Annotated in this window: 46 protein-coding genes and 1 tRNA gene (1 of these 47 running past the window's edge); 30 read left to right on the plus strand and 17 right to left on the minus strand. The window is 64.4% G+C overall.

The window, feature by feature from the left end:
* Positions 1-1596 carry the 5' portion of a helix-turn-helix domain-containing protein gene (locus OB905_02890; GenBank protein MCU4924932.1) on the minus strand. Its footprint begins 390 nt before the window's first position, so the window shows 1596 of its 1986 coding nt (coding positions 1-1596); its start codon is at positions 1594-1596; its stop codon lies beyond the left edge, outside the window.
* A 160-nt stretch (positions 1597-1756) separates the two neighbouring features.
* Positions 1757-2008 carry an MTH865 family protein gene (locus OB905_02895; GenBank protein MCU4924933.1) on the minus strand — a complete coding sequence of 84 codons (252 nt, stop codon included), beginning with the start codon at positions 2006-2008 and terminating at the stop codon, positions 1757-1759.
* Between the two features lie 157 nt (positions 2009-2165).
* Here OB905_02895 and OB905_02900 point away from each other — a divergent pair, with 157 nt between their 5' ends.
* The 4 genes from OB905_02900 to msrA all read left to right on the plus strand — a co-directional run bounded on the left by OB905_02900 (position 2166) and on the right by msrA (position 4310).
* Complete coding sequence (locus OB905_02900; protein ID MCU4924934.1) at positions 2166-2531, plus strand: helix-turn-helix domain-containing protein; 366 nt, start codon at positions 2166-2168, stop codon at positions 2529-2531.
* Between the two features lie 267 nt (positions 2532-2798).
* A complete protein-coding gene (locus tag OB905_02905) occupies positions 2799-3251 on the plus strand; it encodes a universal stress protein (protein ID MCU4924935.1) in 453 nt (150 codons plus the stop codon).
* 68 nt (positions 3252-3319) lie between these two features.
* Positions 3320-3568, plus strand: coding sequence for a bacteriophage holin (locus OB905_02910; protein MCU4924936.1), 249 nt, complete (start codon positions 3320-3322; stop codon positions 3566-3568).
* Positions 3569-3773: 205 nt separating this feature from the next.
* Positions 3774-4310, plus strand: coding sequence for a peptide-methionine (S)-S-oxide reductase MsrA (msrA, locus tag OB905_02915; protein ID MCU4924937.1), 537 nt, complete (start codon positions 3774-3776; stop codon positions 4308-4310).
* Between the two features lie 4 nt (positions 4311-4314).
* On the opposite strand, the gene OB905_02920 is transcribed toward msrA, so the two are convergent.
* Positions 4315-4977 carry a 2,5-diamino-6-(ribosylamino)-4(3H)-pyrimidinone 5'-phosphate reductase gene (locus tag OB905_02920; protein ID MCU4924938.1) on the minus strand — a complete coding sequence of 221 codons (663 nt, stop codon included), beginning with the start codon at positions 4975-4977 and terminating at the stop codon, positions 4315-4317.
* A gap of 123 nt (positions 4978-5100) precedes the next feature.
* On the opposite strand from OB905_02920, the gene OB905_02925 reads away from it, so the two are divergent.
* Positions 5101-5313: a hypothetical protein gene (locus OB905_02925; protein ID MCU4924939.1), complete on the plus strand. Its 213-nt coding sequence runs from the start codon at positions 5101-5103 to the stop codon at positions 5311-5313.
* 19 nt (positions 5314-5332) lie between these two features.
* On the opposite strand, the gene OB905_02930 is transcribed toward OB905_02925, so the two are convergent.
* Positions 5333-5515 carry a hypothetical protein gene (locus OB905_02930; protein MCU4924940.1) on the minus strand — a complete coding sequence of 61 codons (183 nt, stop codon included), beginning with the start codon at positions 5513-5515 and terminating at the stop codon, positions 5333-5335.
* A gap of 131 nt (positions 5516-5646) precedes the next feature.
* Between OB905_02930 and OB905_02935 the strand changes: the two genes are divergently transcribed.
* Genes OB905_02935 through OB905_02945 form a run of 3 tightly spaced genes read left to right on the plus strand, consistent with a single transcriptional unit; the run spans position 5647 to position 9460 of the window.
* Positions 5647-6921 (plus strand): Single-stranded DNA binding protein, encoded by a 1275-nt coding sequence (locus OB905_02935; GenBank protein ID MCU4924941.1) that lies wholly within the window; start codon positions 5647-5649, stop codon positions 6919-6921.
* Positions 6922-6967: 46 nt separating this feature from the next.
* Positions 6968-8623 (plus strand): hypothetical protein, encoded by a 1656-nt coding sequence (locus OB905_02940; GenBank protein ID MCU4924942.1) that lies wholly within the window; start codon positions 6968-6970, stop codon positions 8621-8623.
* Positions 8624-8632: 9 nt separating this feature from the next.
* The gene (locus tag OB905_02945; GenBank protein MCU4924943.1) at positions 8633-9460 is read left to right on the plus strand and encodes a metallophosphoesterase; all 828 of its coding nucleotides are present in this window, start codon (positions 8633-8635) and stop codon (positions 9458-9460) included.
* Between the two features lie 33 nt (positions 9461-9493).
* On the opposite strand, the gene OB905_02950 is transcribed toward OB905_02945, so the two are convergent.
* Complete coding sequence (locus OB905_02950) at positions 9494-9949, minus strand: response regulator (GenBank protein MCU4924944.1); 456 nt, start codon at positions 9947-9949, stop codon at positions 9494-9496.
* Between the two features lie 223 nt (positions 9950-10172).
* Here OB905_02950 and OB905_02955 point away from each other — a divergent pair, with 223 nt between their 5' ends.
* A complete protein-coding gene (locus tag OB905_02955) occupies positions 10173-10610 on the plus strand; it encodes a universal stress protein (protein MCU4924945.1) in 438 nt (145 codons plus the stop codon).
* Here OB905_02955 and asd read toward each other — a convergent pair.
* Positions 10607-11641: an aspartate-semialdehyde dehydrogenase gene (asd, locus tag OB905_02960; protein MCU4924946.1), complete on the minus strand. Its 1035-nt coding sequence runs from the start codon at positions 11639-11641 to the stop codon at positions 10607-10609. The two genes, OB905_02955 and asd, sit on opposite strands and share 4 nt — an antisense overlap.
* 241 nt (positions 11642-11882) lie before the next feature.
* On the opposite strand from asd, the gene OB905_02965 reads away from it, so the two are divergent.
* On the plus strand, positions 11883-12140 hold the full coding sequence (locus OB905_02965; protein MCU4924947.1) for a hypothetical protein: 258 nt from the start codon (positions 11883-11885) through the stop codon (positions 12138-12140).
* Positions 12141-12240: 100 nt separating this feature from the next.
* Here OB905_02965 and OB905_02970 read toward each other — a convergent pair whose 3' ends face one another.
* Positions 12241-12432 carry a 30S ribosomal protein S17e gene (locus tag OB905_02970; GenBank protein MCU4924948.1) on the minus strand — a complete coding sequence of 64 codons (192 nt, stop codon included), beginning with the start codon at positions 12430-12432 and terminating at the stop codon, positions 12241-12243.
* A 404-nt stretch (positions 12433-12836) separates the two neighbouring features.
* On the opposite strand from OB905_02970, the gene OB905_02975 reads away from it, so the two are divergent.
* Positions 12837-14537, plus strand: coding sequence for an amidase family protein (locus OB905_02975; protein MCU4924949.1), 1701 nt, complete (start codon positions 12837-12839; stop codon positions 14535-14537).
* 113 nt (positions 14538-14650) lie between these two features.
* Here OB905_02975 and OB905_02980 read toward each other — a convergent pair whose 3' ends face one another.
* The 5 genes from OB905_02980 to OB905_03000 all read right to left on the minus strand — a co-directional run bounded on the left by OB905_02980 (position 14651) and on the right by OB905_03000 (position 19673).
* The gene (locus tag OB905_02980) at positions 14651-15298 is read right to left on the minus strand and encodes a DUF447 family protein (GenBank protein ID MCU4924950.1); all 648 of its coding nucleotides are present in this window, start codon (positions 15296-15298) and stop codon (positions 14651-14653) included.
* A complete protein-coding gene (locus OB905_02985; GenBank protein ID MCU4924951.1) occupies positions 15295-16146 on the minus strand; it encodes a triphosphoribosyl-dephospho-CoA synthase in 852 nt (283 codons plus the stop codon). Before OB905_02985 ends, OB905_02980 begins: the two co-directional genes overlap by 4 nt.
* Positions 16147-16204: 58 nt before the next feature.
* Positions 16205-16990: a tRNA-dihydrouridine synthase gene (locus tag OB905_02990; protein ID MCU4924952.1), complete on the minus strand. Its 786-nt coding sequence runs from the start codon at positions 16988-16990 to the stop codon at positions 16205-16207.
* Between the two features lie 5 nt (positions 16991-16995).
* Positions 16996-18009 (minus strand): 2-phospho-L-lactate transferase, encoded by a 1014-nt coding sequence (gene cofD / locus OB905_02995; protein MCU4924953.1) that lies wholly within the window; start codon positions 18007-18009, stop codon positions 16996-16998.
* A 110-nt stretch (positions 18010-18119) separates the two neighbouring features.
* Positions 18120-19673, minus strand: coding sequence for a hypothetical protein (locus OB905_03000; GenBank protein MCU4924954.1), 1554 nt, complete (start codon positions 19671-19673; stop codon positions 18120-18122).
* A 95-nt stretch (positions 19674-19768) separates the two neighbouring features.
* On the opposite strand from OB905_03000, the gene OB905_03005 reads away from it, so the two are divergent.
* The 3 genes from OB905_03005 (at position 19769) to OB905_03015 (ending at position 23052) form a co-directional block, all read left to right on the plus strand.
* Complete coding sequence (locus tag OB905_03005) at positions 19769-20827, plus strand: hypothetical protein (protein ID MCU4924955.1); 1059 nt, start codon at positions 19769-19771, stop codon at positions 20825-20827.
* Between the two features lie 125 nt (positions 20828-20952).
* Entirely contained in the window at positions 20953-21153 is a 201-nt protein-coding gene (locus tag OB905_03010) for a hypothetical protein (GenBank protein ID MCU4924956.1), read from the plus strand.
* A gap of 153 nt (positions 21154-21306) precedes the next feature.
* Positions 21307-23052, plus strand: a complete 1746-nt coding sequence (locus OB905_03015) for an ATP-dependent DNA ligase (GenBank protein MCU4924957.1) — start codon at positions 21307-21309, stop codon at positions 23050-23052.
* 43 nt (positions 23053-23095) lie between these two features.
* Here the strand turns inward: OB905_03015 and OB905_03020 are convergent, their stop codons facing one another.
* Positions 23096-24325, minus strand: coding sequence for an FAD-dependent oxidoreductase (locus OB905_03020; GenBank protein MCU4924958.1), 1230 nt, complete (start codon positions 24323-24325; stop codon positions 23096-23098).
* A 151-nt stretch (positions 24326-24476) separates the two neighbouring features.
* Here OB905_03020 and hisC point away from each other — a divergent pair, with 151 nt between their 5' ends.
* From hisC to OB905_03085, 13 genes are all read left to right on the plus strand, one after another.
* Entirely contained in the window at positions 24477-25628 is a 1152-nt protein-coding gene (hisC, locus tag OB905_03025) for a histidinol-phosphate transaminase (GenBank protein ID MCU4924959.1), read from the plus strand.
* Positions 25625-26161, plus strand: coding sequence for an AAA family ATPase (locus tag OB905_03030; protein MCU4924960.1), 537 nt, complete (start codon positions 25625-25627; stop codon positions 26159-26161). The genes hisC and OB905_03030 overlap by 4 nt, the downstream gene beginning before the upstream one ends.
* A complete protein-coding gene (locus tag OB905_03035) occupies positions 26158-26769 on the plus strand; it encodes a CDP-alcohol phosphatidyltransferase family protein (protein MCU4924961.1) in 612 nt (203 codons plus the stop codon). The genes OB905_03030 and OB905_03035 overlap by 4 nt, the downstream gene beginning before the upstream one ends.
* A 59-nt stretch (positions 26770-26828) precedes the next feature.
* Positions 26829-27380 carry a multiprotein bridging factor aMBF1 gene (locus OB905_03040; protein ID MCU4924962.1) on the plus strand — a complete coding sequence of 184 codons (552 nt, stop codon included), beginning with the start codon at positions 26829-26831 and terminating at the stop codon, positions 27378-27380.
* Positions 27381-27450: 70 nt separating this feature from the next.
* Positions 27451-28095: a triose-phosphate isomerase gene (gene tpiA, locus OB905_03045; GenBank protein MCU4924963.1), complete on the plus strand. Its 645-nt coding sequence runs from the start codon at positions 27451-27453 to the stop codon at positions 28093-28095.
* A 66-nt stretch (positions 28096-28161) separates the two neighbouring features.
* Positions 28162-28581: a DUF3054 domain-containing protein gene (locus OB905_03050; GenBank protein ID MCU4924964.1), complete on the plus strand. Its 420-nt coding sequence runs from the start codon at positions 28162-28164 to the stop codon at positions 28579-28581.
* Positions 28582-29090: 509 nt separating this feature from the next.
* Complete coding sequence (locus OB905_03055) at positions 29091-29306, plus strand: hypothetical protein (protein ID MCU4924965.1); 216 nt, start codon at positions 29091-29093, stop codon at positions 29304-29306.
* A 32-nt stretch (positions 29307-29338) separates the two neighbouring features.
* A complete protein-coding gene (locus tag OB905_03060; GenBank protein ID MCU4924966.1) occupies positions 29339-30334 on the plus strand; it encodes an ornithine cyclodeaminase family protein in 996 nt (331 codons plus the stop codon).
* An 82-nt stretch (positions 30335-30416) separates the two neighbouring features.
* Positions 30417-31097, plus strand: coding sequence for a type 1 glutamine amidotransferase domain-containing protein (locus tag OB905_03065; GenBank protein MCU4924967.1), 681 nt, complete (start codon positions 30417-30419; stop codon positions 31095-31097).
* Positions 31098-31201: 104 nt separating this feature from the next.
* Entirely contained in the window at positions 31202-31420 is a 219-nt protein-coding gene (locus OB905_03070) for a DUF1918 domain-containing protein (GenBank protein ID MCU4924968.1), read from the plus strand.
* A 41-nt stretch (positions 31421-31461) separates the two neighbouring features.
* Positions 31462-31899 (plus strand): RNA-binding protein, encoded by a 438-nt coding sequence (locus OB905_03075; GenBank protein MCU4924969.1) that lies wholly within the window; start codon positions 31462-31464, stop codon positions 31897-31899.
* 107 nt (positions 31900-32006) lie between these two features.
* Positions 32007-33137, plus strand: coding sequence for an SPFH/Band 7/PHB domain protein (locus OB905_03080; GenBank protein ID MCU4924970.1), 1131 nt, complete (start codon positions 32007-32009; stop codon positions 33135-33137).
* 94 nt (positions 33138-33231) lie between these two features.
* The gene (locus OB905_03085; GenBank protein ID MCU4924971.1) at positions 33232-34992 is read left to right on the plus strand and encodes a YcaO-like family protein; all 1761 of its coding nucleotides are present in this window, start codon (positions 33232-33234) and stop codon (positions 34990-34992) included.
* Between the two features lie 72 nt (positions 34993-35064).
* Here OB905_03085 and OB905_03090 read toward each other — a convergent pair whose 3' ends face one another.
* A complete protein-coding gene (locus OB905_03090) occupies positions 35065-35550 on the minus strand; it encodes a hypothetical protein (protein ID MCU4924972.1) in 486 nt (161 codons plus the stop codon).
* Positions 35551-35642: 92 nt separating this feature from the next.
* Positions 35643-37145: an IMP dehydrogenase gene (gene guaB, locus OB905_03095; protein MCU4924973.1), complete on the minus strand. Its 1503-nt coding sequence runs from the start codon at positions 37143-37145 to the stop codon at positions 35643-35645.
* Positions 37146-37618: 473 nt separating this feature from the next.
* On the opposite strand from guaB, the gene OB905_03100 reads away from it, so the two are divergent.
* The 3 genes from OB905_03100 to OB905_03110 all read left to right on the plus strand — a co-directional run bounded on the left by OB905_03100 (position 37619) and on the right by OB905_03110 (position 39989).
* The gene (locus tag OB905_03100) at positions 37619-38494 is read left to right on the plus strand and encodes a DUF5794 domain-containing protein (GenBank protein ID MCU4924974.1); all 876 of its coding nucleotides are present in this window, start codon (positions 37619-37621) and stop codon (positions 38492-38494) included.
* 40 nt (positions 38495-38534) lie between these two features.
* Positions 38535-38709: transfer RNA gene (locus OB905_03105), tRNA-Trp, on the plus strand.
* Positions 38710-38975: 266 nt separating this feature from the next.
* A complete protein-coding gene (locus OB905_03110; GenBank protein MCU4924975.1) occupies positions 38976-39989 on the plus strand; it encodes a hypothetical protein in 1014 nt (337 codons plus the stop codon).
* 69 nt (positions 39990-40058) lie between these two features.
* Here OB905_03110 and OB905_03115 read toward each other — a convergent pair whose 3' ends face one another.
* Positions 40059-40688, minus strand: a complete 630-nt coding sequence (locus tag OB905_03115) for a hypothetical protein (protein ID MCU4924976.1) — start codon at positions 40686-40688, stop codon at positions 40059-40061.
* A 262-nt stretch (positions 40689-40950) separates the two neighbouring features.
* On the minus strand, positions 40951-41464 hold a 514-nt coding region (locus OB905_03120; GenBank protein ID MCU4924977.1), incomplete at its 5' end, for a hypothetical protein.

The raw sequence follows: 41464 nt of genomic DNA on the forward strand, positions 1-41464 counted from the left end.
CAGGTTCATCAGCGTTCGAACGCCCGACTCGACCAGTTGCATCTCGATTGTACAGTGGTCGTCGGCGTCGTGAATCAATCGACACGACTGGACGGAGTCGTGGGCCTCAGCTTCCGCCAGTGCCGTTTCGCCGTCGAGCCCGTCGATCGTCACGTACTGGTAGGCTGTTCCCTCGTCGTCTTTTCCGACCCACTCGAGTGAACACGTACACTCGTATTCGGTCGTAATATCGAACGAAAAGGAATCGCCCCCGTCAATTCTCAGCTCCAGTTCGACGACAGAATCGGCAAAGAGGAGCCGTCGGCTCCGAACGGCGGCGATCGCGAATCCGATCGTTTCACCGAGTATCTGAAAGCTGTCACTTTCGGTAGGTCCGAAGGCGGCCTCTCGGTCGGTGTAGACCGTCAACACGCCGTAGACGATCTCCTCGTGGCAAAGCGGAATCGCGATCGCAGACTGAATCTCGTGTTCCCGTCCGATTGCGCTCTCTTGGAGGGCCCGAATCGAGGACGACGCTTCCGAGATCGTCTCACTCTCGCTGGTCTCGAGTACCGTCTCGTAGTCGAACCCACGGTCGACAAGTTCCGCGAGCTCTTCGTCGTCTCCACCCGCGCCGACCCGGTAGGTGATGCCACCTTCGCCGTTGATCTCCGAGACGATGGCACTGCAGTATAGCTCCGACTCGACGAGGCCGTCACAGACGTTTTGCTCGATGGCCGCTTGTGTTGGTGCAGCTACCAGCGTTCCGATGACCTGCCTGACGACCGCATGAATCTCGCCCAACACCTGTAGCTCGTCCCGTCTGCTTTGGAGCCTGCGCTCGCGCTCGACGCGCTCTGTAACGTCGCGTGCCAACCAGACGACCGCGCGCTGGCCGTCGATTTTTCCGTCGAGAGCGAGCACTCGCCCCTCGGACTGTCGAGGGCTGGACGCCATCTCGAGTTCGTACTCGATCGATTGCACCGTCCCTTCCTCGATGGCGCGTTCGATACAGCGCTGGAAGCGGTCTGCCCTGTCGGCCGAAAACACGTCGTGTATTGTCCGCCCAACGAGGTTGTCGTACGGCTCGACTGACTCTGGCCGAATCTGTGTGTCGAGGTAGGTGCCGTCCTCGGCGATCAGAAACGCCTTGTCGGGAAGTCGTGTTTCGAAGAGTTGCCGGTAGCCAGTCTCGTCGTCGACCGATTCCGGATCGGCGTTGCCTGTCTCCTCGGGCGACTGTGACGATTTTGAGTCGAGTACCGTCGCGGTGCGGTTGGCGGCGGTAGTCGGTGACTCCGGGGGGACATAGTCCGTGACACCGATCCGGAGGGCGACGGTTGCGAGGCGCTCGCCGCCCTCGGACGGCGTGAGGACCGTCGCTGCCTCTGGGTGGGCTGACGCCACTTGCTGGATGGCGGTTCGGACGAGCGGTGGCTCATCGAGTTCGAGGACGACTCCGTCCGGTTCGTAACACTCGACTGTCGCTTCGAGCTTCGGCGGCTCAACGGTCGCCTTGAGGGTAATTCCCTCGGCGTCTTCGAACTGCCGGGGAAGGGAGCTTCGTTGCTGTCGCGTCACCAGCACGACGGCGTACTGTTGGGGATCGTCGGACATATCAAGGATGGACTCCGTCGCTTCGGCTCCGATCACCGTACCGAACGCGAGCTATCTAGTGGCTCCTACGAGACACCGAGGCAAAAAGATAGGGTCTTCCTGTCCCCGAGACCGGCTCTGTCCGCTACTTTCCACCCCAATCCAGCTGTCGATAGACGAGTCAGAGTTCGTCCATCGCCTCTAGCTCCTCTATAATGTCGTCGACGAACGCCTCGGGGCTCTCGTAGGGAAAGTCACCGCCCGAGAGCTTCGTGTTCAGTTCCATCGCAGTCATCGAGAAGTCACCCGACTCGAATCGGGTTCCAGGTCCGTTCGGCAGTGCTGGAACGAGATCCATCGGACTCGAGATTGGATAGTCGGCCCCTTCGAACGCGTCGATCATCTGTTCGCGGAGTTCGGCTTCGTCTACCATTGCGCTCCTCCATTGCGGGTGGTAAATAATAAATTTGCAGGTAGTTGCGTGTTTTCGATCCAGATCTGGATTGGGCGAGAGAGCAATCGCGTGACCACGCCGTGGCGTTCGTCCGAGACCAAACACGTCATTACGCTCGACTGCGTACTATCTCTCCATGGCGCCCGAGGCACCGTCGACGAACCGGAGCCCCGACGTGGAGCCGGTCGTTGCCGTCCTCGACGACGGCGCTTGCCGAACGATCATCGCCGCACTCGAGCGACCGATGACCGTCTCGGAGATCGCCGAGGCAGCCGAGTTGCCACTTTCGACCACGTACAAGAAGCTCGACACGCTAGCCGAGGCGGAGCTCGTCCGCGAGATAGACCGCTACGACGCCGGGCGCCACCGAACCGCGAGATACGTCACAGATTTCGACGAGATCGCGATCGATCTCGCGAGCGATCGGACGTTTCGCGTCCGGATCACGCGATCGGTCGAGCAGGTTGCAGACGTCTGGTCCGAACTGAGCGTGCGATCATAACCTCGCGTGGGACGCTCTCGATTGGGCGCTCGACCGGCCCACGTGACGGTGTTGCTGCTTCGCTGTGACGAACTGTTCTCTAACCTTCGTGACCTTCGGATCCGCGTACATCGAGCAGTACGCGTTGGTGCTGTGACCGTCCTCGCGTTGCTTCTCGAAGTGATCCTGGTGGTTATAGTACCACTTCCGAGCCAGCCGTCACACCCGGCGAGATCGACAGCTCTGGGACATAGGTATTTGGCCCCAGTCGGAGAGATAGGGTACACGATGTACGATCGACTACTGCTGCCGACGGACATGAGCCCCGGCGTTGATCAGGCAATTGAGCACGCAATTGATGCCGCCCAACGGTACGATGCGGAGTTGCACGTCCTCTACGTCGTCGATTCTGAGGCGTACAGTTCGTATCCCGGGGACGAATACGTCCACGAATTCGAAGGCTTGGAGAAGGCTCTCGAACAGGCCGGACAGGATGCCGTCGAAGAAACCACTGATCGAGCCGAAAATGAAGGTGTCGAGACAGAATCGGTCATCCGTCATGGCGTTCCACACGCGGAAATCCTCTACTACATGGACGAAGCGGATATCGATCTGACCGTTATCGGCTCGAAGAACCGATCCGGCGAGTACCGTCGTCTACTTGGAAGCGTTGCCGAACGCGTCGCCAATATGGCCGAACGACCCGTGTCGATCGTGAAAACACCCGTCGAGGACGAGTAACCAGCAGGCGCGTACGTCCTCGAACGACTGCTTACAAATTTAAGGATATCCCGAGAGAAGTTGTCACTATGGCTGGAAAGGTCGATACACGTGCGCTCGCACTCACAACCGGCATTATATGGGGAACACTAGTCGCCTTTCTCGAACTACTGGCTGGCACGGAGTATGGAGAGCGATGGCGCGTGTTGTTAGAAGACATCTACCCGGGGTACAGTCGAGAACCCGGAGACCTCATCTGGGGTACAGTACTGGGGTTCATCGATGCGTTCGTCTTGGGATACATATTCGGGCGGGTGTACAACCGGCTAGCTGATTGAAGCGATCTGTACGTTGGTGGGTACTGGTGTAGATATGCCTCTGGTGATTTTCGGAACTGTGCCCGTGAACGGAATTTGCAGGTTCTCTCGCTTTTCGGAACAGATTCGGCGGTTTAGTGGGGCAAAACAGTCCGAGAAGAGTAGTTGTCCTAGTTCCTTCAAACCGCTCGTCAGGTACATACGGCCCGCGGTGCTATTGAGCAGTATGACTGAGACAGCGACGTTCGGCGGCGGCTGCTTCTGGTGTGTTGAGGCCGCTTTCAAAGAACTCGGCGGTGTCGAGTCCGTTACCTCCGGCTACGCCGGCGGTGAGACCGAAGACCCGTCCTACCGCGAGGTCTGTACCGGAAACACAGGACACGCTGAAGTGGTACGGGTGGAGTTCGACCCAGAGCTCATCAAGTACGACGAACTGCTGGACGTGTTCTTCACCGTTCACGACCCGACACAACTCAACCGCCAGGGCCCGGACGTGGGCACCCAGTACCGTTCCATCATTCTCTACGAGGACGATGACCAGCGAGAGTTGACCGAGGCGTATATAGAGGCGGTTGATGAAGAAGGAGGCTACGACGACGAGATCGTGACCGAGGTGGAGCCATTAAACGAGTTCTGGGGTGCGGAGGAAAAGCATCAAAACTATTTCAAAAAGAACCCCTCTGACGCGTACTGTCGGATGCACGCGCAGCCGAAGGTCGAGAAGGTGCGGAAGAAGTTCGCGGAGAAGGCGAAGCAGGCGTGACGGGTCAGTAGACGACCTCCCAGCCCAACAGCGCCCCGTCACCGACGCGCTCTAACCGTTCGAGGGTGAGTTCGGGGTAGTCCGCGACGAAGCCGTCGCCGTCGGCGAGCGTCGGCGCGTCGCGCCCGCCGATAATCTGTGGGCCGACGAAGATCGTCAGCTCGTCGACCAGGCCGACGTCGAGCAGCGAGAAGATGAGTTCGCCGCCGCCTTCGACCATCAGCCGCTCTATCCCTTCGTTCTCGAGGGCGGCGAACGCCCGTAGCAGGTCGACTCGTTCGTCGCCTGCAGTGACGAACGTCGCCCGATCTGCCAGGTTCATCCGGCGCTCGACCGGCGCGGCGTCGGCGACACAGAGGTAGGTCGTCGCCGCCTCGTCGAGGACGGCGGCGTCGGTGGGCGTTCGGGCTCGCGAGTCGATCACGACCCGTGCCGGATGTCCGGGATTGCCGGCCGTTCGACGCTCCTCTTGAAGGGCAGAATCTTTCACCGTCAGGTGGGGGTCGTCCGCGAGGACGGTCCCGATCCCGACGACGACGGCGTCGCTCTCGGCGCGAAGCCGATCGACGCGAGCGAAGTCCTCGTCGCCACTGATCCGAACCTGCTCGCGTCGGACGGAGGAGAGCTTCCCGTCGGCGCTCATCGCCGCATTGACGAGGACGTGCATACGCTCTTTCAGATACGGCGGCTTAAGAATCCAGTGCCCGATCGACCGCCGATTCGGGAGGGGGCGCCGAGACGGGTGGGCGAACCAGGTCTGCTTTTATTTGTCGGGAGCAAATCGCGACCTATGGGCTCAGAAGACGACCCTCACGTCCCAATCGTCTGTGAGACGTGTGACACCGAGGCGAGGATTCCGCTCTCTACGCTGGCGGAGACACTCGAACGCCACAACGAGCAGCGACACGACGGCGACGAGCTGGCGACCGTCGATCCCGACGTCGCCGACTCGCTGGCAGATCTCGTCGCGGCGGATATGGGGTTGCTCGGCGAGGAGAGCTAGTCGCGGTATCGCTCCCGCGTCACCTGTCGCGACATTCCGTAAGTAGCTGCATCGCCTCCCGCAGGTGGTACCGCGCGTCCGGGTCGGTCGCATTTTCGAGCGCCACCGCCAGGTGATGTGTCGCACCCCCTTCCTCGGATTCTGTCCCACTAGGAGCGGTCGATGTCCCGTCAGCGTCCCCCGGTGCCCGTTTCTCGGTCATCGATCACCCATCCAACAATACGGGATATATGAGTTTCGGTATTACTGATAGGTTCTCCCTATCGGTCGGCTACACCTGAAAGTAGTCCGCGGCCGAGAACGTTTTTGGCCCCTCCCGCCCAAGAGCCGGTGATGGAACTCGAAGATCATGCCGAGGAACTCGCCTCCGACCTCGGTGTTGACAAAGAGGAGGTCACGGCAGACCTGCGAAACTTGGTGGAGTACAGCGTTCCGATCGACGAGGCGAAGGGAAGTCTTCGCCGCAAGTACGGCGATGGGACTGGCGGTAGCGGTGGCGCCCCGCAGACGAAAGAGATCACGGAGATCGATCCCGACGACGGCTCGGTAAGCGTCACCGGCGTCGTCCTGACGGCCGGGGAGCGCTCCATCCGGTATCAGGGATCGGACCACGTCATCGTTGAGGGCGAGCTCGCCGACGGAAACGGCGTCATCGACTACACCGCTTGGGAGGACTTCGGTCTCTCGCCGGGAGACACGATCACCGCGGGCAACGCGGGCGTCCGCGAGTGGGACGGCGAGCCCGAACTCAACTTCGGCGAGAGCACCGCGCTCTCGTTCCAGGAGGAGCCCCTCGAGGTGCCCTACGAGGTTGGCGGCGACGCCGAGCTCGCTGAGTTGCAGACCGGCGACCGGGCACGAACCGTTGAGGTCGTCGTCGTCGAGGCCGAGCGGCGAACGATCGACGGCCGGGACGGCGAGACGGAGATCATCAGCGGCGTCTTCGGCGACGAGTCCGGCCGCCTTCCCTTTACCAACTGGGACCCCTCACCCCTAATCGAGGAGGGGGCCTCGGTAACAATTGAGAACGCCTACGTCCGGGAGTTCAGGGGCGTCCCCGAAGTCAACGTTTCGGCGTTTTCGACCGTAACGCCCGTCGACCGGGAGATCGAGGTCGGCAGCGACGCCCAAACGATGGACATCGGCGAGGCGGTCGCGACCGGTGGCGTCTACGACGTCGAACTGGTCGGCAACCTCATCGCCGTCCGCGACGGCTCCGGGCTGATCCAGCGCTGCCCAGAATGTAATCGCGTGATCCAGAAGGGGCAGTGTCGCACCCACGGAAGCGTCGACGGCGTCGACGACCTCCGGGTGAAGGCGATTTTAGACGACGGAACTGGGACCGTCACCGCGATCTTAGACGACGAACTGACCGAACAGGTCTACGGCGGCGGGCTGGAAGCGGCCCGCCAAGAGGCCCGCGACGCGATGGACCAGGAGGCGGTCGCCGACACGATCCGTGAGCAGATCGTCGGCCGCGAGTACCGCGTCCGGGGTCACCTCTCGGTCGACGAGTACGGCGCGAACCTAGACGCGAGTGCGTTCGTCGAGAGTGAGGACGATCCGGCCGAGCGTGCCCGTGCGTTCCTCGCGGAGGTGGTCGCATGAGCCACGCGAGTGCGAGTACGCCGGACGTCTGTCCGGAGGTGATCGCATGAGCGCCCAGGAAGACCGACCGGGACGCGAGGTCGCCTACCGGCTGCTGGCCGCCGAGTACGACGATGCCTCCCTCTCGTACGCCGAGAGTGACGAGGAACGAGCCCCGAACTACGTGATCACACCGACGGGCGCCCGGGTGAACCGCCTGTTCGTCGTCGGCACACTAACGGAGATTTCGTCGGTAAACGACGACATGCTGCGCGCACGGATCGTCGATCCCACGGGCGCGTTCGTCGTCTACGCCGGACAGTACCAACCCGACGCCCTCGCGGCGCTCGAGTCCCTCGAGCCGCCGGCGTTCGTCGCAGTCACGGGGAAAGCGCGGACGTTCCAGCCCGACGACTCGGAGCAGGTCTACACCTCAATTCGACCCGAGAGCATCGCGACCGTCGACGCAGACACCCGCGACCGGTGGGTGATCGACGCGGCCGAACGCACGCACGATCGCATCGAGACCTACGCGGCCGCGGCAGCCGTCGACGCCGACGGGGAGGCACTGACCGACGCGCTGCTCGAAGCGGGCCTCGACCGCAGCGCCGCCGACGGCGTCGCACTCGCCCGAGACCACTACGGGACGACGCCGACGTATCTCGACTCCCTCCGCGCCCTCGCGACGGAAGCGGTCGAAGTCGTCGCCGGCAAGCGCGAGCAGGTCGCCGGTCTCGACGTCGAGCCGGGGACGAGCGCCGCGGATGGCGCGACGTTCGCCGATCTGGCCGGAGATGGCGCTCTCGCCGCGACCGAAGTCGAATCGGATGGTCGCGACGACGAGGGCACGTCGGCGGCCGAGCCCGAATCGATCACGGAGACCGATCCCGACCCCGACGGCGATCCGGAGCCGGATGCCGGTCTCGATCCCGACGTCGACGCCGACGGATCCTCCGAACCGGAGCACTCAGACGCCGGCGACGCAGCGTCTGTGGAGCCCGAATCGGTCGACGCCACCGAGCCGGAGTCGGGTCGGACCGAAGCCACCGACGGGCAGGACTCGTCGACGGACGCCGACGCGGAGTCGGTTTCGTTCGACGAGGGTGACGACGTCGACGAGGGAGACGACGAACTCGGTGACTTCGACGGCGGCGGTATGTACGAGATGGACGACGAGGAACGCGAGGAGATCGAAGCTGAGTTCGGCGCGGAGTTTACCACCGGGACGGACGTCGACGAGCCCGGTGAAGCCGATATCGACGTGCCCGAGGACTCACTCGAGGGCGAGACCGTGGAAGGCGACGCCGAAGCCGACACAGACGCAGCAGTGGCGTCGGAAGCAGATGAAGCAGGTGATGCTGACACAGACGTGGCGCCGGAGTCAGACAGTGACATAGCGTCAGCGTCAGATAGCGATGTGGTGCCGGAGTCGGATGGGATTGCCGACGAGCCGGACGAGGAAGCAGCGCCAGCGCCGGACGACGACACAACAGCGTCGGATGGGGCTACCGACGAGCCAGACGAGGAGATCGACCTCCAGGAGCGCGTCGTCGAGACGATGTCCGAGCTCGACGATGGTGAGGGTGCGGATCGCTCGGCTGTCGTCGAGACCGTTACTGCGGAAACCGGCGCCGCCGAATCGGACGTCGAGGAGGCGATCCAGAGCGCACTGATGGGCGGACAGTGCTACGAACCCGACGACGACACGCTGAAAGCGATCTAGAGCGGACCGATGGCGACGAACCGGCCGAAAGGCGACGGCGTGCTCGAACCGGTGCCCGGCGAGCGGGCGGCGATCGCCGATCTCGACGGCGAGCGAGCGCTCGTGATCGCCGACTACCACGCGGGCTACGAGGCGGGGCTACGGTACGAGCGTGGCGTCGACGTACCAAGTCGCGCCCAAGAGCGCCGAGAGCGGCTGTGTGAGCTCGTCGATCGGACCGGCGTCGACCGACTCGTCGTCTGTGGCGATCTGATGCACTCGATCGGCGAGCCCGGCGGCGCCGAGCGTGGCGAACTCGAGGTGCTGTTCGAGTCGCTTCCTGCCGGGCTCTCGGTTACGCTCGTCAAGGGCAACCACGACGGCGCGATCGAGAGCTGGCTCGGCGACAGTGACGGGACCGAACTCGCAGACGCCGGTAGCTCCCTCGAGATCGAACCTGGCGAGGGCGTCCGGCTGGGACCGCTGGGCGCGTGTCACGGCCACACCTGGCCGTCGCCGGCAGTCCTCGAGGCCGAGGTCGTCTGCGCCGGCCACGAACATCCCTGCGTCCGTCTGGTGGATGCCGTCGGCGGCAGCCGCGTCGAGCCCGTCTGGCTTCGTGGACGACTCGATCCGGCCGCATTCGCCAGCAGAGACGAGTACGCCAGCCTGTCGTGGCTCGACAATGGAACGCCCCCGAAACTAGTCGTGCTGCCGGCGTTCAACGATCTGGCCGGAGGGACCTGGGTGAACGTCACCGACCAGTCGTTTCTGGCTCCGTTTCTTCCGGACGGGCTCACAGACGGCGAAGCGTACCTCGTCGACGGAACACGGCTCGGTCCCTACCAGCACGTCTGAGGGAACGATCGCGCTGCGATAGTCACGCCGATCCTAGGCCTCTTGGGCTCGCTGGACGATCGCGAGCCAGAAGTCCTCGACCGACTGCACGAGGTCGACAAATTCGGCGGGTTCGACCGGCTTTTGGATGTACGTGTGCGTATCGATGCCGGAGGATTCGACGATCTCCTGTTCGGCGGCGGAGCTCGTCAGCACCGCGACGGGGATCTCTCGAAGGGTGGGCTCTTCTTCCAGTTCGGCGAGGACGTCTTGGCCGCTGGTCCCCGGAAGCTGGGGCTCGAGGAGGATGATGTCCGGGCGCGACTCGTCGGCGTACTCGCCGCGCTGGTGGAGGTAATCGAGGGCCGCCTCACCGTCCGAGACGGCGTGGACCGTGTTCATGATCTTTGCGTCTTTGAACTGCTCGGTAAACAGACGGGTATCGCCGGGATTGGGCTCGACAAGCAGAATATCGATCGGATCACTCCGTTCCACATCGTCTGGCTGCATTGCCAGATATCTGTCCTGTATCGATAAAACGGTGTGGTCACCGCAAGGAGACTGTCTCGCGAAACCGAGCAGACACACAGCTGTTTGCGGACCTAACTCGACGTTGCAAGGCCATCGCCGGCTTGCATTTATAATCCTCCTCGCAGAAGTGACGCGTGATGTCGATCGATTTTGTGACTGAATGGGTCGTGGTATCGTCTCTCGCAGTGTTCGAGGTGAGTCGATGACGCTCGCGTTCGACGGAACAGTCGTCGTCCCGCTGGCCGACCCGGACGACGGAGAGCGAACCGCCGCAGCGATCGCACCACGGCTCGGACCGCAGAGTCGCGTCGTTCTGGTAAACGTCATCGAGAAGAGCGGGGACGCCCTGGATAAAGCACCCCTGACACGACGGGAAGGGTACGCCGAGGAGATTTTCGAGCGGGCGGCCGGCCCCCTCTCGGACGCCCCTGGAACCGTCGACACGGAGATCCTGTACGGAACCGACGTCGTCGAGACGATCTTCGACGGCGCTCACGAGGTCGGCGCCGATGCAGTCGTCTTCATGGCTCGAGAAGGCAATCGCTTAGCCGAGTTACTGACCGGAGACGTCGCTCGGCGAATGGTCAAAGACGCCTCGACCCCGGTCGTTGCGCTCCCGCAGGGGACGGCGAGCGATTAGAGGTAGCCGTTTTCCAACAGCAGTTCGCCGTTGAGCACGCTGGCGCCCGCCGCCCCGCGCATCGTGTTGTGGGCCAAGCAGTTGTACTGCAGGCCAAACGTCGACTCGCGGATGCCGCCGGCTGCAATCGCCATCCCGCCACCGAGCGTGCGGTCGAGACGCGGCTGTGGGCGCTCGGGATCGTCGAAGACGTGGATGAGTGGATCCGGCGAGGAACGGAGGTCGAGCGACGGATACTCTCGCATCGCCTGAGCGGCCTCGTCGACGGTGATCTCTTCGGTGGTCTCGACCCAGACGTTCTCCAGGTGGCCGTCGATCGTCGGGATGCGGTTACAGGAGGCCGCGACGGAGACGTCGTCCTGAGTGAGTTCAGCGCCGTCGAACTCGCCGAGCAGTTTGCGGGACTCGGTCTCGAGTTTGTCTTCTTCGCTGCCGATGTAGGGGATTGCGTTGTCGATGATCTCCATCGAGGAGACACCGTCGTAGCCGGCGCCCGAAACTGCCTGCAGCGTCGAGACGTGGACGCGCTCTAGACCGAACTCAGCGAGGGCGGCCAGCGTCGGGACGAACGTGATCGTCGAACAGTTGGGATTCTTGATCAGCGCGCCGTCCCAGCCGCGATCGTCGCGCTGGACTTCGAGCAAGTCGAGGTGTTCGGCGTTGACCTCCGGAATAACGAGGGGAACGTCCTCGGCCATCCGTGCGTTCGAGGAGTTCGAGGAGACGACGTAGCCCGCCTCACAGAACGCGGGTTCGACCGCTGCGCCGACGCTCGAGGGCAGCGACGAGAAGAGCAGGTCGACGTCGTCGGGCACTGCCTCTGGCTCGGTTGCCTGAACGGTCATCTCTGCGACGTCGTCCGGAATCGGCGCATCGACGCGCCACTTCGCTGCTGATCGATACGATTCGCCGGCACTCGACTCGCTCGCGGTGAGTGCCGCGATTTCGAAGTCGGGATGGGGGTCTAACAGCTGAATGAGTCGCTGTCCGACGGCACCTGTCGCACCGAGTACTCCAACACGTACTGCCATTTTCCAGGACTGGGCGTCGGGCGAGCAAAACGGTTTGGATTTTGCGCAGTGGTCTCGTGGGTCCTGCTGTGTGTCGCCACCGTTGCGATGTCGGTGGTGGACTCCGGAAGCGACGCGCATAGAAGAAATTAAGAAACCCGAGCGGAACCTATCGATCGATGCACGACGATCTTCGCACCGACGGAGTCCGGGTCGGCGGATCGACCGTAAACAGTTCGCTCCCTTGCCGGGGGTGGGACCGATGAGCAACGCCGCAGAGAGACAGATCGGCCCGTTTGCCGGGACGTTTGGTATCGGATCGGCTGTCGTCGGCGTCCTGGCGCTACTGGTCGGCATCCTGGCGTTCGTCGACGTCTACATGGAACTCGACCTCTTCGTGCCGGGTGAAGAGCCGCTTCTCGAGGGATTCGTCATCCTGACCTTCGGTGTGGGCTTTGCGGTCCTGGCGCTGTTCGTCGGCGCCTACATGGAACCTGGCGTGGGCGACGACGGTCACTGAGTTCGTCGACGACGTCGGAATCGACTCACAGACAGGATCCCTCCCGTGGATGTCACTCACGGGTGAAACTGACTACAGTATCGACCGCGAATTCGCAGAATTAGGCCGGGACCTGGGCGCGCTTCTTGCGTGAGACGTAGCCCGCGATGCGGTTGCGCACGCCTTTGGACTCGATGTTCGTCAGCTTCTCGACGCTGTCTTTGTTCTGCTCGAAGTCGGTAGTGAACGCGTCCGGGTATCGCTCGAGCAGCAGGTTGCCGGTCTTCTTGACGTAGGCCGGTTTGATTGCCATACAGGAGAATCCTCACAGAGACTCTTAATAGGCACCATTTCCACTCGCCGGTCGCACCCTCGTAGCGCGGGACAATCGCGGTGACATCCTCGACGGTTCGTCTGCGAGTGCGGCCAGCTTGCAAGGATCGGGTGGACGGTCGAGTCACAACTCCCAGACCACCGAACTATGGGAACTCGTGTTTTCGGCGCCCTTTGTATTCACGAACCCCTGTCGTTCTCGAATTTCAAACATTCGTTTGGTCTTTCAGGAGCGTAATATTGGCTAATACTACTCTGACTGACCTTCATTATGTCCTGTTGGTTATACGGGAAACTTATCCGTGTGAGATCGAACCGGACAAGTGCGAAGTAATAATGGGAGATAGAGACCAAATGCAGCCCGAATCTGGAGAAGAGTATTCAATGAGCCGACGTTCTATGCTTGGAACTGTCGGTGCCGTTGCTGCAAGCGGGATGTTTGCCGGCTGTGCCAGTCTGCTCGCGGATGAAGGGTTCGATCCGATCGATGCGAGCCCCGCCGAAATCATGGAGGGGTACGAACAGGGTGTGTTTACCGCAGAAGACGTCGTGGGGTTCTACCTCGATCGCATCTACGCGTACGAAGATGATCTGCAGGCAGTTATTTCGATCAATCCACACGCAATGGAGCGCGCCGCCGAGCTCGACGATGCGCTCGAATCCGATGGGATGGTCGGCCCGCTTCACGGCATTCCCGTCCTCGTCAAAGACAATATTAACACGGACGATATCCCCACCACGACTGGCGCGGTCGCCCTAGAGGATTCGATTCCGCCGGAGAGTGCGACCATCGTCGACAACATTCGCGACGCTGGTGGTATCGTGATCGCGAAGGCGAACATGGACGAGTTCGCGTTCGGGTACGACTCGTCAAGTTCAATGGGGGGTCAGGTGTACAATCCCTACGACTTAGAGCGTTCAGCGGGCGGATCGAGCGGCGGTTCCGGGGCCGGTATGGCGGCCAACTACGCCCCGATTGGCATCGGTACTGATACCGGCGGCTCGGTTCGCGTTCCCGCGCTCGCGAACAACTTGGTCGGCGTCCGACCCACCAGGCAGTTGGTCAGCGGTGAGGGCGTCTCACCGCTGCACTCGAGCCAGGACATCGCAGGCCCGATGACGCATACGGTCGAGGAATCGGCGCTGCTACTCGACGTTATGGCGTCGGTCGACCCCGACGATCCGCTCACGTTAGAATCCTACGAGAACACTCCCCACGCAGACGGGAATCAGTACACTGATTACCTCAACGAGGACGGTCTCGAAGGAGCGCGTATCGGTGTCTACAGCGAGTGGGTGCCGGACGAAGACGACGAGGACGAAGACGAGGACCTCAGTGACATCATCGAGATCTTCGAGGATGCCCTGACCGATATGGCGATGGCAGGTGCGACCCTCGTCACGGATCTAGAGCCGCCGTCGGGAGGCTTCGTTAGCGATGCCTACCGTGGCGACCATACCCATATGGATTGGAACAACTACCTCGAGACCATCGAGGAGTTCGAAAGCCTCGACGAACTTGTCGCGACGGGCGAGCTCGAAAGCTGTGGCATGGCTGGAACAATCGAGGATCCCGACAGCCTGGAGGAGCTCGAAGAGGATATCGACTTCCTTCACCCCTTCTTCGAACAGCGCCAGTTACAACATTACATCCTCAGGCAGATGCACGAGAACGACCTCGACGCGATTATTTACCCAGGAAACTGGGACGTTCCGACGGTTGATGGCTGGGGCTGGGGGCCGGCTAACCTACATCTCTCACCGGTTCTCGACTGGCCGTCGATCGCCATGCCAGTCGGCTTCACCGACGACGGTGCTCCAGTCGGAATGGAGTTCCTCGGACCGATGTGGTCCGAGCCGGAACTCTTCGAGCTAACCTACGCCTACGAGCAAGTCGCCGACGCCCGAGAACCGCCCGAAGACTTCGACCTCGTCGAGGACACTGGCATCGAGTGGGACGCAAGCACAATCGAAAACTGGAACGACGAACGCCCCGTCTACGACACGGTCGACGACTGTGAGGTGGACGAAGATGCGATTGGTACCGACAGTGACGACGGTCCAGACATGTCGAACCTCCCCTGATCGAACTGCTACCTAGTGGTTCCCGTCGGAGCCAGCCGACTCTCGGCTGATCGGCGGCCCACTCGCGAACTCCACTTGCTACACATTCTTCGCCGGCAGAGAGTCCGCACCGGCTACGCGCTGTTCCACGCCGAGTGACGACCCACGAGTGCCATCGCCTCTCGCTCTCGCGGACTCCCGGCCCGTTCGACGACCGACTCGAGGTGTGCGAGCCGATTGCGCAGCGCGGATTCGTCGTAGCCGGCGACGCCGAGTCGCGAGGCTGCGACCGTCGCCTCGATGACGGCGCCGAACCCGCGATCGATCGTCGGAACTGTCTCCCGGCGAACGTCCGCCTCGACGGGGACGAGCGTCCACTCGCGCCACTCGGTTCCGTCCTCGCGCCCCGCATCGACCTCCTCGACTGTCACGCGAGCCCAGGCGGCCGCTGACTCGAGAACCGGCCCGTCGTGTTCGGAGATCGACAGCGCTGCCTCGACGAACGCGACCGGGTCGTCGACGAACTGGACGTAGCCCTCGCCGCGGGCCTCGAAGTTTCGTCGCGTCCGCGTCCGTCCCCAGGTTCGTGCGGTGGCTGGTTCGCCGGCGAAGAGACCCAGCGCGGCCGCGTTCCACCGGTCGTTCGGGCCGAGCGTGGTCACGACCGTCTCCGTTACGCCCGAGAGGGCGACGGGCCAGGCTGCTCGCTCGTCATCGTCGCCCTCGCGGTCGCCGTCGGTGGGCCCCCTGCCGTCTCCGTCGTCGCCATCTGCACCGCTCATACGGCCACCGTTTCGTGCTCGAGCGCGATGAACAGTCCGGCTGCGGTGAGGTCTGCCGTCGTTCCCGGGTTGATCTCGCGTTCGACGAGTTCGTCTGCGAACGCCTCGACGGCGTCTCGATCCGCCTGGAGGGAGTCCCGCTCGTGAAGCCGCGCCGCTCGCTCGCTCGTCTCCGCTGCGACGGCCTCGCCGCGGCGCTTTGCAACGAGGGTGTCGGGTCGCTCGGCCAGCAGGGAGAGAAACGCCGTTGCAGCCCGGTCGGCGACGGGGCCGTCGGCTGCGGCGATGCGCTTGGCCGCCGCGAACGACCGCTCGAAGCCGGTAGTCCACTCGCGGGCGACGTCGTCCGCGTCGGCGCCACGGGCCATGACGTCCCGAAGCGTTATCCCCTCTTCCTCAAGCGTTGGGATCGCCTCGCGCCCGCGGCGGACGTCGAGGTCCGCAGCGTCCGGCGGCGGATCGGAGACGAAGACGTCGACGTGCTCGAACGCGCGGTAAAACGCCGCGGCGTCAGCTACGGTAGTCTCGGTCGCGACCTCGACGGCGCGTGCCGGCGTCAGTTCCTCGCCAGCGGCGGCGACGAGCGGGACGAGCAAGAGGAGTGCACCAAACTGCGTGTTTCCGCCACGCTGGGTGGCCATTCCCTCTACGGCCCGCTCGAACGCCTCGCCAACTGGATCCCCCGCCTCCGCCCGCTCTATGCCCTCGCGGGCGCCGACCGCGCCGGCGAGGAAGTGCTCGAACCGGAGATCGTCGAGGTCTCGGTGTCGGTCGACGTTTCCCGGCTTCGGCGTGCCACAGACCTCGAGCAAGAGCGCGAGTTCGGCGTTCTGGGCTGGCGTTCGCATATGGGAGATGGTCGGTACGCGAGGGGTTTAGTGGTGGGTATTTCGGGTCAGTTGGCTCCTACGGCGGCGTCTCGAACTCCTGTGATTGGTCCAGCGCCGATCGAACGCGCGCTAACACGGCGGGGCTGTCGCTGGGACGGCCGACGCTGACTGCGTCTGCGCCGTAGGACAGGTACTCTTCGACCGTCTCCCTATTACGCACCCCGTTGTTCGCGATCACGAACAGGTCCGTCGCGGCGACGATCTCACCGACGACGGCCTCGGAGTCCATCGCGTCGACGTGGACGAACGCGGCGCCCGCGTCCTCTAAGGCCGCCGTGAGCGCGGGCAGGTCGACGCCGGGGACTTCGGCGCGAACCTTGACGCCCACTGTCGCGCCGGTCTCGGCGGCGAGTGCGACGTACTGCTGGAGACGCTCCGTGTCGCGAAGCAGCGTCTCCCCGCAGCCGGCGGCACAGAGTTCGTCCTGCCGGCAGTGGGCGTTGATCTCGAGGAGAGCTCCCCGATCCCGGCAGATCCGAGCGACGGCGGGGATCTGATCGCTGGTCGCGCTCCGGACGTTAAACGCCGGCTGGATCGCGCTTTCGGAGAGTGTCGCCAGTTGGGTGTCAACGAACGCGAGCGGATCGTCGGGAAGGAACTCCTCGCGCTCGCGTGCGACGAGTTTGCGGGCGGCGGCGCGCGAGGCGTCGTCGATCGCGATACCGCCAAGGACGGCACAGCCGGCGTAGGGGGCGCCAGCACGAGCCCACGCGGCGTCGGCCTGCCCGCTCAGGCTCGCGAGCGCGAGCCGGGGTCGGAAGGGGAGGAGATCCGTCGTCGAACCGGAATCGGAAGCCGTCATGGGGCTCACTCGATCAGATCTACCGCGTCGACGCTCGCCTGGAGCACCCGTTCTGCGTCCGCCGCCGAGTCGATCCGAACGTCGGTCCGGACCGTCGGCCGGTCGAACGCCGTCTCGTCGGCCTCGTCGACGACGAAGGCGTCGGCGAACGGGTATGCGTCGGCCAGCCCGGCCGTCGAGGGTCGCTGGCCGACCGCTGCCATCAGGTCGGCCGCCGGCCCTGAGAACGGCTCGTCGCCGAGAAACGGCGAGACGGCGACCACTGGGGTCTCCTCGAGGGACTCGGGGACGCCGGGCAGCGAGAGCATCGGGCCGATGCTGGTCACCGGGTTCGAGGGACCGACGATCACGGGCGCGGAGAGCGCCTCGAGGACGCTGGGTGTGGGTTCGGCCGCCTCGGCGCCGCGGAACTCGACGTCGGCGACGGCCGGCTCGCCCCGGTGGCCAACCCAGTACTCTTGGAAGTGCATGGGGTTGGGCTGGGAGGGCGAGGACTGACCGTCCGTGTGGACAAGCGTCGCGACCGGATCGTCGCTCATCGGGCGTAGGTCGATTTCGAGGTCGAAGGCATCGGCGAGCCGGTTGGTGGCCTCGCTCAGCGTGTACCCCTCGTCGAGCAGGCTCGTGCGCGTGATGTGGACTGCTCGGTCGCGGTCGCCGATCGTCATAAACTCCGCGACGCCCGAGAAGCGCCGCCAGTTCGCGAGCCGGCGCCCTACGGTCTGGTGCTCGGGCGGGAGGTATTGCGGTCCCTCGGAGAGGTCGGCTGCCTCGGCGAGGGCGTGCAGTTCGGTGTTCGTCTCGTGGGTGTCGCCATCGATCCCCCACCAGGTCTCGCGGTCTAAGACCTCGCCGCCCTGAAAGAGGAGGGTGTCGACGTCGGGACAGACGAACAGTCCGCCGAGTTCGACGTCGTCGCCGGTGTTGGCGACGACGACTGCCTCGTCGGCGGTGACGGCGTCCCCGAGGCCGTCGAGTAGCTTCGGCGTTCCCGTACCGCCGGAGAGGAACGTGATCATACGAGTTCTCGACGCCGGGGCGGGTAATCAGTTACGGGCGTAGGCGGCGGCGATTGCGGGGTGACGGCGGCCCAGCCGTCGTCGATCGCGGAGTGAGAGTGGTGCAATCGTCAGCGGTCGCCCCAGTCGGCGAAACAACCCTCGAGAAGCGTCTCTGACTGACACTCGACGTACTGGCGCTGCATCGCAGCGATCGCGCCCTCCAGGTCGGCGCCCTCGTCGACGGCCTCCCGAACCCGCTGGCGCTTCCACCGGGCGGGGGTCGTCCGCTCGTCGACGCGGTGGCGAAGCGGCGCGAGGTAGGTTGCGGCCTCGCTTTCGGAGAGGCCCCGGTTGGTGAGGCCGTCCTCGGCGTGGGCCAGCAGGTCCGCATAGATGGCCTCGTGGTCGGTCGTCACGTGGCCGTCGTTCGTGATCCACTCGAGGTCGGCCTCGAGGCCGTCTCGCATCGCCGCATAGAAGTTCCGCCGGGCGCGCTCCCAGTCGAGTTCGACGACCGGGTGCTCCAGTCGCGTGAGGCTCTCCATCAGGCCGGCAAACGCGGCCTGGAACGCCGTCGACTCCCGAACCGTCGGCTGGGCAGGGATCGGCCGGAACTCGATGCGTGCGTTGGCCGCAGAGCGGGTCGCCCCGCCGAAGACCGGTCGCACCCAGCGCCAGTAGGTGCCGTGTTTCCGCCGGAAGTGAGCGAACTGGTCGTCAAACCGGTCGCCAGTTTCGACCGGCATCGGAACGAGGGTGTCGTCTTCGACGACGCGCCGGACCGCCTCCTCGACGGTCGTCAGGTCGGCAGGGAACCGAACCTTTCCGTCGCCGGTCTGGCCGTCGTTTAGCACTGTCTCGAAGACGCTGATCCGGTGTTCCATCCAGCCGTCCTCGAGGACGTCCGCCGGCGTGGTTCCCTCGTCGTAACACGACGCCGGGAAGAACGGCGAGTTAACGCCGAGTGCGAGCAGGGGGCCAGCGACCCGTAGCGCGTAGTTGAAGAAAATCGGCAGGTCACTGGCGTGGGGTACCTGGTAGTGGGGCTGGATCGAGGTGATGAGGCTCTCGGGCATGACCGTGTCGGCCCGGAGCGAGACGTGTGGCGCCTCTACGTGCATCCCCGCCGACTCGGCCCGGTCGGTGTTCGCCATCGCGTGGTACCGGGCCGAGTCGCTCATGTTGGTCGCGATCCGGATCGGGCGGGTCGTCCCGTCGGGTCGCTCGACGCTGCGTTCGACGCTGTCGGTGAGATAGGTCCGCGCGTCCTCGCCCTCGGGGGCGATCGTCCAGAGGCCGTCGCTGACGAGGCGCATCCGCTCGGCGTCGGTCACGTCCAGTGCCGTCGCCAGCCGTGCTTTGACCTCCGACTCCTGGGCGCGAAGCCCGTAGGCGTTTAACGGCTGGGGGCTCGTCGTCATCTCGGCGTTGTGGAGCCCGAGTTCCTTCTCGAAGCCGATCAACTCGAGCAGGCGGCGGGGCATCCGACGCAGCGTACAGTCGTCGGCTTTCACCGCGTAGAACTCGTACTCGAGCCCGACGATCGCCTGCGGGTTGTCGAAGGCGCCGTCTTCTAACGCGGCGATGATCGTCTCGGCGTCTTCCTCGACTCGCGACTGGTAGGTCGCGGCGTCGACGGTCAGCACGTCGGCGACCCGCGTCGCGAGGTCGTCGTCTGCCATACCTCCGAGTGTGCGTCGGACCGCCTTTAAATCATCCTACTCGGAACGAGACGGGTGGCGGCTATTTACCTGCAGAGACTGTCGGGGATCGATCGATGGTCGACGACGATGATCCGATCTCTCAGGAGACCCGTGACCGGGCCGGTGACCGGGGGTTGCTCGGGCGGTCCGACGAGAACAGGGTCACGCGGTGGATCCTCTTCGACGGCAGTCGCGAGCGCGTCGCGGCGGCGCTGCTCGGTTTCGTCTTCGTCGCACTGCTCGCGATGGGGGCGGTCTGGCCGATCGAGTTCCAGGAGCTGGTAGGCGAGACGACGGTGGTCCAGACGGTGTTCAACACGCTGCTGTCGGGGACGATTCTGCTGGTCTCGATCGTCGTCTCGATCGCCGCGGTCGGCATCTCCCAGGAGCTCACCTCGCTTGGCACCCAGGAAGAGCGCGTCGAGACGATCATCGCGTTCCAAGAGCAGATCGAGGAAGGCGACGTCGTCGACGTGAGTCCGGCACGGCCAGGCCAGTTCATGGCGGTCGTCCTCCACTCGATGGAAGAACGAGCCGAGAATCTCCAGGCGGTAGACAGCGTGGCGAGTGAGGCCTGTCAGGCGGAGATTGACCGCCTGCAGGAAGACATTCAGACCAACACCGACGAGGTGCTGACGACGATGGAGCGCGTTCCGAAAGGATCGACAGACGAACTCCTCACGGGGTTGAACTACGACTCCTCCTGGCAGCTCTACCAGTCACGACGGATCCTCTCGAAGTACGGGGAGGAGCTCTCTGACGAGCAACAGGCGGTGATTGAGGACCTCGTAGATCTCTTAAAGAAGCTCATGGTCAGCCGGGAGTACTTCAAGACGCTGTACTACAAGCTCGAACTCTCGGATCTCTCGACGACGCTGCTCACCGTCTCGTTGCCGATTATCCTCGTGATCAGCTACGTGTTGCTCGCACTCGACACCGGCCTCTTCCCGAACGTGACCGTTCTCGGCTACTCGCCGTTAACGATCTTCATCAGCTTCACATACACCGTGGCGCTGGCGCCGTACGCCGTCCTCACGTCGTACGTCCTCCGCGCGGCGAACGTGACGAGGCGGACCCCAGAGGAGGGACCGTTTGTCCTCGATCCGAGCCGGGAGACGGCGTACGACGAGTAAGCGCTGAGTGGTGGTGCGTGTCTACTTGGGGTCTCCCAGGAAACGGAGAGCGACGACTCGCTCTTTCGGTGTACCCGGCACGTGCAGGCTGGTCGCGTTTTTTCGGCGCCGCCGTTTCGACATCCATAGAAGCGACCAGCAACCGGACAGACGCACTCACGAAAGCGAGTACCGCGACGACGGTGATCGACGCGGCGAGAGAGCTCCTGAGCGGCCGGCGCCCGAGCGGACTCTTCCTCCTCGGCGCGGCCGCCCTCTCCTCGCGCGTTCCCGGAATCGGAACCGCTGCCTCAATTCTCCTGCGGGCGTATCGTCGCCTTCGCTAGTCGCCCAGAGTGTGAGGATCACCCCGTCAGACCCTCACAGCAGGGCGGGTGGGCGCGCCGGTCTGAAACGCACTCGACGGGTGCCCGGCGTTCTATGGCGACTTCACCGCGTTCTCAGAACCGTTTTACTACCGCCGCGGCTACTCCCCGCCGATGGAGTTCGCCACGTTCGCAGACCGCGCCGCCGCGATCGACGCCGAGCCAGCGGATCTGGCGATCAGAGCACACGTCACGGGGCTCCTCGAGGCCGCGGGCGAGGACGTCGAAATCGTCGCCCGGTTCGTCCAGGGGCGGGTGTTTCCGGCCTGGGACTCGACGACGCTCGACATCGGCCCGAGCGCCTGCTACGAGGCGATTGCCCGCGCGGCCGGGAAGAACGTCGGCGCCGACGACGTCGAAGAGCGACTCGCCGAGATCGGCGAAATCGGCGAGGTAGCAGCGAGCTACGAGTTTGGCGGCCAGCAGGGGTTGGCCGCGTTCACTGGCGGTGGTGGGGATGGCGGCGGAAACGGAGCTGACTCCCTCACCGTTCGGGACGTCTCCGACGTACTGGTCGATCTCGCGGCGGCGTCGGGATCAGGGAGTCAGGACCGCAAGGTCGATCTGCTGTTCGGCCTGTTCAACCGGTGTTCGAGCGATGAAGGGCGATACCTCGCTCGACTGGTCCTCTCGGAGATGCGCATCGGCGTCGGCGAGGGAACGGTCCGGGACGCCATCGCGGAGGCGTTCGACGTCCCCGAAGATCGGGTCAAGCGCGCCCTGCAGGTGTCGAACGATTACGGGCGGGTCGCCCGGGTCGCTCGCGACGAGGGGCTCGCAGGGCTCGACGCGATGGACTTAGCGATCGGCCGGCCGGTCCAGGCGATGCTCGCGCAGGCGGGAACCGTCGTCGACGCCCTGGATGAGTGGGAGCGAGCCGCAGTGGAGTGGAAGTACGACGGCGCCAGGGTGCAAGTTCACTACGATCCCAACGCCGGGTCGGCGCAGGGTTCCTCGGCGGCCGACGAGCCGGGCGAGACGCGCGTCTTCTCCCGGAACATGGAGGAGGTCACCGACGCGCTCCCCGAGGTCGTCGAGTTCGCCGACGAACACCTCTCGGAACCAGTAATTCTGGACGGCGAGGTCGTCGCGGTCGACGACGCGGGCGAGCCCCTGCCCTTCCAGGAAGTTCTCAGACGCTTTCGCCGAAAACACGACGTTGCGAAGGCCCGCGAGGACGTTGCCGTCCGGCCGGTCTTTTTCGACTGCTTGCACGCCGACGGCGAGGACCTGTTGGACGAACCGCTGACGGAACGCCACGACCGCCTCGAGAGACTGCTCGCCGAGCGTCCGGGACAGGAGCCCGCAGACGTCCCGGGGCTCTCACTGCTGTGGATCACGGACGACGCCGACGAGATCGAAGCGATCGACGCCGAGGCGCTCGAATCGGGCCACGAGGGGATCATGCTCAAAGATCCCGGCTCGGCGTACTCACCGGGTCGCCGCGGGAAGCACTGGCGCAAGCGAAAGCCCGACGTCGAGACGCTCGACTGCGTCGTCACCGGCGCGGAGTGGGGCGAGGGACGACGGGCAACGTTCCTCGGCACCTTCGAACTCTCCGTTCGAAACGAGTCGACAGGCGATCTCGAGACCGTTGGCAAGGTCGCGACCGGGATTACGGACGAAACGCTCGCCGAACTCACCGAGCTACTCGAGCCACACGTCACCGCCGAGTCGGGCCAGGAAGTCACGCTCGAGCCGGCGGTCGTCTTCGAGGTCGGCTACGAGGAGATCCAGCGCTCGCCGACGTACTCCTCGGGCTATGCGCTGCGATTTCCGCGCTTTCAGGCGGTCCGCCACGATAAGGATCCCGAGGACGCTGAGACGGTGGCGCGCCTCAAATCGCTGCACGCGGCGTAATCGACCGGTGATCGGAGACTTCTCGCCATCGAAACGAGCCGATTCAGCCCCCGCTCTCTCCGACCAGATCGGCGTCCGTCGGCCCCTGGCCGTCGAACTCCGCAACGAAGCCGTCGAGCTTCTCGGGGTCGTCTGCGCCGAACAGCTGTCGGTCGGCGGTTGAGGACTCCTCGTCGACGCCGAGGCGCTCACAGACCAGATCGGCGGTTTCTGCTGCCATCTTCCGGTAGGTCGTGAGCTTCCCGCCGACGACGGTACAGCAGTTTTCGACGCCATCGTCGGCGTGATCGAGCCGGAAGAACCCTCGCGAGATGCCCCGGGCGTCGCGGCTCGCCTCGTCGGGTTCGTACAGCGGTCGAACGCCCCACCACGAGCGCCGGACGGTCGCGTCGGCGACCGCGGGCAGCATCCGGGCACACTCCTCGGTCGTCCGGTCTATCTCCCAGTCTTCGGTCTCGTAGTCGTCGGGATCGTCGACCGGGACGCTCGTCGTCCCCAGAACCACTTCGCGCTCGTGGGGGACGACGATGTCGCCGTCGTCAGGGTCGCGACACCGGTTCAGGACGGGCCCGAGACCCTCGTACTCGACCGAGACCATCACGCCCCGCGTGGGGCGCATCTCGACGTCGAGTCCAGCCAGGTCGGCGACGGCTCCAGCGTAGGGGCCGGCCGCGTTGACGACGTACGCCGGTTCGACGGTGGTGCCGTCCTCGCCGCCAAGCGAGACTGACTGAATGTGCCCGTCGGCGACCGTCACGTCGGTGACCGGCGCGTGAGTACGAATCGTCGCACCGTGCTCGCGGGCGTCGGCTGCGTTGGCGGCGACGAGCCGCGAGGGGAGGACAACGCCGTCGGGGACGACCATCGCGCGCTCGACGGTCTCGGCGAGGCCAGGGACGCGCTCGCGGGCCGCGTCGCCGTCTATCTCCTCGGCAGGGATGCCGATCTCCTCACAGGCCTGACGCTTTTCGTCGAAGTAGGCCGGATCGTCGTCGGCCAACTGGACGAAGAGGCCGCCGGTCTCGCGGATGCAGGCGCTGGCGATCCGCCGGAGGATGCGGTTCTCCTCGAGACACTCGGCGGCGCCGGGACGGTCTGCCTCGGCGTACCTGGCGCCGCTGTGGAGCAGCCCGTGGGAGCTTCCGGAGGCGCCTGCGGCGAGCCCAGCGCGGTCGGCAAGCGCCACGTCAAGGCCCCGAAGGGCGAGGTCTCTCGCGATTCCGGCACCGGTCGCACCGCCGCCAACGACCAGCACATCGGTGTTCTCTTGCATACCGTATCGGAGGGACTCGAGACCCACATAGCTTTCAGTATCGGCACTCCGAGTCAGTGCCAGTCCCGTCGAGCCAGCCGCCGGTATCAACCGGGGTACGGACCGATGATAGGTGAGCACGCTTAAGACTCGGGACCAACTGGAGTGGCGTATGAACCCACGCGATCTGTCCGACCACGTCGCCTACCAGGCTGGCCGGGGGATCGAGGAGGTCGCCCGCGAACTCGACCGGGACCCCGCCGAGTTCGTCAAGCTCGCCTCGAACGAAAATCCCCACGGGCCATCGCCCGCTGCCACCGTCGCGATTCGTGAGACTTCTGCCACCGTCAGCTCATACCCCAAAGCCGCCCACGCCGATCTCACGGCCGCTATCGCCGGCGAGTGGGACGTTGGGAGCGAGCAGATCTGGCTGGCAAACGGCGGCGACGGTGCCCTGGACTATCTCCACCGAGCGACGCTCGAACCGGGTGACGAAATCCTCGTTCCCGACCCCGGCTTTGCCTACTACGGGATGAGCGCACGTTTCCATCACGGTGATGTTGCGACCTACCCCGTCGAACGCGAGGACGACTTCGAACAGACCGCAGACGCCGTCCTATCGGCGTACGACGGCGAGCGTATCGTCTACCTCACGAGTCCACACAATCCGACGGGGACGACCGTCCCGCTCGAGGACGTTCGACAGGTCGCCGCCGAAACCGACGACGAGACTCTCGTGGTCGTCGACGAGGCCTACGGTGAGTTCGCCGACGTCGAGAGCGCCGCTGGGCTGATCGACGGCTGTGACGGTGCAGCCGGATCGGTCGAAGAGACAGAGGCTCGCGACGACGTCGCCGTCTTACGCACCTTCTCGAAAGCGTACGGTCTGGCCGGCGTCCGCCTCGGATACGCCATCGTCCCCGAACCGTGGGCCGACGCCTACGCTCGCGTGAACACGCCGTTCGCGGCGAGCGAGTTGGCCTGTCGGGCCGGCATGGCCGCCCTCGGCGACGAGGAACACGTCCGTCGGACCGTCGAGACCGCCTGCGAATCCCGCGCGTACATGCAGGCTGAGATCGATGCCCACGTCTGGCCCAGCGAGGGCAACTTCGTCCTCGTCGCAGTCGGCGACGCGAACGCGGTCGCCGAGGCGATGCAAGAGCGCGGCGTCATCGTCCGCGACTGCACGAGCTTCGGCCTGCCCGGCTGCATCCGGATCACCTGTGGCACCGAGGACGAAACCCAGCGGGCCGTCGAGACGCTAAACGAGGTGCTCGCGTCGGGAATCGGCGATACCGACGCCGCGGGGGTGGGCGACGCGTGAGAGTCGCCGTCACCGGCACACCCGGAACCGGAAAGACCACCGCGACCGAACTGCTTGCGGATCGACTCGGGCCGGAATCCGAACTGCCCGACCTCGACGTGGTCCACGTCAACGAGATCCTCGAATCCGAGGGGCTGTACACCGACGTCGACGCGGAGCGCGAGAGCAAGGTCGCAGACCTCGAGGCGCTCGACGACCGCTTCGCAGACCGTGACGACGTCCTTCTCGAGTCACATCTCGCCCACCACCTCCCGGCTGACCGCGTAGTCGTTCTCCGGTGTCACCCCGAGGAGCTCGAGGAGCGCCTGCTCGAGCGAGGTGAGAGCGAGGCCAAGGCGGCCGAGAACGCCGAGAGCGAGGCACTCGACGTCGTACTCGCGGAGGCGGTCGAGCGCCACGGGCTCGAGGCCGTTTACGAGATTGACACCACCGATCGGGACCCGGCGGACGTCGCCGACGCGCTGGCGACGGTCGTCACCGGCGAGCGGGAGCCGAGCGCGGGAACCGTCGACTTCGTGGGGTATCTCTCGTGACCCTCGATCAGCTTCGACCCTACGTCTCGCGGTTTCTGAACCCCTTCGTCAAGGGGTTCGACCGAATCGGCATGACGCCCGACGGGGTGAGCGTGATCGCGTTCCTGATGGCTGTCGGGGCCGCCGTCGCCTTCCTACTCGGTGGCCGGGCTCACCCGGTATGGTACGCTGTCGGGGCCGCACTCGTCTTCGCAAACGGTTGGCTCGACATCGTCGACGGTGCGCTCGCGCGCGAACAAGGAATCGCATCGCCCGGTGGTGACCTGCTCGATCACGTCCTCGATCGGTACGCCGACATCGTGCTGATCGCCGGCCTGGCCGCCGGCGTCGACGAGTACTTCCTTGGTTTGCTCGCGGTGACGGGCGTGCTGATGACCTCCTACCTGGGGACCCAGGCCCAGGCCGTGGGTTTAGACCGCGTTTACGGCGGCCTCGTCGGGCGAGCAGACCGCCTCGCGATCATCGGAATCGTCGGCTTTCTTGCCTACCCGTTCAGTGATGCCGTCGGCGGGCTGACGCTGATCGGTTGGCTGCTGGTCTTCCTGGCGGTCGTCGGCCACCTGACCGCCCTCCAGCGCTTTTTCTACTCCTGGACGGCGCTCGACTGAGCCGAACTGGCTGGCAAGGCGCCGCATGCTTTATCAGTCGCCGCGATATAGAGCCGGGTATGGTTCAGTGCGAGATGTGTGGCGCCGAGACGTCGTCCCCGAAGACCATCAAAGTCGAGGGCGCGAAGCTGGACGTGTGCTCGAACTGTACCGACTTCGGTACCGAAGTCAGACAGCCCGGTTCCGGATCGAGCACGTCCACGAAATACTCGACGAGTTCGAGTTCGGGGAGTAGCGGATCCAGCTCGACTGGCGGCTCAACGGGGTCGTCGAGTCGCTCTTCGGGCTCCGGTGGCTCCGGTGGCCGCTCGGATATGTTCGACGACATGGACGAACTCGTCGCGGATTACGACGGCCGCATCCGTCGCGCACGAGAAGGAAAAGGGCTCAGCCAGTCGGATCTGGCTAACGAGCTAAACGAGAAAGCCAGCCTGATCCGCAAGCTAGAGCGTGGTGACACGCTACCCAGCGACGGCGTCCAGTCAAAACTCGAGCGGTTCCTCGAGATCAGTTTAACCGGTGAGGGCGGTTCGAGCGGAGACACCGAGTGGGAGGGTGGCTCTTCCTCCGGAAGCTACACCCTCGGCGACGTCGTCAAACGGAAGGACTGAGCATCCAGTCGGTCGTCTCGAGCGGTTCGCCCGCCGAAACCTATTTCCTGTCGGCAGACCCCTCTCCTGTATGTTCGTCCTCGTCAACCTGAAGACGTACCCGTGTGATCCTGTCGCCGTCGCCGAGGCGGTTCGCGACGTCGCCGACGAGACCGACGCGAGAGTCGCCGTCGCACCGCAGGCAGCCCACCTCGAACGCGTCGCCGAGACGGGCGTCGAGACCTGGGCCCAACACGTCGACGCAATCGAACACGGGAGCAACACCGGCCACGCCCTCGCCGAAAGCGTCGCCGACGCGGGCGCCGTGGGTACGCTGCTCAATCACTCCGAGCGCCGGCTGACGCTCGCCGAGATCGACGGGGGCGTCCAGGCTGCCGAGCGAGCCGGGCTGGAGACGGTCGTCTGTGCGAACAACCCGGCCCAGATCGGGGCGGCGGCCGCGCTCGGTCCGGACGCGGTCGCAGTCGAACCCCCGGAACTCATCGGTACGGGGACGCCCGTGAGTCAGGCCGATCCCGACGTCGTCCGAGACGCCGTCGCGGCCGCGGAGTCGGTCGACGACTCGGTCACAGTCCTCTGTGGGGCGGGCATCTCGACGGGCGACGACGTCACGGCTGCTGCCGACCTCGGCGCCGAGGGCGTCTTGCTGGCCAGCGGCGTCGCGAAGGCCGACGACCCGGCCGCCGCGCTCGCGGCTCTCGTCAAACCACTATAACGCGTCCGCGGCGTACAGGCGCCGACAAACCGGGACTGCAATAGGCGTGCGATCCCGACTGTTCGTATGAGTGTTCGATCGGTACTCGAACGAGACGGCGGCCGCGAGGCGATCGTCCTCGGAGTCGTCGACGTCGCACTGCTGACCGGGTTGGTGCTCTACGGCCACGTACACCACGGCGGCGATCCGCTCTCGGATCCGGCGGGCGCCGCGGAGACGGCGCTTCCCTTTCTGCTCGGCTGGCTCGCCATCGCGCTCCTCGGCGGCGTCTACCGCCGGCACGTCTACGCTGACCCGATCAGTGCCGCTCGCCTCACGGCTGTCTGCTGGATCGCGGCGGCCAACATCGGCCTCCTGGTTCGGTCTTCGCCAGAGATACAGGGCGGTGTCGCATACCCATTTGGCATCGTGATGACCGGTATCGGGCTGGTCGCACTCCTCGCCTGGCGGGTTGGGTATGCGGTGTTTGCGACACGAAACGAGTGAGTTCCGTCGGGGAACCGCCGAGGCACTCGGTTACTGTAGATTCTGACGACCGACCTGTGAACGGAGTCGACCCGAGACTCCAGCGGTTTCGAACGGATCAGCAGTGTGGGCCGTTAGCACAATCTTTCGGTGCCGAGTGGTTGTCGATTGAACTATTGCCCGTTCAAATCCATATACGATCTCGAATATATCACGACTCAGATACAGTCGAAAACCGGCCGAATTAATCTCCACGATAATTATTGTGGAACCGGTCATATCTGGCAAGAATTGCAAACCCCGCCTACAGACACACAAACTCGGGTTTAGGGGATTCTCTCCGAGTCAGTTGATCGGTCACTCACTCTGATCAATACGCTTCGCCGTGGATTTTTGCGCCCGTTAGTCACAAATATCCACTTCATAAGTTATACAAATCCAGCACTCCAAATACGGGTGGTAGACAAATCCAGTATCAAGCGATTATGAAAAACGCTTATATGCTTATTCCACATATGATAGTATAGATTATGACTGGATACTACGACATTGTTCTCGGCCTGATCCCAGTCGCACTGCTCGGCATCACTGCCGCCCTCACCGTAGTCGGTATCTCGATGACAGCTGCCGTACCCATCGCCTCGGTAGTCGCAATCGCCTTGATCGGCCACGCGATGTTCGTCAACGCGCCAATGGACGGGCGCGATGGGCAGAATACGGCCCGCCCGCCGATGAACACCGAGTAAGGTTTTCTGCGCTTCGTCTCCTTGTCTTGGCCGTGACCGAGACCCTGTTTCTGACTGACGACGATATCTCCGGCCTCGCGACGCCCGCCGAGTACGTTGATGCCGTCCGCAACGCCTACCGACAGCGCGGCGAGGGCGCGCCCGCAAAGCCCCGATCGGCGCTGTTTCAGTCCGACCCTGGCGGAATGCTGACCGCCTACGGGGCGATCCTTCCCGAGATGGGAGCAATGGGCGGCTACATGTACTCTGCGGGGTTCGGGAAATCGGACGCCTGGTTCGTCGCGCCGCTGTTCGACGCCGAGAGCGGCGAGCTCCTCGCGTTGCTCGATGGCGCGCGGATGAACCCGCTGAAAACCGGTGCGGCTGGTGCCGTCGGCGTCGACGCGTTGGCCCGCGAGGACGCCGCGACGCTCGCAGTCATCGGGAGTGGGCCACAGGCCCGTGGTCAGCTCCGGGCGACCGCGACGGTCTGCGAGTTCGAGACCGTTCGGGTCTACTCGCCGACCCGACAGCACCGCGAGGAGTTCGCCGCAACGTTTGCGACGGAACTGGCGGCCGACGTCCACGCCGTCGACTCGAGCACGGCGGCAGTCTCGGGGGCTGACGTCGTGGTTACGGCGACGACCGCCAGCGATCCAGTGTTCGACGGCGCGGACCTCGAGCCGGGCACACACGTCACCGCGATGGGCCAGTACCATCCGAAAAAGCGCGAGCTAGACGCTCGAACGATCGAGCGTGCGACCTACGTTCCGGATCTGCGAGCGCGGGTAGACCAGGACGCCGGCTCGTTCCTCGCCGCTCTCGAGGCAGGTGTCGTCGCAGACGACCACGTCCACGCCGAACTCGGCGAGGTCGTCGCCGGCGTCGAACCGGGACGGACGAGCGCCGAGGAAATTACCGTCTTCGACAGCGGCGGCACGGCGATCGAGACAGTAGCTGCGGCGAATCTCCTCTACGAACGCGCTCGGGAGCAGGGACTGGGAACCGAGTTGCCGATTACCTCCGCAAGCGAGGCGTTTTCCGGCTGAGCGGTGACAGTACCCTGATCGGGGCGTCCACACGGCAGCCTGCAGGTGAGGCCCTTTTTGCCGACCGGCCCAAAGCCCGCACGTGACCCGAGCACTGTTTATCGTCAGCGAAGAGGGATACTGGGGCGAAGAGTGCATCGAGCCGCTCGAGACGCTCTCAGAGGCAGGTATCGAGATTACGGTCGCGACTCCCTCGGGCGGTCCGCCCGAGCTCGACGAGACCTCGGTCGACCCCGACGAGGTCGGCGAGGAGACCGCAGAGCGCGTCCGCGAGGTCCACGAGAGCGACGAACGGTTGAACGATCCGATCCCCACCGCGCAGGCAGACGCGAGCGAGTACGACGCCGTCGTCTTCCCCGGTGGCCACGGCACCGAGTGGGACGTCAACCAAGACAGTCACGCCCGGGCGATCCTCCGAGACGTCGTCGAGGGCGACGGGAAGGCCCTAGTCGTCTGCCACGCGGTCGGCATTCTGGCGTTCACCCGGGACAGCCACGGTGCGTTCCTCGTCCAGGGACACGACGTCACCGGCTTTCCGAACGCGTGGGAAGACGAGATCGTCGACGAGGACGACCGGATGCCAACCGGACGGAAACTCCCCTACCGGGTCGAAGACGAGGTCGAAGCGGCCGGCGGCAACTGGGACGCCGAACTCGACGCCGACGAGAGCGTTACCGTCGACGGCGACCTCGTGACCGCTCGTGGCCCCGAGTCCTCGGCAGCGGCCGCACAGACGCTGCTCGAGGAACTGGGCGAGGCCTGAGCGGAAGCGATCGTCGTTGGGCGCCGGATCCGACCTCCCGACGCACCCGTTCGGCGAGGCGTCGAATCAGTCCCTTTTTAGGCGATGGCGGGGAACTATCGGCTATGAGCTTCGAGGAAGACGACCAAGTCGTTCTGGACGACAAGCACAGCGAGTTCGACGGCGAGGTCGGCACCGTCACCCAGACGATGGAGTCGATGTTCGGCGACGTCACCTACACGATCAGCTTCGAGGACGGCCAGGAGACCGGCGTTCCCGAAGACGCCCTCGAGGAAGCCGACGAGAGTGACGGTGAGGACGCCGAAGACGCAGACGAGGAGTAACGTCCGGACCGAACGGGCGAATCGACCTCTCAACCCCCACTATGGCACGGATTCCCTTTCACTACGTCGACCTGCGAACCTTCTGTTACGCGACGGAAGACGACAAGCGCGTCGAGGACGCCCTCCGGACCTACCTTCCCGAGGAGTACGAGATCGAACGCGTCGAGAGCGAGGGCCACTACGGCGACCGCATTCTCGTCCTCTCGGCGCGTCTCGAGAACGCCGACGACGTCCGCCACGTCCTCTCGCGACTCGCCGATCTCGAGACCTTCGACGAACTCGTCGCGGAGTTAGACCAGCGCGTAACCGAGAACTGCGAGTTCTTCCTCCGGTTGGACAAGCAGGCGGCCTTCGGCGGCGAGGTCCACCTCGGCGAGGGAATCACGTTCCGCGCGAAAGTCGAGGCCTACCCGGCGAAGAAAGCGGCCGCCGTCGAGAACGCGACCGAAGTGCTCGAACGCCTCGACGAGCGCGACTGATCCCAGCGGTGGCCCGTCAGTTCCACCGGGACTACTTTTCTCACCAGGAGGCCCCAAGAACCGCCGTTCCCCGGCCAAGAGTTATTCGGCCGGAATCCGTAGGTTCGATGATGATGCTCTCGATTGTCCCGCTACAGCTGCAACTCGGTGATCCGGTGTTGCTCGTTGGCGCGCTGGTGCTCGTGGTCGCCGTCGCCGTCATCTGGTCGATGGTCGAGATCGTCGACGCGTACAACAAGGGCGCGCTCACGATCTTCGGGGAGTACCGGAAGCTCTTGGAGCCGGGACTGAACATCGTCCCGCCGTTCGTCTCGCGCGTCCACACGTTCGACATGCGAACCCAGACGATCGACGTCCCGAGTCAGGAGGCGATCACCCGAGACAACTCGCCGGTGACTGCCGACGCCGTCGTCTACATCAGGGTGATGAACGCCAAACGGGCGTTCCTGGAGGTCGACGACTACAAGCGAGCCGTCTCGAACCTGGCCCAGACGACGCTCCGAGCCGTGCTGGGGGACATGGAACTCGACGACACGCTCTCCCGACGCGAAATGATCAACGAGCGCATCCGCCAGGAGTTAGACGAGCCTACCGATGAGTGGGGGATTCGCGTCGAGTCCGTCGAGGTCCGCGAAGTGACACCCTCGCGCGACGTCAAGGGCGCGATGGAAGAACAAACCTCTGCGGAGCGCAGACGCCGTGCCATGATTCTCGAAGCGCAGGGTGAACGCCGCAGCGCCGTCGAGCGAGCCGAGGGTGACAAGCAGAGTGACATCATCCGCGCCCAAGGTGAGAAACAGAGCCAGATTCTCGAAGCCCAGGGTGACTCGATCTCGACCGTTCTGCGTGCCCGATCTGCTGAGTCGATGGGCGAGCGTGCGGTGATCGACCAGGGGATGGAGACGCTAACCGAGATTGGCCAGAGCGAGTCGACGACATTCGTCCTCCCACAGGAGCTCTCCTCGATGCTCGGCCGCTACGGCAAGCACCTCACCGGTAGCGACGTCAGCGAGGACGACGATCAACTCGAGAGTCTCGACTTCGACGATGAAACGCGTGAGCTGATCGGTCTCGACGACATCGCCGAGATCATCGGCGAGATCGAGGAGACCGAAATGGACGTCGAAGCGATGGAACAGGAGGCACAGGCGATCCAGGAGGGCGAGGACATGCCGGACGATGCCACCGTCAACGTTTCCGAGACGCGTTCGGATGCAGATGGTGAATCCGGCCGCTGAGTGGGTGTGGTAATCGTCCCGGCGACGTTTCTCTACGACGTGACTCCCTTCCGCGAGCGCGACGTTTTTGCCATCTGCGCGTGACTGTCCGCGCATGCAGGTACACGTCGTCGGCGACGATCCAGTCTCCGCCGCGGTCGCCGCCGCGCTTGAGGATGTCGACATCGAAGTCGCAGACACCGACCCGGAGGGCGTCGAGGACGCCCGCTTTGCGATCGTCTCCGGGGTCGCCGGCTCGGAGGCGTTCGAACGGGCGAACGGCGCCGCGAGAGAGGGAGCCACGCCCTGGATCGCCGTCGAGATCGGCGGCGCTGGGGGCGTCGGCCTCACCGACGTCGACGCCGCCGTCTCCGGCTACGCCCCAGGTGGTGCGTGTTTCGAGTGTCTCCGGACGCGAGTCGCCTCGGGGCTCGGCGAGGAGGAGCCGACACAGCCGACAGCGGACCGGAGCGCTGCCCGGCTCGCGGGGGCGGTCGCCGGTCGAGAGTGCGTCCGCGTCCTCTCGGGAGCCGACGAGTCGATCCTCGGTCACGTCCGCGAGGTGCCCCACGCCAGGCGACGGCTCCTCCCGGTACCCCACTGTGACTGTGCGTCGGGAGGCCGCGACCGGTCGCTCGATCTCGTGGATGACGACGCATTCGATCTGGAGGCGGCCGTCTCACACGCCGAGCTAGCGATCGACTCCCGACTCGGTCCCGTCGCTTCCGTCGGCGAGGCCGAGTCGTTCCCCGCGCCGTACTACATGGCGACGCTGACCGAGACGGAAGGATTCAGCGACGCGAGCGCGACGACGCAGTCGGCGGGCGTCGCCGACGGCTGGAACGCCGCGTTGATGAAAGCCGTCGGCGAGGGCCTCGAGCGCTACTGTGCCGGCGTCTACCGAGACTCGGATTTCGTTCGGGCGAGTGCCGACGAACTCGAGAATCCAGTCACACCGACGGAGCTCGTCCGACCCGATGACGCCCGCGCGTTCGATCCCGAAACGGAGATCCGATGGGTCGACGGAATCGAGCTCGCGACCGGCGAGCCCGCTCACCTACCGGCCGACGCCGTCCACTTCCCACCGCCCGGGAAGCGATTCCGGCCCGCGATCACGACCGGTCTGGGGCTCGGGTCCTCGACCGTCGACGCCGTTCGCGCGGGGCTGACGGAAGTCATCGAGCGAGACGCGACCATGCTCGCGTGGTACTCGACGTACGAGCCGCTCGGCCTCGCGGTCGAGCACGAGTCGTTCTCGCGACTGGCCCGCCGTGCCCGAAGCGAGGGGCTGTCGGTGACGCCGCTGCTCGTCACCCAAGACGTCGACGTGCCGGTCGTTGCGGTTGCTGTCCACCGCGATCCTGACGACGCAGTCGGCGGGGACGACGAGACGGACGCGTGGCCCCGGTTCGCGATGGGGTCGGCCGCCGATCTCGACGCGGCGGCGGCGGCCGTCTCCGCCCTGGAGGAAGCACTCCAGAACTGGATGGAGCTCCGGAGTATCGGCCCTGAAAACGCCGCCGAGGGGACCGGACAGATTGGCGAGTACGCTACCTTCCCGGAGCCAGTTCGTGAACTCGTCGCTGTCGAGCAAACAATTCCAGCAGACAGCGTCGGACCGGAGCCGGCACCGACCGGTACCGACGGGCTCTCCGCGCTCGTCTCGCGGGCGACGGACGCTGGGCTGACCCCCTACGCGGCCCGGGTGACCACGCGGGACGTCGCCTCCGCTGGCTTCGAGGCGGTGCGAGTCGTCGTTCCCGAGGCACAGCCGCTGTTTACCGGTGATCCGTTCTTCGGTGGTCGTGCGCGAACCGTCCCCGAGTCACTCGGATTCGAGCCACGGCTCGAGCGGTCGTACCATCCGTACCCGTAACGTGCCAAAAACGCAGCTAAGTCGCCTCTGAATACGAACCTCTGCCTCTAAATTCCCCGTGAGAACCGGACGCTACTGTTCGTCAATGGGGTCGTCGCCGTTCTCGGTGGATTCGTTGTCACCTGTTTCGGGCGTGGCATCTTCGATCTCATCGTCCGGCTCCCTCACTCTGATATCTAGGTCGAGAGAGTCGTCGTCGAAGACGATCCGAACCAGCTGGGTCTCTGTTGTGACGGTTCCGGCTTCGACCAGGTCCTCGCCATCGTCGCTGTCGTCGAACCGGGTGACGCGGAACTGCTGTTCGGTTCCCTCTAAGTTTCCTGGCCCGACCTGTTCATCCGGTCTGACCGAGAACGACTGGTCGTAGGTTTCTCGGTCCATCTCACTGTCGCGGGCGTTTAAATTGACGTTGTAGGTTCGACTCCCAGCGTTGAAGATTTCGATGGGGATTGGCACGCCGACCGATCCCTCGAAGTGCTCGCGAAAGTCGTCGAGACAGCCGGCGAGCCCCGCTAGCGCGAGCGTCCCTCCGGTTCCGAGTAGCCTGCGGCGGTTCACGTTCTGAACTCGGGAGCGAACGCAGGTATGCGTTTCTCTTCGAGCCAACTGCGAAAGAAGCGGCTAAAACCGAAGCAGAAGGTGGCGAAAACTTACTCGTCGGCCGGCGAGTAGTTCGGTGCCTCGTCAGTGATGACGACGTCGTGGGCGTGGCCTTCCGCCTGCCCGGCCGAAGAGACGCGGACGAACTCAGATCGCTCCTTGAACGCGGGGATCGTCTCGGCCCCGACGTAGCCCATCCCGGACTGCATCCCACCGGCGAGCTGGTGGAGTTCCGACTGGAGGGTGCCTTTATACGGCGTCGCGGCCTCGACGCCTTCGGGGACGTACTCCTCTTCGTCCTCGGGATCGTCTTTGAGGTACCGATCGCCGTCGCCCGATTTCATCGCGCCGACCGACCCCATCCCGCGGTACTGCTTGTACTTCTTGCCGTTCATCGTTACGACGCGACCGGGGGCCTCCTCGGTGCCCGCGAAGTACGAGCCGAGCATGACGGCGTCGGCGCCGGCGGCGATCGCCTTGATCGCGTCGCCGGAGTAGCGGATGCCGCCGTCGGCGATGACGGGGACGTCGTGTTCGCTCGCGACGTCTGCGACCTGCGAGACGGCCGTGATCTGGGGCATCCCGGCTCCCGAGACGATCCGGGTCGTACAGATCGAGCCGGGGCCGATGCCGACTTTGATGCCGTCGGCGAAGTCGACCAGGTCCTCGGCAGCCTCGCGGGTGCCGACGTTGCCGACGACGACGTCAGCCTCGACCGACTCCTTGATCTCGCGGGCGCCGTCGATGACGTTCAGGTTGTGTGCGTGAGCGCAGTCGATAAAGAGCACGTCAGCGCCGGCCTCGTCGGCGGCGACCGCGCGATCGGTCTCGAACGGCCCAACGGCGACGCCACAGCGAAGTTTGCCGTTCTCGTCGCGGGCGGCCTGCTTGTACTCGCGGCGCTGGAGGATCCCCTGCATCGTCACGAGTCCGACGAGGAGGTTCTCGTCGTCGACGACCGGAACGCGTTCGATCTTGTGTTCGTACATCAGGTCGAAGGCGTCCCGCGGGTCGATCTCCTCGTCGACAGTGATGACCTCGTCGGTCATCGCCGCCGTGACGGGGTCGTCCTCGTTGACTTCGAGGTGGGGTCGGATGTCCGTACTCGAGATGATACCCAGAACTTCGCCGCGGGTGTTGACGACCGGCGCACCGCCGACGCCCTGTCTGATCATCATCTCGTCGACCTCGCGGACGGTCATCTCGGGATCTGCGGTGACGACCGAGTCGAGAGGAATGATGAGCTCGTCGGCACTCTTGACGCGCTCGATCTCCTCGACCATCTCGTCGACGGTCATGTTGCGGTGGAGGACGCCGAGACCGCCGTGGCGAGCCATCGCGATCGCCATCCCGCTCTCGGTGACGGTATCCATCGCCGCCGAGAGGATCGGGACCGAGACCTCGACGGACCGCGAAACGCGGGACGTCAGGTCGGCCTGGTCGGGTTCGACACGACTCTCTTTGGGCCGGAGCAAGACGTCGTCGAAGGTCAACGCTTCCGGGATCTGTAGCTTCGAGGAGTAGGGCCCGTGCTCGGGAACGTCGTTCGCCATGTAAACTGTCCGAAACCGCTGGCCAAAAACGTTGCGTGTTATCGCCGTCGATCGGATTCGAGTCGTGAGATCCACCACCACACGCCGGGCTGATTCCTGCCACCTTCTGGTCGATCGTTTGACCGGTTCACCGGCGCCGTTTCCACGCCGCCGCAAGTGGAGATCTGGAATCTACGGCGGGACATGAGTACACTAGCGTTCGAAAATGTGCACTACCGGCTGACGTCTGCAGGCCATCTGCAACCGTGTCCCACACAACGTTTATTGCTGGCGCGAGAGTCCATTCGAGTATGTACGCTGTGAGTACCAGCAGTTCCCGAACCGGTGGTCGGACGCCCTGCAGTGGCGAGACCGCATTTACATTCGGGAACGCACTCACAGCCGGCCAGAACGGGACGCGGTCCGCACGCAGCTCCCGGTCTCGTCTGTTACATCACCCACTGGCCCCGGGTCACGGCCATCGGTCGTAATCGATGAGCACGTCACAGCATCCGGTCGCGCTTAGCCTAGAGCGACTGGTAGACGACGACGCCAAGCTACTGGCGCTCGTGATGGCGTTGCCGCTGATCGACGGCGTCTTCCCCGCGTTGATCCTCGCGGGCGCGCTCGACGATCCCCTCGGGGCGATTCAGGTCGGCCTACTGATCTTCGGCGGCAGCGCGACCGTCGCGGTCATCTTAGCGGAGATGAGCGGGACGCCGCGCCAGCAGGCTGCGACGGTCTTGTTGATCGGGATCCCACTGATCGCCATCGCGGCCGTGCAGGCGGCGCTGGCGCCGTCGATCGGGAGCATCCTCAACATCGTGATCTTCGAGCGCTTCGCGGCGCTCGTGATCGCGGCCATCGCGGCCCACACCGCGAGTGCGACCGTCGGCGAGTACATCCCCAGCCCGGGGATCATCATCGCGCTCGGACTGCTCGCAAGTATCGATCCCTCGGGAGCCGCGTTCGTCCTCGAAACGGACGTCGGACTGGTGGCAAACGCCGTGCTCGCCGCCGGCGTCGGGGTCGGCTTCGCGCTTTCGGTCGCCGTCGGCGGTCCGTACCTCCGAACCTACATCGATATCGATCGCTTCCGCTTTGGCAGCGCGGTCGCACTGGGGCTGCTCCCCCTGTCGCTGCTCGGGATGGCCTTCGGTCAGGCGCCGCTGGCGGCGCTGTTGATCGCTGCCGTGCTCTCGATCGATCTCTCTCCGGACGGGGAGAGCGCCAGTGAGGCACTCGCCGATGGCGACGGCTCGGACGCTGGCGGTGGCTCCGAGGCGGACGCGGACCCCCACTCCGGCCGAGACGAGGACGCCGACGGCGTCAGGGTCGGCGACGAACCCACCCGCGCTCCCTGGCTCTAATCGTAACGGCTTTAGGTGGGATCACCCAACGAAGGCACGAGGGGTCGTGGCCAAGCCAGGCATGGCGACTGACTCCAGAGGCACCGCGCCCGGGACGACACTCCAGACTGATATACTGATCGGACACCTGATCAGTGTCCGTGTGATGACCCTCTGGAGTTCCGAGGCGCACCGGAGATATCAGTCGATCGGGGGTTCAAATCCCTCCGACCCCATACTTCTGTTGCGAGCAAGTTCGCGAGCGACAGGTACGTCATTCGGTGGGATTTGAACCAGGGAGCAGCTTGCTGCGACCGTGGTTCACAATCCCTCCGACCTCATATTCTCACCGCGATAACGAATTTGCTCTGTGTACCGAACGATCTCAGTACTTCAGGTGTTGCTGGACAGCGTCTTAGCGCGGTTCTAAGGACGAGTGAGAGTCACCAAACAGTGGGCGAGGGAACCCGTTATATGCATGTTGAAGCCGTTTCTGCAATCGATGATTAGCCGACGACACATGCTCGCACTCGCAGGTGCAACGGCGGTCGGAGGGATTGCTGGGCAGGCCGGCGGAACACCCAGTGCGAGGGCAGCTCGCTCCGACGAACTTTCCGAGTATACTCGGTGGCTCACTCTCGGCACCGACGAGACGGTTGGGTTTGCTTACGTCGATTGGTCGACAATAACCGCTCTCGTTACTGACGAAGCAGATGCAGCCGATGACTCTGATCTCGCTCCTGATATGGACGATATCGGGGATGAGCCAATCGATTTCGAGGAGGATCCGATGGCGGTCTATCCAGCCACCGGTCTAACCGGAACTGTCCTGTATGCCGATCTGGTGCTCCCACAGTATGGCTTGACTGGTCTCGTAGGGGACGATCCCTCGACACCACTCGAGTCAAACGGGGACGAACTGTTGCTGACTACGGAGGTGTTTGTCGTCGAAGGGACGCTGGATATCGCGGAACTCGACGAGCGGCTCACCCGCGACTCGGAGGAATCGGTCGAACGCCAGCTCGAACGAGTGGTCGAACACGGTTCGTACGACCTCTATTCGGACGGCGAGACAGCGGTCGCCGTCAGCGAGGATGCCGCCGTCTTCTACGCCGGTCTCGGCGCGAACGTCGATGCGCTCTCGTCTCTAGAGACGGCGATCGACGCGGCTGTCGGAGACCACGACCGGGCAACGACCGACTCCGAGTCGTTCGCCTGGCTCGCCGACACCGCTGGCCACGGCGATTTCGTGTTTGGGAGCTACGGCGGACCTGACACGTCGCCTGCGGCGGTGGACACAGATGCCGACTTCGAGGCACTGGCGACCGCCGACGGTGTCGTCTCCTCACTTGCGGTCGACGAGTCGGAGCACTTCACCGGCGCATTCGCCGCCCTGATCGAGGAGCCCGACGAGCCCACACTCGAGACACTGCTCGGGACCTCCGCCGACGAGCAGTCGGTGACGATCGACGAGAACCGTGTCACAGCGACGGGGAGGTGGCAGGACGTTTCCTGAGTCGAGTCTGTCCGTTAGCTGGTGATCCGGAAATAGAACGTGACGTGTTGGGGATTAGCTCTCGTCGGATTAGCTCTCGTCGGATTCGATCTCGATTTCGATCGACTCGCCGTTCGTCACGTTTGTCGACTGGGAGACGCTCGTGCTGGACTGGGAACTGTTCGACGAACTCGCCATCACCGACGAGCTGGAGACGCTCGTCGACTGGGAGACGTTTGTATCGCCGTCGGAGGACGTGATCATCGTCGCCGACTCTTGGACCGTTCCGTCGGTGAGCACCGTCACGGAGAGTGAGACGTCGTCCGCTGCATCGACGACTATCTCGATGTCGATTGCGTCGGTGTCTGAATCTATCGTAGATGTTACAACTCCCCATGCGAAACGTTCCGTCTCGGTGTTCGGCTCCGTGTCGGTTAGCTCGGTTGTCGTCTCGGCCGTCGTCGCCGAGAGCGAGACGTCGTTGTCGGTTTCGACTGTCACGTTGACGTCAGTGGTGCCGGTTTCGGCGTCGATCTCGTAGAACACCGTGCCCCACGGGAACGCAGTCTCGTTCGTGGCGTTCGACGCGTTTGTCTCGGCACCGTCGGTCGAATTATCGGTCACGGCAGTTACCCCTGTGCCGGCGACAATAGCTGTCACGACTGCAAGCACGATTGTGAGTACGATTCCGATTCGTCGGTCCGTGGGTTCTGTCGTCATTGGTGAGTTGGGCGTCGTCGGGGAGTCGGTGCGACGGCTCGCTCGTAAGACCGACCGTTAGTGGATTCGATCTTTAATGGAACGAATCGTTTCGACGGTAGCCGACTATTGCGATCGGTCGCTTGCCTGTAACAGCATTTGAATCCAACTCAGACCAGTTGCAACTGTGTGGTGCGGTGAGGAACGGCTCGAAACTGACTCTGTGCGTTTCTGCATCAAAAAAGAGTTAATGCGGTACTATCGGCGTCCGCAATGTCGCCGATTAGTCGTCATCCAGCTGCGACTGGCTCTGCGAAGACGTTACCGACTGGCTGCCCGAACCGATCTGGGTGACAGTCGAGGTAGACGACTGGCTCTGCACCGTACTGTCGTCATCCGCTACCTGGGACTGGTCTTGTTCAACTGAAGCGTACTGGTCACCGTCCTGGTCGTCACCTTGCGTCTGCTTGATCGAGGCGTCCTGATCGGACTTCTGCGTTACGCCATCTCTGTCCTCGATCGTCTGGTCTTGCGTCTGCTTGATCGAGGCGTCCTGGCTGCTATCCTGGTCGTCGTCGCTCTGCGAGCTGTCCTGATCGATCGAGGCGGACTGCTCGGCGTCCTGCACGTTGTCGTCACCCTCAGCGCTCTGGGTCTGCTTCTGGTCGGTTTTGGCGTCCTGGCTGCTATCCTGGTCGTCGTCGCCATCGGCGCTCTGCGAGCTGTCCTGATCGATCGAGGTGGACTGCTCGGCGTCCTGCACGTTGTCGTCACCCTCAGCGCTCTGGGTCTGCTTC

This window comes from Halobacteria archaeon AArc-dxtr1 (genome assembly GCA_025517425.1).
Lineage (GTDB): Archaea > Halobacteriota > Halobacteria > Halobacteriales > Natrialbaceae > Halostagnicola.

Excerpts from the sequence above, each read along its gene's own strand:
- OB905_02895 (MCU4924933.1), bottom strand. The coding sequence starts at position 2,008 with ATGGTAGACGAAGCCGAACTCCGCGAACAGATGATCGACGCGTTCGAA.
- OB905_02900 (MCU4924934.1), top strand. The coding sequence starts at position 2,166 with ATGGCGCCCGAGGCACCGTCGACGAACCGGAGCCCCGACGTGGAGCCG.
- OB905_02905 (MCU4924935.1), top strand. The coding sequence starts at position 2,799 with ATGTACGATCGACTACTGCTGCCGACGGACATGAGCCCCGGCGTTGAT.
- OB905_02910 (MCU4924936.1), top strand. The coding sequence starts at position 3,320 with ATGGCTGGAAAGGTCGATACACGTGCGCTCGCACTCACAACCGGCATT.
- msrA (MCU4924937.1), top strand. The coding sequence starts at position 3,774 with ATGACTGAGACAGCGACGTTCGGCGGCGGCTGCTTCTGGTGTGTTGAG.
- OB905_02920 (MCU4924938.1), bottom strand. The coding sequence starts at position 4,977 with ATGCACGTCCTCGTCAATGCGGCGATGAGCGCCGACGGGAAGCTCTCC.
- OB905_02925 (MCU4924939.1), top strand. The coding sequence starts at position 5,101 with ATGGGCTCAGAAGACGACCCTCACGTCCCAATCGTCTGTGAGACGTGT.
- OB905_02930 (MCU4924940.1), bottom strand. The coding sequence starts at position 5,515 with ATGACCGAGAAACGGGCACCGGGGGACGCTGACGGGACATCGACCGCT.
- OB905_02935 (MCU4924941.1), top strand. The coding sequence starts at position 5,647 with ATGGAACTCGAAGATCATGCCGAGGAACTCGCCTCCGACCTCGGTGTT.
- OB905_02940 (MCU4924942.1), top strand. The coding sequence starts at position 6,968 with ATGAGCGCCCAGGAAGACCGACCGGGACGCGAGGTCGCCTACCGGCTG.
- OB905_02945 (MCU4924943.1), top strand. The coding sequence starts at position 8,633 with ATGGCGACGAACCGGCCGAAAGGCGACGGCGTGCTCGAACCGGTGCCC.
- OB905_02950 (MCU4924944.1), bottom strand. The coding sequence starts at position 9,949 with ATGCAGCCAGACGATGTGGAACGGAGTGATCCGATCGATATTCTGCTT.
- OB905_02955 (MCU4924945.1), top strand. The coding sequence starts at position 10,173 with ATGACGCTCGCGTTCGACGGAACAGTCGTCGTCCCGCTGGCCGACCCG.
- asd (MCU4924946.1), bottom strand. The coding sequence starts at position 11,641 with ATGGCAGTACGTGTTGGAGTACTCGGTGCGACAGGTGCCGTCGGACAG.
- OB905_02965 (MCU4924947.1), top strand. The coding sequence starts at position 11,883 with ATGAGCAACGCCGCAGAGAGACAGATCGGCCCGTTTGCCGGGACGTTT.
- OB905_02970 (MCU4924948.1), bottom strand. The coding sequence starts at position 12,432 with ATGGCAATCAAACCGGCCTACGTCAAGAAGACCGGCAACCTGCTGCTC.
- OB905_02975 (MCU4924949.1), top strand. The coding sequence starts at position 12,837 with ATGAGCCGACGTTCTATGCTTGGAACTGTCGGTGCCGTTGCTGCAAGC.
- OB905_02980 (MCU4924950.1), bottom strand. The coding sequence starts at position 15,298 with ATGAGCGGTGCAGATGGCGACGACGGAGACGGCAGGGGGCCCACCGAC.
- OB905_02985 (MCU4924951.1), bottom strand. The coding sequence starts at position 16,146 with ATGCGAACGCCAGCCCAGAACGCCGAACTCGCGCTCTTGCTCGAGGTC.
- OB905_02990 (MCU4924952.1), bottom strand. The coding sequence starts at position 16,990 with ATGACGGCTTCCGATTCCGGTTCGACGACGGATCTCCTCCCCTTCCGA.
- cofD (MCU4924953.1), bottom strand. The coding sequence starts at position 18,009 with ATGATCACGTTCCTCTCCGGCGGTACGGGAACGCCGAAGCTACTCGAC.
- OB905_03000 (MCU4924954.1), bottom strand. The coding sequence starts at position 19,673 with ATGGCAGACGACGACCTCGCGACGCGGGTCGCCGACGTGCTGACCGTC.
- OB905_03005 (MCU4924955.1), top strand. The coding sequence starts at position 19,769 with ATGGTCGACGACGATGATCCGATCTCTCAGGAGACCCGTGACCGGGCC.
- OB905_03015 (MCU4924957.1), top strand. The coding sequence starts at position 21,307 with ATGGAGTTCGCCACGTTCGCAGACCGCGCCGCCGCGATCGACGCCGAG.
- OB905_03020 (MCU4924958.1), bottom strand. The coding sequence starts at position 24,325 with ATGCAAGAGAACACCGATGTGCTGGTCGTTGGCGGCGGTGCGACCGGT.
- hisC (MCU4924959.1), top strand. The coding sequence starts at position 24,477 with ATGAACCCACGCGATCTGTCCGACCACGTCGCCTACCAGGCTGGCCGG.
- OB905_03040 (MCU4924962.1), top strand. The coding sequence starts at position 26,829 with ATGGTTCAGTGCGAGATGTGTGGCGCCGAGACGTCGTCCCCGAAGACC.
- tpiA (MCU4924963.1), top strand. The coding sequence starts at position 27,451 with ATGTTCGTCCTCGTCAACCTGAAGACGTACCCGTGTGATCCTGTCGCC.
- OB905_03050 (MCU4924964.1), top strand. The coding sequence starts at position 28,162 with ATGAGTGTTCGATCGGTACTCGAACGAGACGGCGGCCGCGAGGCGATC.
- OB905_03055 (MCU4924965.1), top strand. The coding sequence starts at position 29,091 with ATGACTGGATACTACGACATTGTTCTCGGCCTGATCCCAGTCGCACTG.
- OB905_03070 (MCU4924968.1), top strand. The coding sequence starts at position 31,202 with ATGAGCTTCGAGGAAGACGACCAAGTCGTTCTGGACGACAAGCACAGC.
- OB905_03075 (MCU4924969.1), top strand. The coding sequence starts at position 31,462 with ATGGCACGGATTCCCTTTCACTACGTCGACCTGCGAACCTTCTGTTAC.
- OB905_03080 (MCU4924970.1), top strand. The coding sequence starts at position 32,007 with ATGATGATGCTCTCGATTGTCCCGCTACAGCTGCAACTCGGTGATCCG.
- OB905_03085 (MCU4924971.1), top strand. The coding sequence starts at position 33,232 with ATGCAGGTACACGTCGTCGGCGACGATCCAGTCTCCGCCGCGGTCGCC.
- guaB (MCU4924973.1), bottom strand. The coding sequence starts at position 37,145 with ATGGCGAACGACGTTCCCGAGCACGGGCCCTACTCCTCGAAGCTACAG.
- OB905_03100 (MCU4924974.1), top strand. The coding sequence starts at position 37,619 with ATGAGCACGTCACAGCATCCGGTCGCGCTTAGCCTAGAGCGACTGGTA.
- OB905_03110 (MCU4924975.1), top strand. The coding sequence starts at position 38,976 with ATGATTAGCCGACGACACATGCTCGCACTCGCAGGTGCAACGGCGGTC.
- OB905_03115 (MCU4924976.1), bottom strand. The coding sequence starts at position 40,688 with ATGACGACAGAACCCACGGACCGACGAATCGGAATCGTACTCACAATC.